Raw genomic sequence first — 55,684 nt, 5'->3', positions numbered from 1 at the left:
CGAGCCGCGAACAGGTGCTGCTGGCGCTCGGCACTCCCTCGACGAAGGCGACCTTCGACAACGAGGCCTTTTATTACATTTCGCAGACGCGCAAGCGATATGTCGCCTTCGACAAGCCGCGGCTAGTCGACCAGCATGTGCTGGCGGTCTATTTTGGCGATGACGGGCGCGTCACCCAGATCGCCAATTACGGCCTGAAGGACGGCAAGGTGTTTGACTTCATCTCGCGCACCACGCCGACCGGCGGCAAGGACCAGAACTTCCTCAGCCAGATCATCAGTGGCGCCAGCAAGCTGACGCCTGGTGTTCCGGGCGCCAGCGGCGGCAGTACGCTCGGCGGCACCTGATCCACTCGACGGTGTCGGCTTCTTTTCTTTTCGCTTCCCTGTAAGCGGCGGCACATCTCAGGCAATGAAAACCCGCGGGAGCGATCCCGCGGGTTTTTGTCTTGAGCCGTGGCGACCGAGCTTAGCCGTGCGCGAGCACGGCCAATAGCAGCAGCGCGACGATGTTCGTGATCTTGATCGCCGGGTTGACCGCCGGCCCAGCAGTATCCTTATAGGGATCGCCGACCGTGTCGCCGGTCACAGAGGCCTTGTGTGCTTCGGAGCCCTTGAGGTGCTTGAGGCCGTCCTTGTCGACGAAACCATCTTCGAACGACTTCTTGGCGTTGTCCCAGGCACCGCCGCCGGAGGTCATCGAGATGGCAACGAAAAGGCCGTTGACGATGACGCCGAGCAGCGAGGCGCCGAGCGCGGCAAAGGCGGATGCCTTCGAACCGGAGATCAGGAGGACACCGAAATAGACCACCAGCGGCGCCAGCACCGGCAGCAGTGATGGAACGATCATCTCCCGGATCGCTGCCTTGGTCAGAAGGTCGACGGCGCGCGCATAGTTCGGCTTCGAGGTGCCGGCCATGATGCCCGGATCCTCGCGGAACTGCTTGCGCACCTCCTCGACGATAGCACCGGCGGCGCGGCCGACGGCGGTCATGGCGATGCCGCCGAACAGATACGGGATCAGGCCGCCGAAGATCAGGCCGGCGACGACATAAGGATTGGAGAGGTCGAAGGAGACGTCGCCCATGCCCTGGAAGTATGGGTATTTGTCGCTATTGGCGGCAAAGAACTTCAGGTCGTTAGAGTAGGCCGCAAACAGCACCAGCGCGCCGAGGCCGGCCGACCCGATGGCATAGCCCTTGGTTACCGCTTTGGTGGTGTTGCCGACAGCGTCGAGCGCGTCGGTGGACTGGCGCACTTCCTTGGGCAGGCCGGCCATTTCGGCAATGCCGCCGGCATTGTCGGTGACTGGGCCGAAGGCATCGAGCGCGACGATCATGCCGGCGAGGCCAAGCATCGTCGTCACCGCGATCGCCGTGCCGTAGAGGCCGGCGAGCTGGTATGTCGAGATGATGCCGCCGACGATGACGATCGCCGGCAACGCCGTCGCTTCGAGCGAGACCGCCAGGCCCTGGATGACGTTGGTGCCGTGACCGGTGACCGAGGCCTGGGCGATGGAGTTCACCGGACGCTTGTTGGTGCCGGTATAATATTCGGTGATCACCACGATGAGGCCTGTCACCACAAGGCCGACCAGGCCGCAGATGAACAGGTTCGTGCCGGTGATGGCCATGCCGGCGACGGTGCCGATCTCACCCCAGCCGATGCATGCCGAAGTGGCGACGGCAAGGCCGACAATTGACAGCAGGCCGGTGACGATCAGGCCCTTGTAGAGAGCGCCCATGATCGAGCCGCTGGAACCGAGCTTGACGAAGAAGGTGCCGGCGATCGAGGTGAGAATGCAGGCGCCGCAGATGGCCAGCGGATAGAGCATGGTCGCGCCGAGAACGGCGGTGCCACCGAAAAAGATGGCGGCAAGGACCATGGTGGCGACCACGGTCACCGCATAGGTCTCGAACAGATCGGCGGCCATGCCGGCGCAATCGCCGACATTGTCGCCGACATTGTCGGCGATGGTGGCCGGATTGCGTGGATCGTCTTCGGGAATGCCGGCTTCAACCTTGCCGACGAGATCGCCGCCGACGTCGGCGCCCTTGGTGAAGATGCCGCCGCCGAGACGAGCGAAGATCGAAATCAGCGAGGCGCCGAAGCCAAGCGAAACCAACGAGTCGATGACGACACGGTCATCGGGCTGAAGGCCCATGAACTGGGTCAGGATCAGGTAATAGATCGAGACGCCAAGCAGGGCCAGGCCAGCAACCAGCATGCCAGTGATAGCCCCAGACTTGAAGGCGATCTCGAGGCCGGCAGCGAGGCTGTTGGAAGCCGCCTGCGCGGTGCGCACATTGGCGCGCACCGAGACGTGCATGCCGATGAAGCCAGCGGCGCCCGATAGAACGGCGCCGATCAGGAAGCCGATGGCGGCGGTGATCGAAAGCAGCCACCAGGCGAGCAGCAGGACCACGACGCCGACGATGGCGATTGTGGTGTACTGGCGCGCCAGATAGGCTTGCGCGCCTTCGCGGATGGCCGCGGAAATTTCCTGCATGCGTGCATTGCCCTGATCGGCCGCGAGGACCGAACGTGTCGCCCAGATGGCGTAAAGGACTGAAAGCAGACCGCAGGCGATGACAGCTGAAAGTATGGTCATTGCCGAATTTTCCTCGATTGGTGGCCCAAAAGAACCCCTCCCCGGGCCGTTGAGACAGGGGACGAATTTTCCGCAACCGGAATCCGTCCCTTCGCAGCGGCTTATGCGAAACAGGGCTCGGAACGTCAAGATATTGTTCGGTTTTTGTCCGGTTTTCGCTCAAAACATCCCGGGTTTCATCCAAAAGGCTGGACGGCAGCGCGCCTTTCGACACTGCCATCCGATTAGATCGATTGAAATCGGCGAACGGCCGTCAAACTTTGCGCGGGTCGCCGTCCGGCTGGACGACGAAGATCAGCACCACCAGCATTGTCATGTAGAATTTGAACGCCGCCTCCTGACCATTCCATGTCGAAGACTGCCACATGGCAAACCACTCGCCGCCAACGACCATGAAGCCGAAATACCAAACGAGGAAACCCATGGTGGCGGCTATGATGGCGAACTTCTTGGCATCGTTGAATGCCTGTCCGCTGGCGTTGCGCGCCTGCCAGAGTCGCCAGGCGGCGACTAGGTAGAGCAAGCAGGTCAGCGCCTCGCCAATGATGATCAGCCAGTAGCCCGCCGTCCACAGCGACGGGTTGGTGATCGAGCGGTACATCAGGGCGTTGCCGGGAAAGGTCGTGTCCATGCTCAGCACATGCTGGACAAAGGCGAAGTTTGAGCCGTAATCGGTGATGTTGCCGAAGGCGACAAGGAAGGCGAAAGCCGCCAGACACAAACACATGACGATCTTGGAGAAACGCGCGGTCATGGCAAGAACTCCTGCTGAAAGATCGGGGCATCGCACTCATCAATCGCCGAGTCCCGAAGATCGCGCAACGGGGGGACCAGTGATCATAGTGCTCACGACTGTCGCGAGACATTATGCCGGGAAGCAAGACATTGCCGCGATTCTCGAAACCCTCGATCTCGACAGCTATTGCGCGGTGGGCGACTTAGTCTCTGTGGTTAGAGCCGGCACACAGCACGATTTCGCCATCATCCGCCGCCGCTGGATCGCCAGCGAGACGGGCACCACGCTCGAACTGACGCTCGATCATCCGGCGCGTTCGAGTGGCCTTTGAAAGAAGCGAGCTTTGCCCCGAGGGGCTACTCCACCTCGCGCCCCATGCGCCGGCCCGTGTAGCGCTCGATCGCCGACAGCCCGTCATAGATCAGCACGGCAAGGGCGGCGACGATCAGACCGCCCTGCAGGATGAAGGCGAGGTTGTTCGACAGCAGGCCGGCGATGATCACCTCGCCCAATGTCCTCGCCGCCACTGTCGAGCCGATGGTCGCGGTGGCGAGGCTGATCACCACCGACAGCCGGATACCGCCGAGGATGATCGGCGCGCTGAGCGGCAGTTCGACCTTGACCAGCCTTTGCCAGCCGGTCATGCCGGCGCCACGCGCCGCCTCGACGACATTGGCCGGCAGCGTCGTCAGGCCGGTCAGCGCGTTCTCGAAGATCGGCAGCAGGCCATAGAGAAACAACGCAATCAGCGTCGGCTTTTCGCCGAAGCCGACGGCCGGCACGGCAAGCGCCAGCACCGCCACCGGCGGAAAGGTCTGGCCGATATTGACCAGGCTGCGCGACAGCGGCAGGAATTCGGCGCCGGCTGGCCTGGTGACCAGAATGGCGAGCGCGACCGCAACGATCGTCGCGGCAACCGTTGCGATCAGGACGGTCCGCAGATGCAGCAGCGTCAACGTCAAAAGGCTGCCCTGATTGTAGATTACCGGCGCGTTGTTCTCTGTCAGCGGCTTCAGCAGCGGTTCGAACCAGCCGGGATTGGTGACGAAGGCAATAAGCAGCACCACCAGGGCAAGCCTGAGCAGTGATGGAAGCCAGGCTTTCATGCCGGCCTCGCCGCGCGTTTAACCAGTCCATCCACAGTGACGCGGCCAAGCGATTTGCCATCAGTATCTTTCACGGGCAGTGCCGGGCGGCCCGACCACAGGAGTTCGGCCAACGCGTCGCGTTGGCTGGCATCACCGGGGATCGCCTCGCCTTCGGCCGTGCCTTTTTCCACCGCGTCGCGCACCCGGCCAAGCGATAACAGCCGGAACGGTTTTTCGCTGGCGCCAACCAGGGTCTCGACAAACGCGCTGGCCGGTTTCGCCAGTATCTCGGCCGGCGCGGCATATTGCACTACTTTGCCGCCATCCATCACCGCGATCTTGTCGCCCATGTGAACGGCCTCTTCCATGTCATGGGTGACTAGGATGATGGTGGTGCCGAAGCGCTTCTGGATCGCCAGCAGATCGTCCTGCGCCTTGTTGCGGATGATTGGATCGAGCGCGCCGAACGGCTCATCCATCAACAGCACGTTGGGTTCCGCGGCAAGCGCCCGGGCGACGCCGACGCGCTGCTGCTGGCCGCCGGAAAGCTCATGCGGATAGCGTGGCCCGTAGGCTTGCGGGTCGAGCTGATATAGCGTCATCAGCTCGTCGACGCGGGCTTTGATGCGGTTGGCGTCCCAGCCGAGCAATACCGGCACAGTGGCGATGTTCTGTGCCACCGTGCGATGCGGAAACAGACCGTGGCCCTGGATGGCATAGCCGATGCTGCGACGCAGCTCATAATCAGGCACCGAGCGGTTGTCGACGCCGTCGAGCTTGATCACGCCCGATGTCGGCTCGACCAGCCGGTTGATCATGCGAAGCAGCGTCGTCTTGCCGGAGCCGGAGGTGCCGACGATGACGGCGATGCTGCGCGGCTCGATTACTATCGACACGTCGTCGACCACTGTCGTCTCGCCGTAGCGCTTGGTGATGCCTTCGATCTCGATCATGCCGTTTAAACCCTGCGCTTGCTGGCGCTCATTTCGATCACTGCATCGAGGATGATGGCGGCGGCGAAGGCCAGCGCCACCGTCGGCACGGCACCGAGCAGTACCAGGTCCATCGCCGTCTGGCCGACTCCCTGGAATACGAATACGCCAAAGCCGCCGCCGCCGATCAGCGCGGCAATGGTGGCGAGGCCGATATTCTGCACCAGCACGATGCGAATGCCGGTGAGGATCACCGGTAAAGCCAGCGGAAACTCGACGCCGAACAGCCGCTGGCGGTCGGTCATGCCCATGCCGCGCGCTGCGTCGTTGGCGGCACGCGGCACACCGGCAAGGCCGACCACGGTGTTGGCCACCACCGGCAGCAGTGAATAGAGGAACAGGGCGACGAAAGCCGGCGCCGTGCCGATGCCGCGAATGCCGAGCGCGGCAGCACCCGGCACATGCGAAGCGACCCAGCCGAGCGGTGCTATCAAGAGGCCGAACAGCGCGATCGAAGGAATGGTCTGAATGATGTTCAGCACGTTGAGCACGCCGGCCCGCAATTTCTCGACGCGGTGGCAGAGGATGCCGAGCGGCAGGCCGATAATCACTGCTGCCGCCAGCGAACCCAGCGCCAGCGTCACGTGCTTGGAGCCTTCCGCCCAAAAACTATCGGCGCGATTGAAATATTCCTTGAGGATCGACAGGCTGTTCCAGCTCCCCGAGACCAGCAGCAGGCCGATCGCCGCTGCGGCGACAACAAGCACGCCGACGCGTGCCTGCGGCGACAGGTTTAGCCTTGTAAGCACGTCGGCGAGCAGAAGCGTGAAGGCGAAGATAAACAGCCAGAAGCCCGAAGCCGGCGAGATACGGGCGAAGGTGTTGCCGGCGGGCGTCAGGAAGCTGCCGGCAACGCCGATCAGCAGCGCCAGCGCTGCAAGTGGAACCACACTGGCGGCGAGGCGCAGAGCAAGCGGCGTTTTCAGCAATGCAATGAGCGCCGCTGCGACAACAATCGCCATCAATAGCGGACCGACCGCCGCAGGCAAAGATTCGAGGATCGAGCGCGCCTCGCCGGGTACGATGCGATTGGCGCGGAACGTGGCGAATGGTGCCGCAAAAGCCGCATAGGCTGATATCGCCGCGATAACCACGCCGAGCTTGTCAAACCGGATGCGCACGCCCTCCCCCATCGGCCGATCCGCGCACCTCGAAAGCGGCGCGCCGGAATCGCCTTACTTGAGGAAGCCGTTCTTTTTCAAAAAGCCTTCGGCGACGCCCTTGACCGGTTCGCCGCCAACCTGGACGCGGCCATTCAACTCCTGCAGCGTGACGAGATCGAGCTTGGCGAAGACCGGCTTCAGCAGCGTCTCGATTTCCGGGTGCTCCTTCAGCACCGCCTCGCGGATGATCGGCGCCGGCTGGTAGACCGGCTGCACACCCTTGTCGTCCTCAAGCACGACGAGGCCGGAGGGCGCGATGCCGCCGTCGGTGCCGTAGACCATGGCCGCGTTGGCGCCGTTGGTCTGGTTGGCCGCAGCGGCAATGGTCGCCGCCGTATCGCCGCCCGACAGCGTGATCAACTGGTCCGGCTTCAGCGTAAAGCCATAGGTCTTCTGGAAAGCGGGCAGCGCGGCCGCCGAATTGACGAACTCGGCGGACGCCGCCAGCACCACCTTGCCGCCGCCCGAGACATATTTGCCGAAGTCGGAAAGGGTGACGAGCTTGTTGGTATCGGCGACCTCCTTACGCAGGGCGATCGCCCAGGTGTTGTTAGCCGGTGACGGGGACAGCCAGACGATCTTGTTGGCGTCGTAATCGAGCTTCTTGGCAGTCTCTTAGGCCTTAGCGGCATCCTTCCACACCGGATCGTCGGCCTTCTCGAAGAAGAATGCGGCGTTGCCGGTGTATTCCGGATAGATGTCGATCTCGCCGGCCGTAATTGCCTTGCGTACCACAGGCGTGCCGCCGAGTTGGATGCGGTCGGTGGTCTGGATATTATTGGCGTTCAGCACCAGCTGGATGATGTTGCCGAGCACGCCGCCCTCGGTGTCGATCTTCGACGACACCACCACCTGGGCACTCGCCGAGGCCACCGTGATGCCGAGCGCCAGCACGGTGCCGGCCAGAACCTTGATTGAAAACATCTCACAAATCCCTTGCTGTGAACCGGAATATGGCTGCCGCATATGAGCATGGCTTCGATGCCCCGTCGGGGTACACGGTTTCATAAGAAGGGTGATGGACGCAATAATTTTGTTCGGATTTGGGTGAATCCGCTGTTGTCTCGTCCCGACAGCGTGGCGTCAGCTGGCCGCACGCAAGCCCGTCATCTTCAACACGCCCAGTGCCACGAAGCACAGCGCGACGACCGGAAAAATCATCCAGTTCAGCATCTCCCAGCCCCAGGCATTGTAGACTGCGCCCGACATCAGCGAGGCGAAGGCGACGGAGCCGAACAGGACGAAATCGTGGAACCCCTGGACCTTGCCTTTTTCGGATGGCTGGTAGCTGTCAGCCACCATGGCGGTGGCGCCGATGAAGCTGAAGTTCCAGCCGAGGCCGAGCAGGATCAGCGTTGTCCAGAACTGCCACAGTGCCAACCCCGACAGCGCGACTATACCGCAGCCAATGAGCAGCACCAGGCCGATGGCCACGATCCGCTCCGCGCCAAAACGATAAATCAGCGACCCCGTGAAGAAGCTCGGCGCGAACATCGCCATCACATGCCAGGAAATGCCGAGCGTGGCGTCGTCGGTCGAAAGGCCGCAGCCGACCATGGCCAGTGGCGCGCCGGTCATGACGAAGCTCATCAGCGCGTAGCTGCCGATGGCGCAAAACAGCGCCGCGACGAAGCGCGGCCTGGTGACGATTTCTAAGAGCGGCCGGGCGTCGCTGTCGGCGATTTCCACCTTCTCGGTTGCCTTGGCTGGGATGCGCAATAAAGAGAGGATGGCGGCGCCAACCGCCGCCAGCACCAGGATGGACGCAAACGAGCCGGCAAACTTCACCGGCGAGAACAGGTCGCCGGTGAAAATGACGATCTGCGGCCCAAGTATGGCGGTGACGATGCCGCCGGCCAGCACGAAGGAGATGGCGCGCGCCTTGAATTCAGGCGGAGCATTGTCGGCGGCGGCAAAGCGGAATTGCTGGACAAAGGCACCGCCGATCCCGATCACGGCAAGGCCGAAAGCGAACAGCCAGAAGCTGGCATGAAACAGCGCCAACGTAGCGACCAGCCCGCCAAGCGCTGTGACCGCAGTGCCGGTCATGAAGCCGTCGCGCTGGCCGAGCCGGCGGATGATCGCCGCGGCCGGCAGGGAACCGAGCGCCACGCCGACATTGAAGCCGGTGATCGGCGCGGTTGCCAGCGACTTGTCGGCTTCGAGGAGGTACTGCCCGGCCAGTCCGCCCATGGAAATGGCGATGGGTGCCGCCGAACCGATGATCGCCTGCGAGGCTGCGAGGATGAAAGCGGTGCGACGCGCTTCCTTGCCGGCCTCAACGACGACGATAGCAGTCATGAGGCGTCCTTGCCGCGGCCCTCGCCACGCACGCGGCGCGACACGCGATCAAGCACCGCATTGACCAGTTTCGGCTCGTCTTCTTCGTAAAATGCCTTGGCGATGTCGACATATTCGGAGACGATGACCGCCACCGGCACGTCCTCGCGTTTCATCAATTCGTAGACGCCGGCACGCAATATGGCGCGCAACGTCGAATCGAGCCTCGACAGCGGCCAGTCCTCGGTCAGCGCCTGGCGGATAATCGGATCGATGGTCTTCTGGTGCTCGACAACGCCGGCAAGAATGGCGCGAAACCATTGCGCATCGGCCTCGCGATAGAGCGCGCCGTCGACTTCCTTGCCGAGCCTGAACGCCTCGTATTCGGCGGTGATCTCAAACACGCCGCTGCCGGCGACATCCATCTGGTAGAGCGCCTGCACAGCCGCCAGGCGGGCAGCACCGCGCTTGTTCGCATGGCGAACCGCAGGCTGGCCGGGCGAAGCGGGTTCGCTCACGTTCGCTCTCCCAGTTGTTCCTTTAGGGCGATCATGGTCAGCGCCGCACGCGCCGCAAAGCCGCCCTTGTCGCCTTCGGAGCGCCTGGCCCGTGTCCAGGCCTGTTCGTCGTTTTCGGTGGTCAGGATGCCATTGCCGATGCAGACTGAATCCTGCACGGACAGGTCCATCAGGGCACGGCTGGATTCATTGGCGACGATATCGAAATGATAGGTGTCGCCGCGGACCACCGTGCCGAGGGCGACGAAACCGTCATAGCTCGTCCCGCCTTCGGAAGCACCGTCGAGCGCGAAGGAAATCACCGCCGGGATTTCGAGCGAGCCCGGAACGGTGACGACATCGTATGTCGCGCCCGCTTCGTCGAGCGCGCTGGTCGCGCCTTCGAGCAATGCGTCCGCAAGGTCGTCGTGAAAGCGCGCCTCGATGACAAGAAGGTGGGCCTTCTTCTTCGGACGGATGAACGCTTTGCCGTGTTGGGATGTGCCAGCCATAGATGTCTCCGGGGATCGCCGGTGACTTAGGCCGAAGCCGGTTTGATCGCAAGCGGAAGATTGCTGAAGGAACGTTCAAGGCCAACCCGGTGGCGGCCGCATCAGGGAATGGACTTTATGGGCGATCGCCTCAAAGTCCCTCTTTGGCCGCCTCCACCAGTCGCGCCGCGTAGCGGGCCATGGTGTCGATCTCGAGGTTGACGCGGTCGCCGACCTGGCGTTCGCCCCAGGTGGTGACCGTCAGCGAGTGGTGGATCAATAGCACGTCGAAGCGGGTGCCTTCGACCTTGTTGACGGTGAGCGAAGTGCCGTCGAGCGCGACGGAACCCTTGGGGGCGATGAATTTGGCAAGCTCGCGCGGTGCTTCCAGGGTAAAGCGAACGGCGTCACCCTCTTCCTTGCGGGCCACGATCTCGGCCATTCCGTCGACATGGCCTGACACGATATGGCCGCCAAGCTCGTCGCCGATCTTCAGCGCCCGCTCCAGGTTGATGCGCGTGCCGGATTTCCAGCCCATCGCGGTCGTCAGCCTGAGTGCTTCTTCCCAGGCCTCGACTTCGAACCAGCGTGCGTTCGCACCGTCTTCCGGCAATCCCGTTACCGTCAGGCAGACGCCGCCGCACGAAATTGAAGCGCCAATGGCAATGGTCTGCGGATCGTAGGCGGTGTCGATGCGCAAACCGACGCCTTCCCTGAGCGGCTTCACGGCGGCGACGGTGCCGACATCGGTGACGATTCCAGTGAACATTACTTTGGCCCAGTGAACATCAGTTCGGTCCTAAATGTCTCTTGTCCATTCGGCATATGTGTCTTCGCCGAAACGCATGTCGCGCAATTTGCGAAATCCCGGCGGGATATGGTTGGCATCTATCGGCGATGCAATGCCGTCCTCGCCGATCGCATCCGGCCCCTGAAACAGCACGATGCGATCGACGAGTTGTTCGTCGAGGAACGCCTTGGCCACCTTGGCGCCGCCCTCGACCAGCACGCTCGCCATGCCCAGCGCCGCCAGATCCTCGAGCAGTTCCGGCAGCGCAATATCGCCTTCATACGTCTCAGTGCCGATGAAGCGCACTCCGGTGCGTTCGAGCGCGGCCCGCCGACGTGGATCGGCCTCGGCACACGCGGCGACATAGAGCGGGACCCGGTCGACGCCGGAAACCAGCTTCGAGGTCTCCAGCAGCCTGATCTGGCGGTCGAGCACGATGCGCGCCGGCGAACGGTTCTCAAGTCCCGGCAGCCGCACCGTCAGCGCCGGATCGTCCTCCAGCGCGGTGCCGATGCCGATCAATATGCCGTCCGCTTCGGCGCGCATCAGATAGACTTCGCGCCGCGCGATATCGCCGGTAATGGAGACCTGCCCCTCGCCTTTCACGCCGATCTTATTGTCGCTCGAAAGCGCAAGCTTCAGAATCACTTCCGGGCGTTTTTTCAGAGATCGAATCAAATAGCCGGCCATCTGCTCCGCGGCCTCGGCCGCCAGCACTTTTTCCATCACCTCGACGCCCGCGGCACGCAAGATGGCGTAGCCCTTGCCGGAAACACGCGGGTCCGGATCGCTGGCAGCGCCAACCACCCGCGCCACGCCGGCGCTGACCAGCGCATTGGCGCAAGGCGGCGTGCGGCCGTGATGGGCGCAAGGCTCCAGCGTTACATAGGCGGTGGCGCCTTGCGCCAGCTCACCGGCCTCGGCCAGCGCCTCGGTTTCGGCATGCGGCCGGCCGCCGACGGCCGTGACGCCGCTGCCGACGATCATTGGCCCGTCGCCGTCATCGCGTACGATGAGCGTGCCGACGGAAGGATTGGTCGACGTCCGGCCGGCATTTTTGCGCGACAGCCTGAGGGCTGCCGCCATATAGCGGCGATCGAGGACCTCTTGCTTCGCCGTGCTGCGCTCGGACCCTGCCATGCTCAGCCGGCGTCCTCTTCGCTCTTCAGCTCTCTGCCCCTGGGCTCGTCACTTTTGAGCTCGTCGCCTTTGAGCTCGCCCAACACGTCGTGGAAATCCTTGGCCTCGCGGAAATTGCGGTAGACGGAGGCAAAGCGCACATAGGCGACATCGTCGAGCGACTTAAGCGCCTCCATGACCAGCCGGCCGACTTCGCCGGAGGCGACCTCGGTCTCGCCCGAGCTTTCCAGCTGGCGCACTATGCCGGTCACCGCGCGGTCGATGCGCTCCGGGTCGACGTTACGCTTGCGTACCGCAATCTCGACCGAGCGCAGCAGCTTGTCGCGGTCGAACGGCACCTTGCGTCCCGACTTCTTCACCACGACGAGGTCGCGCAATTGGACGCGCTCGAAAGTGGTGAAGCGGCCGCCGCAATCCGGGCAGACGCGCCGCCTGCGGATCGCCGCGCCGTCTTCGGCGGGGCGCGAATCCTTTACCTGCGTATCTTCGGACTGGCAGTAGGGACAGCGCATGGAGAGCCTTCGGTTCGCGATTCTCGTGGAGCGAAAGGCTTAGAGGTTTTTGCCACGATGGCAAAGTATGGCCGATGACCGATCGCGTCTCAGAGATAGCGAGGCACGAGGAAAATTGCGAGAGCGGCAATCAGTTGGACGGCAATCCGCCAATCAGGGAGCGACGTCGCCGGTCGGGAAGCCGCAGGACGTGCCGAGATAGCGATAGGCCTTGGTGAAGCCGTCCATCGATATGGTTGCGACCGGCTTGTCGGCGAAGCTGACATCGAGGGCGCTGGTACGGCGCATGGCACGCAGTATGGCGAGGGTTGTCTCGGGCTTGTTGTTCACTATCCACTGGCCGTCGGCGATAAGATGAAAACCAGCCTTGATCTTGTCGTTGACGTCGCGGAACACCGCCGGGATGTTGTCGCCCTTAGGCAAGTCACCGTTTCTCACGGCGATGATGAGGCTCGGATAGCCCTCGGGCGGCAGTACGTCGCCATTCGAGATGGCTAGCGTAAGGGTGCCGCTGGTGCCGTTTGCGTCGAAAAAGACCGTCGAGGCGGCGCAGGTCTTGCGCACATCCTCACCGGTGTTGACCTCGTCCACCGTGGTGGACCACCTGCCGAAGGTCTCTGTCTTGGGTGCTGCCGGGGTCGGCTCGGTCTGTGCCAAGGCGAGGCCGGACAGCTGCAAGATAGCCGATGCCAGCAAGGCACCAAAGCCGGCGAAACGGAAAGTTGGCATCATTGAGCTTCTCCGCAGGTGCCTTGCTGTCGCACCGGGATTGTCCCGCACATGGAGGTCACTAGCGTCGGTCAACCAAGATACGGATAAAGCGGAAAACGATCCGTCAATGCCGCCACCTTGGCCTTCACGGCTGCCTCGACGGCCGCATTGCCCTCATCGGAATTGGCGACCTTCAGTCCATCCAGCACTTCGGTGATCAGCTTGCCGATCTCACGGAACTCGGCCTGGCCGAAGCCGCGTGTGGTGCCGGCCGGCGTGCCGAGCCGAACGCCCGAGGTGACGAAAGGCTTTTCCGGATCGAAGGGGATGCCGTTCTTGTTGCAGGTGATGTTGGCGCGGCCAAGGGCAGCTTCGGCGCGCTTGCCGGTGGCGTTCTTGGGACGCAGATCGACCAGCATCAGATGATTGTCGGTGCCGCCGGAGACAATGTCGAGACCGGTTTCCTGCAGGCTGGAGGCCAGCGCCTTGGCATTGGCAACGACGCTCTCCGCGTAGATCTTGAAGCTCGGCTTCAGCGCTTCGCCCAGAGCCACCGCCTTGGCGGCGATGACATGCATCAGCGGTCCGCCCTGCAGGCCGGGGAAGACGGCCGAGTTCATCTTCTTGGCAATGTCCTCGTCATTGCAAAGGATCATGCCGCCGCGCGGGCCGCGCAGCGATTTGTGCGTCGTGGTGGTGACCACGTGGGCGTGCGGCAGCGGCGACGGATGCACGCCGCCGGCGACCAGGCCGGCGATGTGGGCCATGTCGACCATCAGATAGGCACCGATCGAATCGGCAATCTCGCGAAAACGCTTCCAGTCCCAGACGCGTGAATAGGCGGTGCCGCCGGCCAGGATCAATTTCGGCTTGGTCTCATGGGCGGTCTTCTCGATCGCATCCATGTCGAGCAGATGATCTTCCCTGCGCACGCCATAGGAGACAACCTTGAACCATTTGCCGCTCATATTGACAGGCGAGCCATGCGTCAGGTGGCCGCCGGAATTGAGGTCGAGGCCCATGAAGGTGTCGCCGGGCTGCAGCAACGCCAGGAACACCGCCTGGTTCATCTGGCTGCCGGAATTCGGCTGGACGTTGGCGAAGTTGCAGCCGAACAGCTTTTTCGCGCGTTCGATGGCCAGTTCCTCGGCGACATCGACGAATTGGCAGCCGCCATAGTAGCGCTTGCCCGGATAGCCCTCGGCATATTTGTTGGTCATGATCGACCCTTGCGCCTCGAGCACGGCGCGCGAGACGATGTTTTCCGAGGCAATCAGCTCGATCTCATGGCGCTGGCGGCCGAGTTCGTTGCGGATGGCGCCGAAAATCTCGGGGTCGGCATCGGCAAGCGTGGTTTCGAAGAAGGATTCGAATTTGTTCGACACTGCCGCTGCTGTTGCCATGGGCTGAAATCCTCAAGGTTCGGGGTCTGTCGCGCCATTAACACAGTTGCTTTCGGCCCGCCACGTTTGCTGCGCGAAATTTGCTGGCCGGATTGCGCCAGCGCCCTGAAAGCACATTATTTCCTCGCCTGCCGGCCGACAGCAGGGCTTCGCGTGATTTCCTGAACAGCGCCGCATGGTTTGCATGTGATCCGTGGCGAGCCGATTTTCGGAATCATGCGCAAAGCTCAGAGAACGACGACGACAATAAAAAAGGCCGCCCTTGCGGCGGCCTTTTGCAAATGAGCTCAGCTGCTTAGAGCGCGGATGTGATCTGCAGCTCGTTGGCCCCGTCAAGGCCGTAAATGTCGTCGCGGAACTGCACCACGCCCGGCCCCGTCGACCAGGCCGAGATGTAGAGGAAATAGACCGCCACCGGATTGGTGACCTGCACCGGGACGTTCTCGCCGCTCTTGATCGCCGCCTCGAAGTGCTGGCGATTCCAGCCCGGCGTATCGCGCAGAATCCAGGTGACGAGGTCGCGCACGTTCTGGACGCGCACGCAGCCCGAGGAATCGAAGCGCATCATCTTGCCGAACAGGCTCTGCTGCGGCGTGTCGTGCATGTAGACGCCGTCCGGGCTGGGGAAATTGATCTTGACCGAGGCCATGGCGTTGCCAGCGCCCGGATCCTGGCGGAAGCGGTACTTCTCGGCGTCGTCGGTCGACCAGTCGACGGTCAGCGGATCAACCTCGCTGCCATCCGGCGCGAACAGACGGATGTGGCTGTCCTTGAGATAGTTGGGGTCCTTCCGCATCAGCGGAATGATGTCCTTGCGCACGATCGAGACCGGCGCGTTCCAGTAGGGATTGACGATGATCTCGTTGATCTTGGAATTGACGATCGGCGTCTGCCGGTCGATTTTGCCGACGATTGCGGTATGGCGCAGCACGACGCGATCGTTCTCAACGGCTTCGATCTGGGCGCCCGGGATGTCGACCAGCACGTAACGGTTGCCCAGCGTGCCGGCGCGCTCGCGCAGCCGCTGCAGATTGGTCTGCAACTGGCCGAGCCGAATTGGCGCCGAAACATTCATCGCGGCATAAGAATATTGGCCCAGCGTCCCGTCGGCAGGCAGGCCATGGCGCGCCTGGAAGCGCTTGACCGCGGAGTCGACATAGGAATCGAAGGCTGTCGAAATGCCGGCGCTCTGCGCCAGATCGCCCGCAATCATCAGACGCTTGCGCAGCGGGACCACGTCCGGATCGTCGACGCCGAGCTGCAATTTCTTGGTGTCGGGAACCGGCTCCCAGCCGCCCTGGGCGACAATGTTCTGGTATTGCGCGACCGCCTGCTCGGTGAACGAAACGGTCTGCAGGCTGAAGATCGGCAGCGTCGAGGCCACCTTGCCGCCCTGGCTGGGGCGGGCGTCGAACTGGTCGTCCCAATTGCCGCGGGCCGAGGATTTCAGGATATCCCCGATCACATCCTGCGCACTGGCGCGGCCGGCGACCATAGCGGCTGCGAGCGCGGAGGCTCCTGAAAGGAAGAAACGGCGGCTGGTTCTCATGGGCGGTCCAGACATTCTTGCTACAATTCAACCTACCGGGCGGTCTCGCCCGCACTCTAGAGTTGGCTTCTTAACAATTAGCCAACCATGGCCCGCATCACTTCGGTGTAAAAACACATGAAGTGATTTGAGCACAGGACAAATGCACGGCTTTGGCCCCAGCATCACCCGCATCTTCGGTTCCACTGGAATATGGCGGCAACGTGGCTGTTGCTCGAATTTGGATCGGCCGGCCTGACGAAACGGAAAGACCGGTGCTTTTCGGCATCGGCCTTTGGTCCGCTCCGCGGGAGCGCTTCCGTGGTCCAGCTTCAGATCTTGATGCAGCGGGTGCGATTACATCCGGTATGCGATGGTATCGTTCCAGAACCGGTCCAGCCGCTGGAGGGCGCGGTTCATCTGCTTGAACTCTTCGGTGTTGATGCCGCCGACCTGCTCGATCGAGCCGACATGGCGCTCATATAGGCCGGCGACGACCTCCGCCACCTCATTGCCCTTCGGCGTCAGCGAAACCCGCACAGAACGGCGGTCGATGCGCGAGCGCTGGTGATTGATGAAGCCGAGATCGACCAGCTTCTTCAGATTGTAGGAGACATTCGAGCCGAGATAGTAGCCGCGCGAGCGCAGTTCGCCGGCGGTCAGCTCCGAATTGCCAATGTTGAACAGGAGCAGCGCCTGGATGGCGTTGATGTCGGAGCGGCCGTTGCGGTCGAATTCGTCCTTGATCACGTCAAGCAGACGGCGATGCAGCCGTTCGACCAACTGCAGCGATTCCATGTACAGCGAACGGATCGCCTCGCGGCGGTCATCGGATACGTTGGCGGTCTTCGCCGCCGGACGCGAATTGATCATTGTCTTTGCCTCTCGTTTGTCGCCCGGTGATTTTTTGTTCTTCACCTTGATCACGACACTATCGAATACTCATAAAATTCGACTTAAACGCCAAGGCTAACAAGAGCTTACCGGTAAGGGGTTTCGAAAGAGGCTTAACGGGCGGTCACCCGAGCAAGGATAATTAACCTAAAGATTTAGCCACCGATCCTTGACCGGAATTGCTATCGCCGGGCCTGCCGCTTCTGGATCCAGATCACCACGCGGAATACGATGTAGAGCAGCGCCACCGCAAGATGCGAGGCGACGATCAGCAGCCGGTGGCCGAACAGCTCGGGGAAGCCGGCATACATGACCGTCTCGGTCACCGCGCAGATGAACCAGATCACCGGCCCCCAGGACGCCAGCATCCACAGGCCGGCGGCGGCGAATGGAAAAAACACCGCCAGCACCACCGCCGCCACCTGCCAGTGCACCGGCATCAGGTCGAAGCGCCATAAGGGGCCGGGGTAAAAGCCGATCAGCCGGATCCAGTACAAGATGCCGAACAGCAGGCAGTAGCCGGCGATGACGCGCTGGAACCAGGCGAAGATGACCTCGACCGTCGAGGGCTGCAGCACCACGCGTCTCGAGGCGGCCTCGCTCACAACTTCAGTTCCCGTCCGCCGAGCGGTGCGAAATAGGCATCGACGTCGACGGCGCTGACCTTATCGATGCCTGCCGGCCGCCATTGCGGCGTCGAGCCCTTGTCGATGATGGCAGCACGGATGCCTTCATAGAAGTCGTGCCCGGCAAGCATGCGGTTGAGGATACGGAACTCCATTTTCATGCACTCGTCCATCGACAACGTCTGCCCGGCTCTGATCTGGCGCCAGGCGACATGCAGGCTGGTCGGCGACCGGGTGCGGATGGTGGCCAGCGTCTTTGCCGCGAACTCGTCGGCAGTGGCTGCCCGCTCCAGGCTGGCGACGATATCGGCCAGCGACGGCTGCGCGAAATGCCTGGCGATGGCTTCGAGCGTCGGCATGTCGGTCTCGCGTTTGGCCGGGACGAAGCAGCCGCGCAGCACCGATTCCGGGTCGCCGCTTGCCGCCAGCCGGTCGAGAAAGCCAGCTTGATCCTCCGCTCTGATCGTATGCGTGGCCAGGCCCGACCACAAAGCATCGCCATGGCGGATGCGGTTGCCGGTCAGCGCCAGATACATGCCGAAGCTGCCGCCGAGATCCGGCAACAGATGGCTGGCGCCGACATCCGGGAAAAAGCCAATGCCGACCTCGGGCATGGCGAACTGGGCGTTCTCGGTCAGCACCCGCTGCGAGCCATGGAAGGAGATGCCGACGCCGCCGCCCATGACGATGCCGTCGATCAGCGCGACATAGGGTTTTTTGAAACGGGCGATACGGGCGTTCAGCCGGTATTCGTCGGCGAAGAAATCGACCGGAGGCTTTCCTGCCCGGCCGGCCTCATAGATATGAAGGATGTCGCCGCCTGCCGAAAACGCCCTGCCCTCGGCCTTGACGACAACGACATCAATGCCGTCGTCACGCTCCCAGCTGCGCAGCGCCTTGTCCAGCGCCTTGACCATGCGGTGGGTTACGGCATTGAGCGCCTGCGGCCGCGTCAGCGTGACGACGCCGGCCCTGCCCAATCTTTCGAAGCGAATCTCGTCGCCTCCGCCAAAATCCATCGCCAGAGAACCCTCCCCGCGCCCCGCCGGGAGTGAAGTGCTAAAGCGTGGCGCATGGCCGCGTCAATGGCGGGCACGCCAGCGCAGCCTCTGGCCCGGACCGGACGCCGGTGCTAACAATCGATGGCTAGAGGCAGCAATGACGAAAAAGTCATGGCAGGCGCGTTGCAACGCGCACCGACGGGACGTCGTCTATGATTCGATTTTCGCGCCCTGCGCTGATGGCAATCGGGTTGATCGGCACCTGCCTGGCTGGCCATCCAGCCTTGGCGACAAGCCTCGCCGAACTCTACCAGTCGCAAACCATCGTCAATGGTCAGGGAGAAGAACATCGTCAGGCCGGCTTCAAGGTCTGCCTCGACAAAGTGCTGGTGCGGGTATCCGGCGACCAGCGCCTGCCGGCGAAACCTCAGATGACAGCACTGCGCGACAAGGCCGGCAGCTTCGTCAGCAGCTTCCGCTACCGCGATCGCATGGAAGGTATTCCAAACCATGATGATCAAGGCACGTACGACCGGCCGCACGATCTCACTTGCCAGTACACGCCGCCGGTGATCGATAAAGTGCTTGCTGAGCTCGGCAGCAAGCCGTGGCTCGGCGAGCGGCCGATCATCTCGGTACTGCTGGCTGTGCAAGATGCACGCCAGCATTTTGTCTTGGCGAGCGACGGAGACGAAAGCCCCTATATGGCAGAGTCCTTTCAATCGGCAGCCGGACCGTTGGCGATGAAGATCGTCATTCCAAGCAAGGCCGCTCTGGTAAAAACCGGGGCGATTTTCGAACAGGTGCGTGCGCTCTCACCCGAATTGCTGGCGAGAACTGTCGGCAACCAAGAGCTCTTGGCCGGCAGCCTAGTCTGGAGCGACAAGGAGTTGGGCTGGATCGCCGATTGGCGGCTTGCCATGGCCGGCAAGACCTACAAGTGGCAAGTGCGCGGCGTCAACTTCGACGAGGCATTCCGCGTCGCCATGCGGGGTGCTGCGCAGATCCTGTCAGGCAATGGCCAACCAGAATAGCGCCCGACAGGACCGCTGGCACAATCGTGTCGCATTGGTCAGCAGCGGAGGCTCGTGGTAAAAGTCGCCCGATCCGGAGTTTTGGCGATGAACAAATTCACCCCTGCAAAGCCTGCCGGCGCGCGCAGCGTCGACGAGATCACCGGCAGCCGGCGGCTGCGGCGCATGCGCAAGGCCGATTGGTCGCGCCGCCTTGTCCAGGAGAACCGGCTCTCGGTCGACGATCTGATCTGGCCGATCTTTGTCGTCGACGGCAGACAAGTGCGCGAACCGATCGCCGCCATGCCCGGCGTCTTCCGCCTGTCGCTCGACCTCGCCGTCAAGGAGGCTGAGCGCGCGGCTAAGCTTGGCATTCCGGCGATCGCCACTTTCCCCAATGTCGAGCTCGGCCTGCGCGATCAGACCGGTTCGCACATCCTCGATCCGGAAAACATCATCAACCGCGCCACCCGCGCCATCAAGCGCGCGGTGCCGGAGATCGGCATCATCACCGACGCGGCGCTGGACCCGTTCACCTCGCATGGCCATGACGGCATCTTGCGCGACGGCATTATCGTCAATGATGAAACGGTGGAGCAGGTGACGGCAGCAGCCGTCATCCAGGCGGCGGCAGGGGCCGACATCATCGCCCCCTCGGACATGATGGACGGCCGGATCGGTGCCATCCGCGATGCGCTGGACGCCAATGGGTTTCAGGATGTAGCGATCATGTCCTATGCGACCAAGTTCGCATCCGCCTTTTACGGCCCCTACCGCGAGGCGGTCGGCACCGCCGGCCTGCTCAAGGGCGACAAGAAGACCTATTACATCGATCACGCCAATTCCGACGAAGCGGTGCGCGAGGCCGAGCAGGATCTCGCCGAGGGCGCCGACATGCTGATGGTCAAGCCCGGCCTGCCCTATCTCGACATCATCCGCCGGCTGAAGGACGAGTTGCAGATGCCGACCTTCGCCTATCAAGTGTCGGGCGAATATTCGATGATCAAGGCCGCCGCCGCCAATGGCTGGATCGACGGGGAAAAGGCGATGCTTGAATCGCTGCTGGCCTTCAAGCGCGCCGGCTGCGACGGCATCCTGACCTATTTCGCGCCGGAAGTGGCTGAGATGCTGAAGGGGTGATGCGCCTCCGTAGCGCCCACATCGAGTAACGTTCCTTCGTCCAAAGCGCGACATGGCCACCGCAGGCAATCGCTTCAGGTTTGCGCTGCCCCTCATTGCCCTGCCGGGCATTTCTCCCCGTATAGTGACGGGGAGAAAGACGCGTTCGCAAAAGATTTCGCCAATCTCCAGCGTTGCAAAAACATCGCCGAGGTTGCGGCCAGCCCCTTCGCCCCGTCACTATACGGGGAGAAGGTGCCGGCAGGCGGATGAGGGGCGGCGCCAACATTGAGATTGGTCATTCCAACATGATTTGGAAGCGATTGGCCCCGGCGATTCAAAAAACCGCTTGCAAAATGCAATCAGTTAAGCTACCCGATAACTGCGTGCATCTCACAATTGGTTATCAAGGAGGCTCTCATGTCCAAACTTCGCGTCAGCGCTTTCACCTTGTCGATCGACGGCTTCGGCGCCGGTCCCGACCAAGACCTGAAGAACCCGCTGGGTGTTGGCGGGGAAGCCCTGCACGAATGGATGTTCGGCACCCGCACCTTCCGCAAGATGGTTCTCGGCAAGGATGGCGGGACCACGGACACTGACGAGGCGTTCGCCGCGCGCAGCTTCGAGAATGTCGGCGCCTGGATCCTCGGCCGCAACATGTTCGGGCCGATCCGCGGCGAGTGGCCTGACGAGAGCTGGAAAGGCTGGTGGGGAGACAATCCGCCATACCACGTGCCGGTCTTCGTGCTGACGCACCATCAGCGGGATCCCATTGTCATGGAGGGCGGCACGACCTTCTATTTCGTGACCGACGGCATCCACTCAGCGCTGGAGAAGGCGAAAGCAGCGGCTGACGGCAAGGATGTACGGCTGGGCGGTGGCGTTTCTACGATCCGGCAGTATCTCAAGGAAAAGCTCATCGACGAGATGCATCTGGCGATCTCACCTGTCCTGCTCGGCGCAGGCGAGAGCCTTTTTGCCGGCATCGACATGCCCAAGCTCGGCTACCGCTGCAGCGAGCAGGTCGCGACGCCGAAGGCCACGCATGTCATCATCGAGCGCGCCTAGCTTGTTGCAGGGCGCTGCCCACGGAGGCAGCGCCCCTCCTCGCTGCTTTAGTCAGTATTTCTCCGGCACATACAGTTCGCGCGGCAGCACCTGACGTTCGTATTCGGGATTGAAGACGCGCTCCGGTAGTGTGATCTCCTCGTGCGGCACCTCCTCATAGGGCATTTGCTTGAGGAGATGGTCGATGCAATTCAGCCGCGCCCGCTTCTTGTCGTTGCCCTCGACGATGAACCAGGGAGCTTCCGGGATGTTGGTGCGGGCGAAGGTTTCTTCCTTGGCCTTGGTGTACTGCTCCCAGCGCACGCGCGACTGGAGGTCCATCGGCGACAATTTCCATTGCTTCATCGGGTCGTGGATGCGCATCAAAAAGCGCATCTGCTGCTCCTCATCGGTGATCGAAAACCAGTATTTGACAAGCGTAATGCCTGAGCGGAGGAGCATGCGTTCGAAATCCGGCACGTCGCGAAAGAACTCCTCGACCTGATCCGGCTGGGCAAAGCCCATCACCCGCTCGACGCCGGAGCGGTTGTACCAGGAGCGGTCGAACAGCACGATCTCACCGCCGGCCGGCAGATGCGGAACGTAGCGCTGGAAATACCATTGCGACTTCTCGCGCTCGGTCGGCGCCGGTAGTGCTACGACGCGGCAGATGCGCGGATTGAGCCGCTGGGTGATGCGCTTTATGACGCCACCCTTGCCCGCCGAGTCGCGGCCCTCGAATACCACGACGAGCTTCTTCTTGTGATAGGCGACCCAGGACTGCAGCTTGATCAATTCGGATTGCAGCGTGATTAGATCCCGAAAATATTGCAGGCGGTCGATCGATGGCGGATGCGCATTCTTATAGATCTTGGCGATCTCCATCGACAGCGCCGGCTCAGAGATTTCCAGCTCATAATCTTCGTCGAGCGTGTCGGCGAGTTCCGCTTCCAGCCAGTCCCTGGCCGGGGAATTCTGTTTTATCTCGGTCATTTGCGCTGCTCCGCTTACAGGCCGTGTCGGCCGCTGTCAGGCGCTCTGCCGCCCGGCCCGGCGGCCGGAAATCGAAGCGCTGAACCGATGTTAGTATAGGCCAGCAATGACGGTTTTATTGCAGCCGCTGTTGCGCTGGCTGCGCGTCCAATCCGTAAGATGTGATCGATGTTGCCCTGCAACACGGGCGACAAGCGGAACGAATTATCCTACAAATGCCCGGTTCATTCAGGGCTGTCGTTTGAAACGCCCTTTCCCGATAAATCATGAGGATACGACATGGAATACCGCACTCTCGGCCGTTCCGGGCTGAAGGTTTCGACGCTGACCATGGGCACCATGACGTTCGGCGGCGGCGGCGCGTTTTCGGCGGTCGGCAAGACCGATCTCGACGAGGCGCGCCGGATGATCGACCTTTGCATCGATGCCGGCATCAACGTCATCGACACCGCCAACGTTTATTCGAACGGGGTGTCAGAGGAGATCATCGGCGAGGCGCTCGGCGGCAAGCGCAAGGGCGACGTGTTGATCGCCTCCAAGGCGCGCATGCGGATCGGCAAAGGCCCCAATGATGAAGGCCTGTCGCGCTATCATCTGATCCGCGAATGCGAGAGGAGCCTGAAGCGCCTCAGGACCGATGTCATCGACATCTATTTCCTGCACGAGTGGGATGGCCTGACACCGCTCGAGGAAACCATCGCCGCGCTCGACACGCTGGTCGCGCAGGGCAAGGTCCGCTATGTCGGCTGTTCCAATTATTCCGGCTGGCAGGTGATGAAGGGGCTCGGTATCAGTGACCGTCATCACCAGCCGCGCTTCGTCACCCAGCAGATCCACTACACTCTGGAAGCCCGCGAGGCCGAGTATGAATTGTTGCCGATCTCGGTCGACCAGGGGCTCGGCGTGCTGGTCTGGAGCCCGCTCGCCGGCGGATTGCTGTCCGGCAAATATCACCGTGACCAGCCGACCGCCCGCCAGCTCAGCGGCTGGTCGGAACCGCCCGATCCGCGACGAGGACCGGCTGTGGCGGATCGTCGACGTGCTGATCGATATCGGCAAGAACCACGGCGTGTCGGCAGCGCAGGTGGCGCTTGCCTGGTTGCTTGGCCGGCCCGCCGTCAGTTCGCTGGTGATCGGCGGACGAACCGAAGCGCATTTCAAGGACAATATCGCTGCTGCAAGCCTGGTGCTCGGCGATGAGGAGCGCACACGCCTCGACGTGGTCAGCAGGCCGCCCGTGCTCTATCCCTACTGGCACCAGCAATTCACGGCAAAGGACCGGTTCGGGCCCGCCGATCTCGTCCTCGACCGGGACGGCGCCTGAAAAAACGCCCTGAAGCGGGGCTCCCCGGACTGCGACGAGATATGGAGCCGATCGTGCCTTGCGGTGTTGTGTTTGTGGCCCAATGCTCCTAGGCAAAGGCCAAGCACAATGAAAGGAAACGATATGCCACGAGCACCGAACTACGGTCAGGAACGCAAGGAACGCGACCGGCAGAAGGCTGCCAAGAAGGCGGAAAAGCAGGCTGCCAAGGTCGCGGCCAAGGAGCGCTCGAAGCCCGAGGGCGAAAGCGAGTCCCAAACCAACACCGAAACGGCCGAGTGATGATATCAGGCCTGTCAGGCGGCCCGGGTCTCGATCAAGTCCCCGCTATGCCTCAGGCCGGCGCCTTGTCGCTGACGAAGACGTTCACTTCGCGGGCGGCGGCAATGAAGGCCCGTCTTGCGTTCATGGCCGGCTTGTCGCCGGCCAGCGCATCATGACAGGCTTGCAGCGCTTCGCGGTGCTTGGGGCTGCGCTTGCCGGGCCAATTGTTGAGGAGGTAGTCGGAAGCCTCGCGGGCCGTACGCAAGAGCTGATTGCTTCCCGCCGCGCCCTTGACGGTCACGGGTGTGTCAAATCGGTTGTTTTCCATCGCCGCTCTTACGCCATCGGCATTTGCGAAGCGAGACCGAAAGTAGCTTTCTTCGCTCATCTGCCTTTTTCGTGATCAATGGCCGCCGATCCTCACTCAAGCGACGACGGCAAATCCCCTGGCGCGCAGGCCGCGCCGGTCGTTGCGCAACGACGTGACCAGCCGGTCGCGGCTACCGTCGATATGAGATGAAAGCAGGCAGGCGGCCCCGTCGGCATCGCCGGCCCGCACCGCCGACAGAATGTCATGGTGTTCGGCCCAGGCACGGCCAAGCGCTGCCTCGTCGCGAACCTCGAGCCAGCGGGCGCGCGACAGGCGCGTCATCGCATCACGAACCGCTCTGAACAGGAACTCGTTGCCTGACAGGCGCGCCAGCTCGATATGAAAATCCATGCCGACACGATGCCATTCCTCGCGCGGCGTCTGGTCGTCGCAGGAATCGAGCATCGCCTCGATGATTTCGACGGCACCCCTGTCCTGCAAGGCACAAGTCAGCCTGACTGCCGCGACCTCGACCGCCTCGCGATAGACGGCGATCTGCTCCAGCTCGGCAAGATTGATGGGCGAGACCGTCCAGCCGCGGCCGTCGCGGCAGATCAGGCCTTCGGTCTCGAGCCGCAGTAACGCCGCCCTGACCGGCGTGCGCGAGGCGCCGAAGCGGCTTTCGACCCAGCGCTCCGTCAGCCGCTCGCCGGGACCGATCTCGAGCCCGAGGATCATCTCGCGAAGCTGCTTTTCGACGTTCTGCATCTGCGACATTGGCGTTCCGTTGTTGGAGCCGGTTCATTGGCCCTCTGCTCACCGGCCATTACTGGCGATCACTTTGCAGGGACCGCATTGACAGCGACCAGCCTTGCGTCCATGACGGATACCAGTTTGGTATCCCAAAATGGTATCCGCAGCAACCCAACGACAGCAGTCTCTGACATGCCGCAAGACGCCACCCTCGCCGTGCAAGGCACGCATAACGTCCACTGGCGCCGCAATCTCGCCGTGTGTTTTGCCGGCTCGTTCAGCACGCTCGCAGCGATGACGCTGCTGTTGCCGTTCCTGCCGCTCTACGTCGAACAGCTGGGCGCCGAGGGCCATGCGGCGATCGTGCAGTGGTCGGGCATCGCCTACGGCGCCACTTTCCTTGCTGCCGCGCTGGTCGCACCCCTGTGGGGGCGGTTAGGCGACCGCTACGGCCGCAAACTGATGCTGGTGCGCGCCAGTTTCGGCATGGCGATGTGCATGTCGCTGACCGGCATGGTGCAGACTGTCTGGCAATTGGTGTTCTTGCGCCTGCTGATCGGCTTTGCCGGCGGCTATTCTTCGGGCTCGACCATCCTGGTTGCCATGCAGACGCCGAAGGATCGCTCCGGCTGGGCGCTGGGCGTGCTGTCGGCCGGAATCACGGCCGGTGCCCTGGTCGGCCCGCTGCTCGGCGGCGCGCTGCCGCCGCTGATTGGCATCCGCGCCACATTCCTGCTCGCCGGCGGCGTCATTTTCCTGGCCTTTCTGGCAACCACCTTGCTGATCAAGGAGGCCCCTCGCCCGGTTGCCGCCAAGGCCGCGTCAGAAGAAAAGGCGAAAGGCGGCTGGTCGCAAATTCCCGACAAGCGCCCCGTCGTCGCCATGCTGGCGACCGGGACGCTGTTGAGTTTCGCCACCATGTCGATCGAGCCGATCATCACCGTCTATGTCCAGCAGCTCATCGAAGATCCGAGCCAGGTCACGCTGGTCTCCGGCATCGTCATGTCGGCGGCAGCGCTCGGCGCCATCCTGTCGGCGTCGCGGCTCGGCAAGCTCGCCGACCGTATCGGCCACTGGAACGTCATCGTTGCCGCGCTCGCAGTCTCGGCGCTGCTCCTGATCCCGCAGGCCTTCGTCACGCAAGGCTGGCAGCTCGTCGGCCTGCGTTTCCTGATGGGCGTGGCGCTTGGCGGTCTTTTGCCCTGCATCACCAGCGTCATCCGCCACAATGTGCCTGACGGCGTCGGCGGCAATGTGCTGGGCTTGTCGATCTCGGCGCAATATGTCGGGCAGGTCGCCGGACCGTTGCTCGGCGGCTTCGTTGGTGGCCATTTCGGCATGCGCGCGGTGTTTCTCGGCACATCCGTGCTGATGGCGGGCGGAGCGGCCTATAACTGGCTGGTCCAGTCGCGCCGCGAACGCGACATGCTGGCGGAAGCCGGCAAATCCTGACACGGTTCGCGCAGCGCTATCTCAGGCGGTCGCCAGCAATTACGGAGGCCTGGAAAATGAGCACGGATGAACACGCGGCAGGCAGCCGCATTCTGATTTTTGCCGGCGGCCTATGCGGCGCAACCGGCGTGGCGCTTTCGGCGGCGTCGGCGCATCTCGGCGGCGCTTTCGTCGGTACGGCCGCGTCCTTCCTGCTCATGCATGCGCCGGTTTTGCTTGCCGTCGGGCTGCTCGGTGGCAATACCATCCTGCGAAGCGGAAGCCTCATCCTCCTCGTCGGGCTTCTGCTGTTCTCGGGAGATCTCCTCGCTCGCGACTTCCTCGGCTCGCGGCTGTTCCCGATGTCGGCGCCGATCGGCGGCACCTTGCTGATCGGCGGCTGGCTGGTGATGGCCGCCTCGGCGCTGGTGCGCCCGCGCCGCCATTGATGCGACAACCAATGGCGGCCGCTGCTCTTTCACCAGCCGCGCTCGATCCACGAGCTCTGTCTTGCCAGCTCAGTCTCGCGGACGTTCGAGCCGGACTTGCCCGTCGCGCTTGGTCGTCTTGACCACACGCCGTCGCTCCGGCCGTTCGGTAGCCGGCGAGATGCCCCAATAATTGCGATAGATGTCTTCGAACAGATGCTTGACCGGGTGCATGGCTTAATCTCCTCTAGCTTATTTGAATCGATCCAATCAGCAGGCGAAAAAATGCGCTGCCAATCAGCTCCACTCGCGTCGCTTCAGGAAACGCAGGTCGCGAATCCACGGACCGGTCCTGTCGCGCCGCTTCCGGGCCTCCGCGCTCGAGCGGATGCTCCAGTCGTTCCGGTAAATGTCCTCGAACAGATAATTGACGGGGTGCATGGCACTCTCCTCTTGTATCGATCCAATCGGTAGAACGAAAAACGCTCTTGGATCGATTCAAAGAATACGCGCCGCACCATAAATGTCAAGCAAAAATTTGAATCGATCCAAGGAAGGTGTTAGGTAATCGGCGATACTGTTGGACCGGAATCCCGGAGACAAACACATGGCATCACTCACCGAAGGCAGCAGGAGGCCCATCCGGCTGGCCGACATCGCCAAAGCCGCGGGCGTATCACACGGCACTGCCTCCAATGTCTTCAGCCGTCCCGAAATCGTGCGCGAGGAAGTCCGCGAGCGGGTCAAGGCGGCGGCCGAGGCGCTGGGCTATGCCGGCCCCGATCCCAAGGGCCGCCTGCTGCGTGCCGGCAAGGTCAATGCGATCGGCGTCGCCACCACCGAGCCGCTGTCCTATTTCTTTGACGACCCCTTTGCCCGCGTGATGATGGCCGGCATTTCGGAGGCCTGCGACGCCACCGGCGCGGGAATTGCTCTGGTGTCGGCTGGCAACGAGGAAAAACTTGCCTGGAACATCCAGAGCGCCCTGGTCGACGGCTTCATCCTGTTCTGCATCGAGGGCGGTCCGCGTCTCGTCGAGCTGACGCGCGAACGAAAGCTGCCCTTCGTTGCGCTCGAGTTCGGCTCGCAGGACGACACGGTCTCGGCGATCAGTATCGACAATGTTGCCGGCGGCCGGCTCGCGGCGCACCATCTGGCGGTACTTGGACATCGCCGCTTCGCCGTGTTATCGCTGGCCTTCGCCGACGACAGCACCGGTCTTGTCTCGCCCGAGCAGGTCCGGACAGCGTCGTATACCGGAACCCGTGACCGCCTCCTCGGCTATTTCGAAGAGCTTTCCAGGTTCGGTGTCGACACCGCCAAGGTGCCGGTCTACGAGACCGAAAACGACAAGGCGAGCACAAGGGCTGGTCTCGAAACCATCTTCGCCTCGGCGGAACCGCCGACCGCCATCCTGGCGATGTCGGACCGGATCGCAATGGTGGCATTGGAATGGCTCAACGCACGGGGCATCGCGGTTCCCCGCGATGTTTCCGTCGTCGGCTTCGACGGCGTGCCTGAAGCCGCAATTTGCGAGCCTCCGCTCACCACCATCGCCCAGCCGATCGCCGAGATCGGCCGCCGGGCAGCGCGAAGAATCCTCGACTTCGACGGCACGGTGCGGCGAGAAACGCTCGACGTCGAACTTGTCGTCAGGGCATCGTCCGGACCGCCGCCGAGCATAGCTTGAGGCCGGCAGATCGAGCGTCCAGGTTTATCGGTTCGCTTGCGCGGCCATCGGCCCAATTTCAAAGGACGAGCGGGCCGCCTCGTTGCGGACCGGCTTGCCCTTTCCGGACCAGCCGATGGCAGACAGCCACTCCAGATAGAAGGCGAGCGCGAACTGCATGGCGATGCCGGCGGCGAGCAGCAGACTGTCATAGGCAATGCCGCCCGGGTTGATCAGCTTCATCACTTGCGCCGCCATGGCAATCACCGTTCCGGCAATGAAAACCGGCAACGAGCGTTTGCCCAATATGGCGAGCGGATTGTCACGACCGGTGCGGAACAGGTTCGAGACGGAAGGCAAGGCGACGACCAGGTAGCTCATCGCCAGGATGTGCAGCAGTCGCGGCAACGACAGGAATGTCTTGTCGAAACCGGTCAGCACCACCGGCAGGTCGAGCCATGACACATGCCCCCACAGCGGGCTGTGCACCCAGACGAGCGCCGTGAGCACATAGGTGGCGGCGGCGCCGACCAGCCAGAGATTGACCGGGATGGTGCCGCCGCGCCGCACATGCAACACGCTGGCCATGCCGATATTGAACAGCAATTGCCATGACAGCGGATTGAGGAACCAGAACCCGGGCTCCGGGTAGTTCGGTGGCGCGATCTGGTAGATTCCGGCAAGCAGCCAAAGGGCTGCGGATACGGCAAGCGCCGCCAGTGGCCGATAGCTGATGAACAGCAGGAAGGCCGGCGCCATCAACAGCAGCGCTGCATAGACCGGCAGTATGTTGTTGTAACCGAGCTGATGGCCGAGCGTGACGATGCCGACCAGGACTTGTGGCGGGTTTCTGACGAGCGGCTCGATGTTGATCAGCGTCAGAAGGTCCGGCCGTTTCGCAAACACCGCCGCCGCGCAGAAGATAGCCATGACCACCATCGTCGTGACGATGTGGGTGACATAGAGCACGCCGGCGCGGCGCCACATTTTCAGCGTTGCAATCAGCCGGTTTCCCGGCTGGAATTTGGTGCCGTAGGCGAGAGCGACGGACATGCCGGAGATCAGCACGAAGGCCTCGGCCGCATCCGAAAACCCGAAATTCTTGTAGGTCAGGGTTTCGAAAACGGTGCCCGGCACATGGTCGATGAATATGGTCAGGAGGGCGAGAGCCCGGAACACGTCAATACGCGTATCGCGTTCCGGCGAAACTGGCATGGTCATCGATAAAAGGCCTTAAAGCTGGTTGTTCATGCCGGCATGCGACCACCCGGGCGACCACCCGGCGCACACTGCTTCGATCCCTCCCGCGGGGGATTATATCGGCAAAGAAACGGACTGAAATGCGCCCGGTTCAATCAACTTTCGCGGAGCTTGAAAATATTTCGTTTTGAAGCCGGCAAATTAACGAAAGTAACGCGAAATCAAAAGGATGTGACTATGGCCGAGGAGAGCCTCGAAGACGGTATTTTGCAGGAAAATTCAGGCTTTTTCTACCGGCTCCATCGACCCGCCAATTTACCCGGTGACTGGCTGTTCCTGCAGCATGGATCGGGAGTCGATGAGACGACCTTGCTGCCGCTTGGCCGGCAAATCGCGCCGCATGCGGCGCTGGTTGCGGTCCGTGGCCGCATCCCTCAGGAGGGCGGGTTCCGCTGGTTCACGCGAATCACCCCGACGCGTTTCGAACAGGCGAGCATCCGTGCGGAGGCGGACGCATTCGCGGGCTTCGTCGACGGCATCGCGAAGCGCCACCGCTTCGATCTCAGCCGCGCGACCTTTGTCGGTTATTCGAACGGCGCCAATCTGGTCTCAAGCGTCATGCTGCTGCATCCGGGCCTGATCGAGCGCGCCGCATTGCTGCGTCCGATGCCGGTGCTTGACGAGGTGCCGCCGGCCGACCTGTCGAAGGCGCGGGCGTTGATCATCGCCGGCGCCGCCGACCTGACCTATGCGCCATTCGCGCCGGTGTTGGCCGCCCTGCTGAGTTCGCATGGCGCCAAGGTCGAGACCCAAACCATTGCCTCCGGCCATGAAATCGGCGATCCGGACGCCGAGATCGTCAGGCAATGGCTGGCGGATCCTGCGGTCGCCGTTGCAACGTCAGATCGATGAGCCTCGAAGCTATCCTCGCCCCATGCGGTTCCAGGCGTCCAGCCCGGCGATCTTGTAGGCTTCGGCCAGCGTCGGATAGTTGAAGGTGTTGTTGACGAAGAAGTCGACGGTGCCGCCGAGATTGATGACCGCCTGGCCAATGTGGATGAGTTCGGTCGCGCCCTCGCCGACGATATGGGCGCCGAGCAGACGGCGTGTTTCGATCGAGAACAGAAGCTTCAGGAAGCCGGTATTGACGCCCATGATGTGGCCGCGCGATGTCTCGCGAAACCGCGCCACGCCGACCTCGTAGGCAGCACCACTCTCGCGCACCTGCTCCTCCGACTGGCCGACGGTGGAGATTTCCGGCACGGCGTAGATGCCGTAGGGAAAGGTTTCGGGCGGCGGCGGCAAGGGCACGCCGAACGCATGGCAGGCGGCCACCCTGCCCTGTTCCATCGAGGTCGAGGCCAGGCTCGGAAAACCGATGACGTCGCCGGCGGCATAGATGTTGGGCGCGCTGGTCTGGAAGGTCTGCGGATCGACCTTGATGCGGCCCCTGGAATCGGACTCGATGCCGACCGCTTCCAAGCCCAGGCTGCCGACATTGCCGGTACGCCCGGCAGCATAAAGCACCATCTCGGAACGTATGGTGCGGCCGTCTGCCAGCATCACCTCGGCATAATCGGGTTTGGAGGCGATCTCCTTGACGGCGCTGCCCAAGCGGATGGTCATGCCGCGGTCGCGCATCTGATGGATGAAGTCGTCGACGATCTCGCGGTCGACGAAATCCAACATGGTATTGCGCGGCTCGACCAGCGTCACCGGAACGTCGAGCGCGGAAAAGATCGTCGCATATTCGACGCCGATGACGCCGGCGCCGATCACCGTCAGCGTGCGCGGCAGCCGGTCGAGCTCCAGCATCTCGTCGCTGTCGAAAATCCGTGTTTTGTCGAACGGCACGTCGCGCGGCCGGTGCGGCCGGGTGCCGACCGCGATCAGTGCATGGGCGAAGCCAACCTCGCTGTAGTCGCCGGTGTCGGTGGTCAGGCTGACCTTATTGGGGCCGAGGAATTTTGCCGCGGCGCGAGCGCTCTTGACCGTGTTGCGCATGAACTGGTGCTGCAGCACCTCGACCTCATGGTCGAGCGTCTTGTGCAGGCGCTCGACCAGATCGCCGACCGAAATGTCCTGCTTGACCCGGTAGCCGCGTCCATAAAAGCCGCGCTCACGCCAGCCGGAGAGGTTGAGCACCGTCTCGCGCAACGTCTTCGACGGTATGGTGCCAGTGTGTACCGACACGCCGCCGAGACGCCGGCCCCTGTCGACCACCAGCACCGACTTGCCGAGCTTGGCCGACTGCACCGCGGCGCGGCGCCCGGATGGGCCGCTGCCGATGACCAGCATGTCGTAGTCCATGTCGCCCCGTCCCCTCGGCTCGGCACCTTTTGTTGCGCCGCAGCAAGCTAACGCTATCCGCGCCATGAATTCAACAAGTCAGACGGCGCCGGGCACTCCGTCACCATCTACGGTGGCGAATGGTTCGATCTTGATTCCACCGCGAACCTTCACCATTTCATCAATACGCGGCCCGTGCATTAACCCGGGTTCGATTACGAGGAAATGACATGAACGCTCGCGTTCTCGACGGCGAAATCATCACCAGCAGGCTCGAAGACGTCCGCGCCTATGAGGGCGTGCGCACGCGGCGCATTCTCGCCTTCGTCATCGATTATTTCATCGTCGCGCTGCTCACCATTCCTTTCGCGATCCTGGTGTTCTTGTTTGGGCTGTTGACGCTCGGCCTCGGCTGGATGCTGTTTTCCATTCTCGTGCCGGCCGTCGCCATCCTCTACATCTGGAACACGCTCGGCAGTAAAGATCAGGCCACCGCCGGCATGAAGATGATGGGCATCCGGCTCGACCGGCTCGACGGCAGCCGCATCGACGGGTTGACTGCCGTCGTCCATTCGGTGTTGTTTTGGGCCGGCAATGTCATCCTCTCGCCGCTGGTCCTGCTGGTGAGCCTGTTTTCCGACCGCAAGCGCACGCTGCACGACCTGCTGCTCGGCACGGTCGTCAGCCGCAGCGGCCGCTGAGCGGCTTTGAAGCGCGGCCGCAGCCTTTGCGCACAAAAGTGAAGACGTCCATTCACAGGCTTTCACAATCCTGTTGAATTTTTCGGCGTCCGCGCCAAAGGTAGAGCGATTCGCAGGAGTGTTTCCAAGGCTCGATGACGCAGCACCCGACCCAGTCGCCACAGTTCTTTCTGACCGCGCCCTCGCCGTGTCCCTATCTCGAGGGGCAGTTCGAGCGCAAGGTGTTCACTCACCTGGTCGGCGACAAGGCCCCCGAGATGAACGATCTGTTGACGCAGGGCGGTTTCAGGCGGTCGCAGAACATCGCCTACAGGCCGGCCTGCGAGACCTGCCGCGCCTGCGTGTCGGTGCGCATCCTGGCGCAGGAATTCACCGCCAGCCGCAACATGAAACGCGTCATACAGCATAATTCGGATCTGGTCGGCGCCATGCACGACGCCGAACCCTCCACCGAGCAGTATTCGCTGTTCCGCAGCTATCTCGACGCCCGCCACCGCCGTGGCGGCATGTCCGACATGACCGTGCTCGACTACGCCATGATGGTCGAGGATACCCATGTCGACACCAAGGTCATCGAATACCGTCGCCGCGGACCTGATAGCTTCATCACCGGCAAGGGCCAGGGCGAACTGATCGCCGTGGCCCTCACCGACAAGATGGCCGATGGCCTGTCGATGGTCTATTCCTACTTCAACCCGGACTTCGAGGACCGTTCCCTCGGCACCTTCATGATCCTCGACCACATCGCCCGCGCCAGGGCGATGGGGCTGCCCCATGTCTACCTGGGCTACTGGGTCAACGGCTCGCGCAAGATGAATTATAAGATGCGCTTCCAGCCGCAGGAGCATCTCGGCCCGAAAGGCTGGGAACGCTACAATCACGAAGCGGTTTCGCGCTGATTTCCGCTTTCGGTATTCACCCTTAAATTGTTTCGAGGAGGATGCCGCTGGGCTTCCGGCCGATCGGCGGAAGACCGGGCGGGTCAATTTTGCGCCTCCAAGCCTATCGCGAGAATTGCTGCATGTCTTCCCACAACGACCACCAGAGAGGCCTTCTGATCACCACCATCGGCGGGTTGACGCTGACCGTCGACATTCCGCTGATCCGGCTCGCCGACGGCGAGGCATGGACGATCCTGCTCTTGCGCACCGGCACGACCTTCGTGGCCACGCTCGTCATCTGGGCCATCTGGCGCTCGCTGAGCGCAAAGGCACCGCAGCTTATCCCGGGCTGGTCAGGGCTCATCGTTGCCGCCCTCTACGGACTCGGCTCGATCGCCTTCATCACTGGCGTCTACAACACCTCGACCGCCAACCTCGTTTTCATCCTGGCCTTCACCACCATGTTCGCGGCCCTTTTGTCGTGGCTATTCCTGAAGGAGAGGCCACAGCCCCTGACGGTCGCAGCGTTGGCATTGATGATCGCCGGCGTCGTGATGATTGTCGGTGATTCCGTCGGAACCGGGCATCTCTTCGGCGACCTGATGGCACTATGCTCCGCCTTCATGATCGCCGCGGCCATCACCATCTCCCGCGCCAGCGGCAAGGATATGGGCTTCACCGCGCTGATCGGAGTCGTGCTGCCGCTGGCCGTCGCCGCCCTGATGGTTTCCAAGGTGGGTTTTCACGTCAACGCACCGTGGTGGATCGTCTTCAACGGCGCCGTCATCATGCCGATTTCATTCTTCTGCCTCGCCAACGGTCCGAAATATATTTCCGGGCCGGAAGTGGCGATGTTCTATCTGTTAGAAACCGTGCTGGCGCCGGTCTGGGTGTGGATGATCTTCGCCGAGACCCCGTCGCGCAACAGCCTGATCGGCGGCACGATCCTCATCGTCACCTTGATCGGCCATTCGCTCTGGCAGTTGCACGAGGGACGTAAGCGCCGCGCCACGCTCGCCGTCAGTCACCCGGCCTGATTCTTTTTCGCGGCGGCGCGTTCGGCGACAATTTCGATCTGCGGCGGTGCATCTTCCTGCTCCGCCGGTTCGGCGGCAGCGAGTTCATCGGTCAGCTCCACCTCGCGCAGCCATTCACGCCAGATCGCGACCAGCAGGGCCATCAGCACCGGGCCGATGAACAGGCCGAGAAAACCCATTGTCTTGACGCCGCCGATCAGGCCGAAAAAGGTTGGCAGGAAGGGCAGCTTTATCGGCCCGCCAACCAGCTTCGGGCGCAATGTCTTGTCGACGACGAAGAGTTCGACGGCGCCCCAGATGAACAGCGCCAGGCCGGCCATCGGCGAGCCGCTGGCGGCGAGATAAATCGAGACCAGCGTGAACGACAGCGGCGCGCCGCCGGGGATCAGCGCCATGATGCCGGTCAGTGCGCCGAGCGTCACCGGCGACGGCACGCCGGCCAACCAGTAAGCGATGCCCAGCACCAGCCCTTCGCCGATGGCGATAACCGTCATGCCGGTGACGGTCGAGGAGATCGTCGCCGGCACCACGCGTGAGATCCGTTCCCATCTGGCCGGCAGGATGCGTTCGCCGAGGCGATCGACCTGCCCGGCGAAATGCTCGCCGTCGCGATAGGCGAAGAACAGCGCGATCATCATGAACAGCAGCGTCAGCAAAAGGCCGAAGGCGCTGCCGCCGGCGGCAAGCACGCCGCGATAGATGCTGCCGATATTGGCGCCGCTGATCAGCTGGATCAGTTCGCCGATACCGCCTGGATGGCCAACGTTGACCGTCCATTGTTCATTGAGCCATTCGCCTACCACAGGCAGCGTGGCGATCCAGTGCGGCGTCGGCGCGCCGTAGCGGTTGGTCTCGATCGCCCAGCCGACCCATTCGCGCACCTCGTTGATGGCATAGGTGCCGGCAAGCGCGATCGGCACCACCAGGAAGGTCAGGATGAACAGGATCGCAAGGGTCGCGGCGATCGTGCGGTTGCCGCCGACGCCGGCGAGCAGCCGCCGATAGAGCGGCCAGCTGGCGAAAGCGATCACCAGGGCGGCAAGGACCGGGAATAGGAAGCCGTGGAAGAAATAAACGCCGGCGGCGACGATCAGCACCAGGAGCCAGCGCGCCGCCGACAGCGGCGGAATGACAGCGGCCCTGAGCGGCGTCGACAGGCCAAACAGGCGCTGCTGCCGCTCCGGCTTCTGTATCCTGACTTCCTTCAAGCGACTACCTCCCCAACGCCCCGTGTCGTCCAGATGCGTTATCCCCGCGATTTCCCATGGCGAAGCTTATGCACTGATATAGTGCAGCAATCGTGACGGCATTCCAATTTGGTCGAAAGGAGCCCGAAACAAAAAACCCGCCTTGGCAGGCGGGTCGTCGGTGCGAATCAGCACCATAGCGAAATTAGTAGCATAGCTGCCGGCACAAAGCAAGAACAAAATGCGCCGCCGGGCACGAAAACACGAATTCCCTTTCACCACCTCGCCTGACCGCCCCCCGAAAGGTCATGCTCCTTCGCGCGCCTACCCGAACTTGCCCGTGCGCGGAAAGCCCTTTGGCACCATGCGGCCGGCCGAGGCGCGGGCGCCGATCCATTCGGCAAGCTCGTCACGCGATTTGGTGAAGGTGCGATCTGCCGAATCCTGCCAGGACAGACCGCTTGCGAGCGTGAAGGTCTTGAGGTCGAGGACACCGCCATCCTTGTATTTCTGCAGGCGCACGCCCTTGCCGCGTCCCATCTCCGGGATCTCGGCCAGCGGGAACACCAGCATCTTGCGGTTCTCGCCGACAATGGCGAGATGGTCGCCGGCGACAGTCACGCAGCGCTGGGCCTCGTCGGGCGCCTTGACATTCATCACCTGCTTGCCCTTGCGGGTGTTGGCGACGACCTCCTCTTCCTGCACGATGAAACCGTTGCCGTCATGCGAAACCAGCAGCAGCTTGCGCTTGGGATCATGGACGAAGGCGGTGACGATATCCTGGTCGTTGTCCATGTCGACGATGATGCGGATCGGCTCACCATGGCCACGCCCACCCGGCAGCCGGTCGGCGCCGATCGTGTAGAACTTGCCGCCGGTGGTGAAGACCAGCACCTTGTCGGTCGTCTGGGCATGGAAGGCGAGCTTGAGGCTGTCGCCTTCCTTGAAGGTCAGGGCAGAGTGATCGGTCAGATGACCTTTCATGGCCCTCAGCCAGCCCTTTTCCGATACGACGACGGTGACCGGCTCGCGCTCGATCATGGCGTGGGCGATATCGGTCAGGTCATGTTCGGGTGCATCTGCGAACTCGGTCCGGCGCTTGCCGATCTCGGTCTCGGGCCCATATTTCTGGCGAACATTGGCGACTTCCCACTTGATCGTCGCCCACTGCTTGGCGTCGGACGCAAGTAGCGCCTCGATCTGCTTCTTCTCGCCGGTCAGGCCGTTGAATTCCTCACGAATCTCGAATTCCTCGAGCTTGCGCAGCGCCCTCAGCCGCATGTTGAGGATGGCTTCGGCCTGGGTGTCGGTGAGTGACCAGCGGGCCATCATCACCTGCTTGGGCTCGTCCTCCTCGCGGATGATCCTGATCACCTCGTCGATGTTGAGGTAGGCGATCAGATAGCCGGCGAGGATCTCCAGCCGCCTCTCGATCTCGCCGAGACGGTGCTTGGAGCGGCGGATCAAGACGTCGCGGCGGTGCTCAAGCCACTCCTTGAGCACGCCTTTCAGCGACAGCACGTTCGGCACCTTGCCGCGCGACAACACGTTCATGTTGAGCGGAAAGCGGCTTTCGAGCTCGGTCAGCTTGAACAGCGATTCCATCATGATGCCGGGATCGACCGAGCGGCTCTTCGGCACCAGCACGACGCGGATGTCCTCGGCGCTCTCGTCGCGGATATCCTCGAGCAACGGAAGCTTGCGCGCAATCAAGAGCTCGGCGATCTTTTCGATCAGCCTGGCCTTCTGGACGCCGTAGGGGATCTCGGTGACGACTATGTTCCAGGTGCCCCTGCCCTGGTCCTCCTGGCTCCATTTCGCCCTGACGCGAAAGCCGCCGCGACCCGTTTCGTAGGCTTCGAGGATCGAGGCTCGGCTGTCGACGATGATGCCGCCGGTCGGGAAATCCGGACCTTGCACGAAGTCCATCAGCTTGGTGACGGGCGCATCCGGATGATCGATCAGGTGAAGCGCGGCGTCGCAAAGCTCGGCCGCATTGTGCGGCGGGATCGAGGTCGCCATGCCGACGGCGATGCCGGACGAGCCGTTGGCAAGCAGGTTCGGGAAGGCGCCGGGCAGCACGGCCGGCTCCTCGTCTTCCTCGTTGTAGGTCGGGCGGAAATCGACCGCGTCCTCGGTGATGCCTTCCAGCAGCAGCGTCGACACGTCGGTCATGCGCGCTTCGGTGTAGCGCATGGCGGCGGCGTTATCGCCGTCGATATTGCCGAAATTGCCCTGCCCGTCGACCAGCGGGTAGCGCATCGAAAAATCCTGCGCCAACCGCACCAATGCGTCGTAGATCGACTGGTCGCCATGTGGATGGAACTTGCCCATCACCTCGCCGACGATGCGGGCGCATTTGGCAAAGCCCTGGTCGGGGTTGAGCCGCAACAAGCGCATGGCATGCATTATGCGGCGATGCACCGGCTTCAACCCGTCGCGCACGTCCGGCAGCGCCCGGTGCATGATGGTCGACAGCGCGTAGGCGAGATAGCGCTCTTCCAGCGCCTTCTTCAGATCGACCGGCTCGATATTGTCGCCGCCGCCAGTTTCAGGCGGCAAAAGCCTTTTTCCCATGGGCTGGCACTAGCCGAGCGGGTGATTCGCGGCAAGAGGCGCCGGCATACGTCCTCCTAAAGCGCGTCGCGTTCGACCGGCCTTATGCGCGCGCTCTAGGTCCTTGTTTTGATCCATGTCGCGCAAAACCGCTGCACACTTTTGCGCGACCTGCATTGTGCAACAGGAATTGGAAGCGTCGCGACGCCGGCCAACATCAATCCGTTACATCCGGCTTCTATCGCAAGCCTGATGGATCGGGTTTGCCTTTGGCCGCGATTTTCGACCATTGTGCCGAGGCCCGCCTTTTTCCGGTCCAGTTCGTCGCTGAATGGTGACGACGCGACGATTTGAAAAGAATTTCAGGACACTCTCAGGGGAGCTCTCGATGACGATCAGACACTCGACACTTATTAAAAGACTGGCTTTTTCGACCTTTTTGCTGACGCTGCCGCTGAATGCGGCGTTCGCGCAGGATACCGCGGTCGCCGACCGGCTGAAGGCTGCCCTCGCCGCCCAGGGCGTCGACCTCTCCTGGACCGGAGTAACCGGCGACACCTCCAGCATGGTTCTGCAAGGCGTAGCGGTCAGACCGGCGGCCGAAAAGGAGGCGCTCAAGATCGGCGACGTCAAGCTCGAAGGCGTGACCGAAGCCAATGGCGGCTATCAAATCGCGACCGTATCGACTTCGCCGTTCGAACACAGCGAAGATGGCGTCACGCTCAATCTCAGCCCCTTCGTCATCCACGACATGACGGTTCCGGCCGAAGGCGCAAGCGGTCCGCTGGGCTCGCTGATGATGTACAAATCGGCCGAGCTCGAAAACATGACCGTCAAGGTCGCCGACAAGCCTGCCTTCTCGATGGACGGGCTTGCCATCGCAATCACGCCGCCGGCCGACGGCAAGGCCATGGCGTTCTCCGGCACCACGGAAAAGTTCACTGCCGACCTGACGCTGGTCGAAGATCCGAAGTCCAAGGAAGTCATCAACGCACTCGGCTACCAGAACATATCGGGCAATCTTGAGATGGAAGGCACCTGGCAGCCTACCGACGGCAAGATGGATTTGTCGAAATACGAAATTTCGGTCGACAATGCCGGCACATTCGGTATGACCTTCAATCTCGGCGGCTACACGCTGGATGTCATCAAATCGATGCAGGAGATGCAGAAGAAGATGGCAGCTCAGCCTGAAGGCGCCGACAATTCGGCGCAAGGCATGGCCATGCTCGGGCTGCTGCAGCAGCTATCGTTCAACAGCGCCTCGATCCGCTTCGACGACGATTCGCTGACCAAGAAGGTGCTCGATTATGCCGGCAAGCAGCAAGGCATGTCCGGCAAGGACATTGCCAACCAGGCCAAGGCGATCGTGCCATTCGGCATGGCGCAGCTCAACAATCCGGAACTGACGGCGCAGGTTTCGGCCGCGGTCAACAAGTTCCTCGACGATCCGCAGAGCATCGAGGTCTCGGCCGAGCCGCCGGCAGCGGTGCCGTTCGCGCTGATCATGGCGGGCGCCATGTCCAACCCGCTCGACCTGCCGAAAACGCTTGGCGTGACGGTTACCGCGAACGAAGACTGACCGAGACAGCCTTCAAGCAAAAAGCCCGGCAGCGATGCCGGGCTTTTTTATGAATCCACAGGACCGGTTCGGAGCGTTTCCTAAACCTCTTTCTTCGTTGCCACGACGCGCAGCGACAATTCGCGAAGCTGCTGCGGACTGGCTTCCGACGGGGCGTTCATCAACAGGTCGTAGGCCTGCTGGTTCATCGGGAACATGGTCACTTCGCGCAGGTTCCTGGCACCGACCAGAAGCATGACGACACGGTCGATGCCGGCCGCCATGCCGCCATGCGGCGGCGCGCCATACTGGAAGGCACGGTAAAGGCCGCCGAAGCGTTCCTCGACGGTTGCGCGGTCCAGCCCGACCGTTTCGAACGCCTTGACCATGGTTTCCGGCAGATGGTTGCGAATGCCGCCTGAGGCGATCTCGAAACCGTTGCAGACCATGTCGTACTGGAACGCCTTGATGCCGAGCAGATCCTCGCCGTTAAGCGCATCGATGCCACCTTGCGGCATCGAGAACGGATTGTGCGCGAAGTCGATCTTCTTCTCCTCCTCGTTCCATTCGAAGAACGGGAAGTCGACGATCCAGCACAATTCGAAGCGATCACGGTCGACAAGGTTGAGCTCCTCGCCGGCGCGGGTGCGCGCCGCACCCGCGAAGGAGACGAATTTCTTCGGGTCGCCGGCGACGAAGAAAGCGGCATCGCCATCGGCAAGGCCGAGTTGTTGGCGGATCGCCTCCGTGCGCTCCTCGCCGATGTTCTTGGCCAGCGGCCCGGCGCCTTCGAGCTTCTCGCCCTCCTTGCGCCAGAAGATGTAGCCCAGCCCGGGCTGGCCCTCGCCTTGCGCCCATGAGTTCATGCGGTCGCAGAAGGCGCGCGAACCGCCGGTCTTGGCCGGAATGGCCCAGACCTCGGCCTTCGGATCGTTGGCAAGGATGTTGGCAAATACCTTGAAGCCGGAATCGCGAAAATGATCGGAGACGGCTTGCATCTCGATCGGGTTGCGCAGGTCCGGCTTGTCGGTGCCGTATTTGCGCATGGCGACATCATAGGCGATGCGCGGAAACTTCTGCGTCACCGGCTTGCCGGCCGCAAAGGTCTCGAACACGCCCCGCATCACCGGCTCCATGGTGGTGAACACGTCCTCCTGCTCGACGAAGCTCATCTCAACGTCGAGCTGGTAGAATTCACCCGGCAGACGGTCGGCGCGCGGGTCCTCGTCGCGAAAGCACGGCGCAATCTGGAAATAGCGGTCGAAGCCGGACACCATGATCAGCTGCTTGTACTGCTGGGGGGCCTGCGGCAGCGCGTAGAAAGTGCCGGGGTGAATGCGCGACGGCACCAGAAAGTCGCGCGCCCCTTCCGGCGACGAGGCGGTCAGGATCGGCGTCGAGAATTCGGTGAAGCCGACCTCGCCCATCAGCTTGCGCATCTCGGCGATGATTTTCGTCCGCGCGACGATATTCTTGTGCAGCGTGTCGCGCCGCAGATCGAGGAAGCGGTATTTGAGGCGGATGTCTTCCGGATAATCCGGCTCGCCGAAGACCGGCAGCGGCAATTCCTTGGCCGCCGACAGAACCTCGATCTCGCGCGCGAAAATCTCGATCTCGCCGGTCGGCAAATTGGGGTTCACGGTGTCGGCGAGGCGCGCCTTGACCTCGCCGTCGACGCGGACGACCCATTCGCCGCGCAGGGTCTCGGCAATCTTGAAGGCCGGCGAATCCGGGTCGGCAACGATCTGGGTCAGGCCGTAATGGTCGCGCAAATCGATGAACAGCAGGCCGCCATGGTCGCGCACGCGATGCACCCAGCCCGACAGGCGAACGGAGGAACCGACGTCGCTCTTCCTCAACTGGGCACAGGTATGGCTGCGGTAACGATGCATTGTCATTCGTAAAGTCCGGATGTTGGGTTGCGGCCAAGGCCTGATGGCCCAGCCTGAAAATTTGCGCGAAAAGCACATGAGAGGCTGCGTTTGTCAAGGCAAGCGGCGCCCGGGACGAGTTCGCGTTCTTCCCGCCCCTGTCCCACCGGCATCAATTTATGCCAGAGGCGTTAATCCGAGTTCGCCGCTCTGTCCGGCAGTTCAACTATGCACCTTATCCCTTGACCCCGCCTGCGGTGAGGCCGGAGATGATCTTACGCTGGAAGATCAGGACGAGGATGACGAGCGGCACGGTGACGATCACCGATGCGGCCATGATGTTGCCCCACGGGATCTCGAACTGCGAGCTGCCGGAGAGCAGCGCGATGGCGACCGGCACGGTTCGCTGCTCGTTGTTGGAGGTAAACGTCAGGGCGAACAGGAATTCGTTCCACGCACCGATGAAGGCGAGAAGCCCGGTGGTCGCCAGCGCCGGCCACATCAGCGGCAGGAAAACGCGGCTGATGATGATCCAGGGCGTGGCGCCGTCCAGGATCGCCGCTTCCTCCAGCTCGATCGGCAGGTCGCGAACGAAGGCGGTGAGCACCCAGACGGTGAACGGCAAGGTGAAGATCATATAGGACAAGATCAGCGCGAACGGCGAATTGTAGAGGCCGAAGGCCCGGATCAGCTCGAACAGACCGGCAAGCACCGCCAATTGCGGGAACATCGAGACGGACAGGATAATGAGGAGCAGAGCCGAGCGGCCGCGGAAGCGGATGCGCGCCAGGGCATAGGCGGCGGTGACGCCGAGGAACAGCGAAATGACGACAACGGCGCTCGAGATGAACAGCGAGTTCACGAGGTTGCGCAGGAAGGTCCCCTCGGTGAAAACGGTCCTGTAATTGCTGAAGGTGATCGTCTTCGGCCAATAGTCGATCTGGAAGAGCGCCGTCCCTGATTTCAGGCTGGTGACGATGGCGTAGTAAAACGGGAACACCGCGACGACGACGATAACGGCGACGAGGAGGTAGAAAGCCGTGCGCTTGACGATCCACATGGTCAGCAGCCCCACATGATCAATAGTCCTTGTCCAGTCTTATCCGGCCGAGCCACAGAACGAGCATGGTCAGCAAAGCGAGGATGAGGAAGAGCAGCGTCGAGGCGGCGGAGCCGTAGGCAAACTTGTCGAACTCGAACAGGCTTTCGCGGGCAAACACCGACATCGACTTGGTGTGGATGTTGTTTGGCGTGAGCACGTAGATCAGGTCGAAGATGCGCAGCGCATCGAGACCGCGGAAGATCATGGCCACCATCAACGCCGGCCGGATGAGCGGCAAGGTGATCTTCCAGAAAACTTTCCACGCGCCGACGCCGTCGAGCTTGGCGACCTCGTAGATTTCTTGTGGAAGCATCTGGAGGCCGGCGAGAATGAGAAGCGCCATGAACGGGGTCGCCTTCCAGATGTCGACAATGAGGATGGCGACCATGGCCGTGTCGGCGCTAGCCGTCCAGGCGATCTTGGTGCCGATCAGGCCGAGCTTGAGAAGGACGTCGTTGACGATGCCGAACTGGTCGTTGAGCATCCACTGCCACATTTTCGCCGAGACGATCGTCGGGATGGCCCAAGGGATTAGAATCGCGGCGCGCACGATGCCGCGGCCGCGAAACTTGGTGTTGAGCACCAGCGCGACGATCATGCCGAGCACCGTCTCGCAGGTTACCGAAATCACCGCGAAGCGCACCGTATTCCAGACGGCGCGCCACCAGACCGGATCGGCGAGCAGCCCGTCATAGATGACGCGGCCGCTCGGCATTTGCAGGATGGAGAAATAATTGGCGAAGCCAACCCAGCGACGGGCTTCCAGGTCGGCGAGCGAGGCATCGGTGAAGCCGAAATAGATCGTGCGCATCAACGGCCAGCCGGCAACGGCGGCGAGCACGATGAGCATCGGGGCAAGCAGCAGCCATGCCGAGCGCACACGCTGACGCGCCAGCAGCGAGCCTGAGCACGGCGAGGTCACCAGGCGGTGCCCTTGAGCCTGGTCAAGGAGAACTCCAGATCGGCGAGGTTGTCGGCGGCCGTGCCCTCGCCGGACATGGTGTTGTGGACGGCGGTCCAGAACTCGCTCGATGCCTCATTGTACCTGGTCTTGGCCTGGGCCGAGGGACGCGGCACCGCGTTGAGGACGACTTCCTTCCAGCGCGGGATAACCGGCTGGGCGCTGGCGATGTCGGCATCGTCATAGAGCGCCTGAATGGTCGGCAGATATGCCCCCTTCAAGGCGCGGTACTTCTGCATCTGAGGCGAAGCGATCCATTTGACCAGCTCGACGGCTGCGGCCGGGTTCTTCGAATATTTGGAAACCGCAAGATTCCAGCCGCCAAGCGTTGCTGCCGGGCGGGCGCCCTCACCCGACCCGGACGGCAGCGTCGTCACCTCGAACTTGCCCTTGATGGGGGAGCTTTCGCTGTTGCCAAGCGCATAGGCGTAGGGCCAGTTGCGCATGAAGACGGCGTTGCCGGTCTGCCAGACACCGCGCGACTCTTCTTCCTGATAGGCCAGAATGCCGGGAGGCGAGATGGTTCCCACCCAACTCCTCGCCATTTCCAGCGCCGCGGCTGCTTGCGGGTTATTGATGGAGATCGTGCCGTCCGGCTCGATGATCTGACCACCGCCGTTCGACTTCACCCATTCGAGTGCATCGCAGGTCAGTCCCTCATAGGCGTTGCCCTGGAAAACGAAGCCCCACATGTCCTTGTTGCCGCCCTCGCGTTCCTTGTCCATGACAAGCTTGGCAGTATCGGCAAGCTCGGCCCAGCTGGTCGGGACCTTGGCGCCGTATTTGTCGAGGAGATCCTTGCGGTAGTAGAGCGCCGGAGCGTCGGTGAATATCGGCAAGGCGACGAGCTTGCCGTCGACGGTCTGCGATTTGATGATCGATGGGAAATGAGCGCCGACGACATCCTTGGTCGCCGCGGTCAGGTCGACGAGCTGCTTTGCAAGCTGGGGGGCCCAAATGACGTCCGTCTGATAGACGTCAACGTCGCTGTTTCCAGCGGCAAGCCACAGCCTGTATTGACTAAACTGGTCGGTCCCCGAGGGCGGCACCGGAACCACGCTAACCTTGTTGCCGGTCTTCTTCTCGTATTGATCGAGGATCTCGCGAAGGATTCTCTGGCCGTTGCCGGTATCGCCCGACACCATGGCGAGGTCGACAGCCCGCGCCGGCCCGGCCGCCAGAACTGCGGCCACGGCAAATCCAGCGAATGCGGAACGAAACTTCATGATGTCGGATCTCCCTTTGGAGCTTCAGGCAGCAGCAGAAACGGACGTCGATGCCCGACACCGTCCTCAGCACACCCGCAGCTCACAAGACGCGCATTCGCCCACCAGCACTGAACTACAAAGATACGCCTTGAGTTCCCAACACGGAACGTCCGGCGCGAAGCGGCAGCCCCCGGCTGGCCCCAACGCCTCCGGGAATTGCCGCTGGCATTGGCGAAGGCGATGGTTCAAGAAGGATCAACGACAGGCTTTCCTTCATGTCCTCCATCCGCCCGCTGATCCCGCTCCTGATCGCCGCCGGCATCCTGCTCGGCGGCAACGGCCTGCAGAGCACTTTGATTGCGCTGCGTGGTGCGCAGGAGGGTTTTCCCGCTTCCTCTATCGGCCTGATGGGCACGTTCTATTTCGCCGGCTTTTTGCTCGGCTGCCTTGCCGTCACCCGCATCATGAAGTCCGTCGGCCATGTGCGCGCCTTTTCCGCGCTGGCGGCGATCGCCTCGGCGGGAACGCTGCTGCTGGTGCTGGTCATCGATCCGGTGATGTGGTGCGCCGTGCGCTTTGCCGGCGGGTTCTGCTTTGCCGGCCTGTTCACCATCATGGAAGCCTGGCTGAATTCCGGCGTCACCAACACCGACCGGGCGCGGGTGCTTGCCATTTACCGCATGGTCGACATCGGTTCGGTGACGGGCGCCCAATTCCTGATCCCGATCTTCGGCGCTGGCGGCTTTGCCATCTTCGCCATCATGTCGATGATGATCACCGTGTCGCTGGTGCCGGTTTCGCTCGGCGACCGCTCCAACCCGACGCCGCCGGAAGACGTCAAACTCGATTTAGCACGCGTCTGGCGCATCTCGCCGCTTGGCTGCTTCGGCTGCATCGCCGTCGGCGTGACCAACAGCGCCTTCCGCACCCTGTCGCCGGTCTATGCCGAGCAGATCGGCATGTCGGTCGCCGACGTCGTCACCTTCGTCAGCGTCGGCATTTTCGGCGGCGCCATCATCCAATATCCGCTTGGCTATCTCTCCGACCGCTGGGACCGGCGCTCGGTGCTGCTGATGACGACGTGCTGTGCGATGGTGGCGGCACTGGCGCTGGCGTTCGTGGCAGGCGGCAGCCCGTTCCTCAACTTCCTGCTCGTCTTTATCTTCGGCTGCTTTGCCATGCCGCTCTATTCGTTGTCGGCGGCGCATTCCAACGACCGCGCCGACAAGGGCGAGTTTGTGCTGATCAACGCAGCCTTGATGCTGTTTTATTCCTTCGGCGCCATTGGCGGCCCCTTCGCAGCCTCGACGGTGATGCAATATTTCGGGCCGAGCGCGCTGTTCGTGTTCAGCGCCACCGTCTATGCGATCTTCGTGACGGTCATCCTTTTCCGGATGCGGGCGCGCTCTGCTGTGCCGGCGAGCCATCGCAGCCGTTTTACGGCGCTGTTGCGCACATCGACGGTTTTTGCCCGGTTGGCGAAGCGGAATGCCGATCCCGATGAACCCGCAAAGCCCGATAAAGGTGCTTGCGCTTGACGAAAGCGCGCGCGGCTGAAATTGAAAGAGACCCTATCCTTGCCAAAAGCGATTTGATGCACGTCATCACCACCCAGAACGAACTCGAGACCGTTATTGCCGCTTTCGAAAAGGCGGAATTCGTCACCGTCGATACCGAATTCATTCGCGAGACGACCTTCTGGCCGATCCTGTGCCTGATCCAGATGGCAGCGCCCGGCGTGACGGCGCTGATCGATCCGCTGTCGCCCGACATCGACCTGAAACCGTTCTTCAGGCTGATGGCCAACGAGGCGATCGTCAAAGTCTTCCATGCGGCGCGGCAGGACATTGAAATCATTGTGCATCTCGGCGATCTGGTGCCGCATCCGGTGTTCGACACCCAGGTCGCGGCGATGGTCTGCGGCTTCGGCGACAGCGTCTCCTACGACCAGCTGGTGCAGCGCATCACCGGCGCGCGGCTCGACAAGTCGTCGCGTTTCACCGACTGGCGCCATCGTCCGCTGTCCGAAAAGCAGCTCGACTACGCGCTCGCCGACGTCACCCATCTGATCGAAGTCTACAAGCACCTCAGCGCCGAGTTGGTGCGGGAAAACCGCGCCCACTGGCTGAACGAGGAGATGGACGTGCTGACCTCGCGCGAGACCTACGATCCGCATCCCGAGGATGCCTGGAAGCGGCTCAAGATGCGGCTGCGCAAGCCACAGGAACTGGCGATCGTGCAGGCGGTGGCCGCCTGGCGCGAACGCGAAGCGCGCGAGCGCGACGTGCCCCGCGGCCGGGTGCTCAAGGACGATGCGATCTACGAAGTAGCGCAGCAGGCGCCGCGCGATACGGCGGCGCTGAGCAAGCTGCGTACCACGCCGAAGGGCTGGGAGCGCTCGTCGACGGCGACGGCACTGCTTGGCGCAGTCAACGCTGCCCTGGCGCTGCCCAGGGAAGAGATGCCGAAGCTGCCGAAGAGCTTCCAGCCGCCGGAGGGGTCGAGCGCCGCGGCGGAGTTGCTGAAGGTGCTGCTGCGGATCGTTGCCGAAAAGGAAGGTGTCGCATCGAAGGTACTCGCCTCCAGTGACGACATCGATCGCATCGCTGCAGAGGGCGAGGACGCCGATGTGCCGGCATTGCAAGGCTGGCGGCGCGCCGTCTTTGGCGAGGCCGCGCTCAGGCTGGTGCGCGGTGAACTCGCGATCAGGTTCGACAAGCGCAAGATCGCCGTGTTCGATTTGTAGGCTTGAGCTTGCTCAGACAAAGCCGAGCAGATGCAGCGCCAGCCATATCCAGCCAAGTGCGAGAACGACCGCGCCCACGTAGAATGCCCTGCTGCGCAGGATTAGCCGATTGCTGGTCAAGTGGACCGATGCGTGAAGATAGCGTGAGACGACAAATATCCACATCAGCGCCAAGGTCAGATAATTGACGCCATTGGTCACGTGCAGCGTCAGGCATAAGACGTAGAAAAGCACCGGCAGTTCGAACTGGTTGCTCAGATTGTTGGCGACGGTGATGCTGGAACCAGGCTCCGTTGAGCGCGTCTTGAACTGGCCGGTCTTGGCTTCGCCCGATCTGACCGCACCATGGCGGCGCCGGCCCATTACGACATAGACGATATAGACCAGCAGCACCTGCGCCAGCATCGGCCAGAAGATCGCGGTCTGGTTCAAGACGCCCCCTGTCGTTGTCACCCAGCCTTCAAGGCCGTTTCTGAGCCATCAGAATGAAAGCCGCAATGACGATCACCGGCACCGCCAGAAGCGCGAATTTGGTGACGATCAGCGCTGAGGCAAAGGATAGCGAATCCGGATTGGCAGACAGGAAATCGGACAAAAGACGAGCCACGGCGATGTTCTGGGCATAGTCGGCGAGCGTGTAGGGCAGCACCAGCACAGCTGCGAATATCGACTGGGTTTGCGCAGGCAGTGCACGGAAATTCTTCAGCCGCCGGCCCGTTGCCAGGATCAGGCTGACCATCGTCAGCGACAGCAGCGCCGGAAACAGCAGGTCGAAGGTCAGGTAATGCCAGACGAGAATGATCTCGCTGCCACGCCGGCCGAGCGCCGTCAGCCAGGCCATGCCCTCATCCGGGGTGAAACCGGCATAGCGCATGTCGAGCGACGGAAGTCCGCCGCTCAATTGGCGAAAATAGAGGAACTCCATCGCCGTCATGATGATGAAAACCGCCACGGTGGCGAAACAGAGTGCGGCGGCGTGGCGCGACAGCCGCAGGATCATCGCCGCCAGATTGCGCCAAGGCGCATGGCGATCATGCTCCGCCAGGATAATTCGGGCTTTCGCGGGTAATCGTGACGTCATGGGCGTGGCTTTCACGAAGTCCGGCATTGGATATCCGCACAAAAGTGGCGCGCTCGCGGAAATCGGCAAGGTCGCGGCCACCGACATAACCCATAGCGGCTTTCAGGCCGCCCGCAAGCTGGTGCAGCACGCCAGACACAGGTCCTTTGTACGGCACCTGCCCTTCGATGCCTTCCGGGACCAGTTTCAGCGTGTCGCGCACCTCGGCCTGGAAGTAGCGATCGGCGGAGCCGCGTGCCATGGCACCGACCGAGCCCATGCCGCGATAGGCTTTGAAGGAGCGGCCCTGGTGCAGATAGACCTCGCCCGGGCTCTCGTCGGTGCCGGCCAGCAACGAACCGATCATCGCCGCGCTGGCGCCGGCGGCCAGCGCCTTGGCGAGATCGCCCGAATATTTGATGCCGCCATCGGCAATGACCGAGACGCCCGATTTCTGCGCCGTCTCGACCGCCGACATGATCGCCGAGAGCTGCGGCACGCCGACGCCGGCGACGATGCGGGTGGTGCAGATGGAGCCCGGCCCGATGCCGACCTTGACCGCGTCGGCGCCGGCATCGATCAGCGCCAGCGTGCCTTCCGCTGTGGCGACGTTGCCGGCCAGGATGCGAACCGAGTTGGAAAGCTTCTTGGCCCGCGTCACCGCATCCAGGACGCGCTGCGAATGACCGTGCGCGGTGTCGATCACCAGAAGGTCGACGCCGGCGTCGATGAGGCGCTCGGCCCGCTCGAAACCATCATCGCCGACGCTGGTGGCGGCGGCGGCGCGCAAGCGTCCCTGCGCATCCTTGGTGGCGTGCGGGTTGAGCTGCGACTTCTCGATGTCCTTGACCGTGATCAGCCCGACGCAATTGCCGTCCCGATCGACCACAACCAGCTTCTCGATGCGGTGCTGATGGAGCAGCCGCTTGGCCTCGTCCTGATCGACGTTCTCCTTGACGGTGATCAGGTTCTCGCGGGTCATCAGCTCATAGACCTTCTGCGCCGGGTCCGAGGCGAAGCGGACGTCGCGGTTGGTCAGGATGCCGACCAGCCGGCCGACCGTGTGGCCGCCGGTGCCGCCGTTCTCGACCACCGGAATGCCCGAAATGCTGTAGGTGCGCATCAGACCCAGCGCATCGGCGAGCGTCGCCTCGGGACCGATGGTGACGGGGTTGACCACCATGCCGGATTCGAATTTCTTCACCTGCCGCACCTGCTCGGCCTGTTCGGCCGGCGAGAAATTGCGGTGGATGACGCCGATGCCGCCGGCCTGGGCCATGGCGATGGCAAGCCGCGCCTCGGTGACCGTGTCCATGGCGGCCGACAGGATCGGCACGTTGAGGTCGATGTCGCTGGCGATGCGGGTGCGGATGTCGGTCTCGCCAGGCATGACCTCGGAATGACCCGGCTGCAGCAGCACGTCGTCAAAGGTCAGCGCCAATGCGCCGGTGGACGTCTCGATGATTTTTGCCATGGCCAGCCCTCGGAATGCAGGAAAGGCGCTCGCCCTGGATGGACAGCGCCGACTCGTCTTCTTCCCTTTCAGGATTGGCGCTGGCTCGTAACACGTCCCGTCGCCGTTGAAAAGCCGATGGTTGTATAGTGGCGACGATGCATTTTGCCCCAGGTGCTGCGCACGACTTGCGGTCGCACAAACGTGACAGCAAATTAATGCGACATCCGGGCCAAGGCGTGATAACCGCCCTACGTGTCGGTTTGGCCCCAAGGCCGGCAAGCAATAGCGACGCACATTTCAAGGCCGGATCCATCGTGAACCGCACCATTCCGCTTATTCTGGCGGTCGCTCTATTCATGGAAAACATGGATTCGACCGTCATTGCGACATCGTTGCCGGCGATCGCCATCGACATCCACACCAGCCCGATCGCGCTCAAGCTGGCGCTGACCGCCTATCTGGTATCCCTGGCGATCTTCATTCCGATCAGCGGCTGGATGGCCGACCGCTTCGGCGCCAAGAATGTCTTCCGCGCCGCGATCGCCGTGTTCATCATCGGTTCGGTCGCCTGCGCCATGTCCAATTCGTTGCCGGCTTTCGTGGTCTCACGCTTCCTGCAAGGCATTGGCGGCGCCATGATGACGCCGGTCGGACGCCTGGTGCTGGTACGCGCCACGCCGAAAAGCGAACTCGTCGCCGCCATGTCGTGGCTGACCGTCCCGGCTCTGGTCGGCCCCCTGGTCGGTCCACCGGTCGGCGGCTTCATCACAACCTATTTCACCTGGCACTGGATTTTTCTGATCAATGTACCGATCGGGCTGATCGGGATCTGGCTGGCCACGCGTTTCCTGCCGAAGACCGACGCCGCGCAGACGCCGCCGCTCGATTTCATTGGTTTCGTGCTGAGCGGGCTGGCGGCATCGGGCATTGTGTTCGGCCTGTCGGTGGTCAGCCTGCCGGCCCTGCCGCCGGCTGCCGGCTTTATCACCGTTGCCGTCGGGCTGGCATCGGCGGTGCTTTATCTGCTGCACGCGCGCCACGCCAAGAATCCGCTGCTGGCGCTCGAGCTGTTTCGCAATCGGGTGTTCCGCTCATCGGTGCTCGGCGGCGGACTGTTCCGCATCGGCATTGGTGCCGTACCTTTTCTTTTGCCGCTGATGTTCCAGATCGGTTTCGGGCTGACGCCGTTCCAGTCCGGCATGATCACCTTCGTCTCGGCAATCGGCGCCATAGGCATGAAATTCGTCACTGCCCTGATCTTCAGGGTCGCGGGGTTCCGCCGTGTGCTGATTTCAGGCTCGCTCGTCGCGGCCGCGTCCATCGCCGTCAACGGCCTGTTCACACCCGACACACCCTATGGGCTGATCCTCGCCATGCTGCTCGCCGGGGGCTTCATCCGTTCGATGTTCTTCACCGGCATCAACGCGCTTGCCTATGCCGAGATTTCAGCAGCCGACACCAGCAAGGCGACGCCGATCACCGCGGTGTTCCAGCAGTTGGCAATCGCGCTCGGTGTGGCGCTGGCCGGCGGCATCCTGGAAGTGTCGACCAAGATCCATGGCGGCCCACTGACGCTGAGCGACTTCCACACCGCCTTCTTCATCGTAGCGGCGATGTCGGCGGCAGCCTCGCTGTCGTTCATGCGGCTGGCGCCGGACGCCGGCAATGCCGTGTCGGGACATGGCCGACTGACACCGCCGAAGACGCTGGAGCCGGTGAGCCCGCCGGGGAGTTGACCTTTGCTCGTACTTACGGACGCCGGAGGCGCCCCCCTCTGTCCTGCCGGACATCTCCCCCACGTGGGGGGAGATCGGACGTGACATCGGCTTTCGCCAATATTCAACGTTGCAGGATTAGACAGCGCGCCGAAGCTGCCAATCTCCCCCCTCGTGGGGGAGATGTCCGGCAGGACAGAGGGGGGCGCGAAGGATCGCTACAGAGCGATTTTCACGCCGCGCCGTTTCCGCCTTTAAAATCCTTCGCCAACAAATACAGCTCCACCGACTCATCGCGCGAGGCCGGCGGCTTGACGTGATGGACCGAGCGGAAATTCCGCTTCAGCCTCGCCAGCAATTCGTTTTCGGCGCCGCCCTGAAAGGTCTTGGCGAGGAAGTGGCCGCCCGGCTTCAGTACCGACAGCGCGAAATCGGCCGCCACCTCGCAAAGATGCATGGTGCGGATGTGGTCGGTCCGCTTGTGGCCGGTGGTGGGTGCGGCCATGTCGGAGAGCACGATGTCGGGCTGGCCGCCCAGCGCCTCGGCCAGCTTCTGCGGCGCCTGAGGATCGAGGAAATCCATCAGCAGCACCGGCGCGCCCGGCACCGCGTCCATCTCCAAATAGTCGATGCCGACGACGTTCGGGTGTTCCGCGGTAGATTTCGTACGTGCGGCGGCGACCTGGCACCAGCCGCCGGGTGCCGCACCAAGGTCGATCACCTTCATGCCTGGCTTGAGCAAATGGTGCTTGTCGTCGATCTCGATCAGCTTGTAGGCCGCGCGCGAGCGATAGCCGTCGGCCTTCGAGCGCTGGACATACGGATCGTTGATATGGCGCTGCAACCAGCGGCGCGACGATTCCTTCAAGCCGCTTTTCTTCTTGATCTTCGTCTTCAGCACGCGAATGCTGGCCGAACTCGGCTTTTCCGGTTTCTTCGTCATTGCCGGCCACGCCCACTGTTTCGCCAGACGCCGTCATCGGCCATCAATTCGCTCAATATGCCCTCGCGCAGGCCGCGGTCGGCGACACGCAGCCGCTCCGACGGCCAGACGGCACGTATCGCCTCCAATATGGCGCAGCCGGCCAGAACCAGGTCGGCGCGGTCGGCGCCGATGCAAGGATTGGCGACGCGTTGCTGGAAATCCCAGCCGACCAGCTTTTCGACCATGCGATCAACGCTGTCGCGGTCCATCCACAGCCCGTCGACGCGGCGGCGGTCGTAGCGTTCAAGATCGAGATGGACGCCGGCCAGCGTCGTCACCGTGCCCGAGGTGCCTAGCAAATGGAATTTCGGGCTGGAGAGGAGGTGGCTCAGCCGGTCGCGCCCGTCGAAGGCGCGCAGCCGCATTGCAACATCCTCGACCATGGCGCCAAAGATCTCGCGCGTTACCGTGCGGCCGCCAAAACGCTCGGCCAGCGAGACGACACCGACCGGCAGCGAGGTCCACGAGACGATATGGTTGGCAAGCCTTGGCGAGCGATGGCCGGTGAGGTCGATCAGCGCGATTTCGGACGAGCCGCCGCCGATATCGAACAGCACGACGCCTTGCGTGTCGCGCTCGACCAGCGAGCCGCAGCCCGACACCGCCAGCCGCGCCTCGGTCTGGCGGTCGATGATCTCGAGCTTCAGGCCGGCCTCGCGCTCGACGCGCTCGAGGAACTCGACGCCGTTGGCGGCGGTGCGGCAGGCCTCGGTGGCGATCAGCCTGGCCTTCCTGACCTTGCGGTTGCGCAATTTGTCACCGCAGATCTTCAGCGCCTCGACCGCGCGGTCCATTGCAGCGTCGCCGAGCCGGCCGTTGGCGGTAAGGCCTTCGCCCAGCCTGACGATGCGCGAGAAGGCATCGATGACGCGGAACTGGCCATGACGCGTCGGCACCGCGACCAGCAGACGGCAATTGTTGGTGCCGAGATCGAGCGCGGCAAACACCGGCAACTCCTGCAGCGGTGGTGGCGTGCGGGCACCTTGCCCCGGCCTTGGCGACGTTGCCGGGGCTGAGGGCGGAGGCGCGTAAGCCGCTGGCTGGGGCGGGTGCGCGGCCGGGGTCTCGTTGGCGGCAGACACCGAAGCGCCGGTCGCCAGCGGACGAGCCTCGTCGCGTGCGAAAACCTTGCGCCCGCGCCGGCGCTTGCGCCGCTTCTTGGGTTTGCCGTTCTGATGCGGGCCTTTTTGGTCCTGGCCCTTTTGGTGCTGGGACGTGTCGCCACCCTGTCCATTGCCGGACCGGGGCTGCACCTGACGGCCGTAGCGTCCGGTGGATGGGCTTGCCTGGCCGGACGGCGTCGGCGAACCCCTGGACACGCCCACTTCCGGCGCACCAGCGCCGGCTTCGTGGTCTTCCACTGTGGTTCCTTCCGGCGCCGCGCGAACCGGAGACCGGACGCAGCAGGCGCATTTACATGTTCAAGTTGCCGCCAGACTATCAGCGCCGGGCCGGATCACCAAGAGTGCTCGTGGCGAATTTTGCCGGCGGCATTGTCTCGCCCGTGCCCTCGGCCCGATGATGGCGCGCCTTCACGGTTGAATAGCCGGCTTCAATGAGGCATTTCTGAAATGAACCATTCGGGAGCGCGGGCGGTTTTCCTGCTGCGAACCGAAAAACGGGTACGGGCTGCAACGCATGATCATCAGGCAATGAACTGGAGCCGCTATTTCTGGCCCGTCATCGGCATCGCCGCGGTGGTGTTCTCGCTGTGGCTCTTGCTGCACGAATTGCGCGGCATCTCGCTCGACGACGTCTGGGACGGCATCGTCGCCATCCCGGCTCGCGGCTGGGTGCTGGCGGCGCTGAGCTCGGTCATCGCCTATGCCTCGCTCGCCGGCTACGACCACATCGCGCTGCTGCACATCGGCAAGAAAGTCTCGTGGCTGTTCGTCACCTTCTGCTCGTTCACCACTTACGCGCTGTCGCACAATATCGGCGGCTCGGTATTTTCCGGTGCGGTGATCCGCTACCGCGCCTACGGCACCAGGGGCCTGACCGGCCAGGATGTCGGCGTTCTGGTGGCGATCTGCTGGATCACCTTCGTGCTGTCGACGCTGTTCGTCTCAGGCATCGTCCTGCTGCTCGAGCCCGAGGTGATCGACCGTTTTTCCGGCATACCGCATCACCGGCTGTCGCAAGCAGCAGGGCTCGCCATGCTGCTCGTAGTGGCGGCCTATGTCTTCGGCAGCTGGCTGCATCTGAGGCCGCTCAGGATCGGCAGCTTTCAGCTGCATTACCCGGCGCTGCCGATCGTGGCGCGGCAATTGCTGGTCGGCCCGATCGAGCTGCTGGCGGCGGCGGCGATCATCTTCTTCGCCCTGCCCGCCACCGGCAATCCCGGCTATTTCATCG

The 55,684-nt window shown here is 62.7% G+C and carries 55 protein-coding genes and 1 pseudogene (2 of these 56 only partly in view); 20 read left to right on the top strand and 36 right to left on the bottom strand.

The window, feature by feature from the left end; genetic code table 11:
• Positions 1-347 carry the 3' portion of an outer membrane protein assembly factor BamE gene (locus NKH71_RS20695; protein ID WP_023717287.1) on the top strand. Its footprint begins 187 nt before the window's first position, so the window shows 347 of its 534 coding nt (coding positions 188-534); its start codon lies beyond the left edge, outside the window; its stop codon occupies positions 345-347.
• Positions 348-468: 121 nt separating this feature from the next.
• Here NKH71_RS20695 and NKH71_RS20690 read toward each other — a convergent pair whose 3' ends face one another.
• Positions 469-2,610, bottom strand: a complete 2,142-nt coding sequence (locus NKH71_RS20690) for a sodium-translocating pyrophosphatase (protein ID WP_023717286.1) — start codon at positions 2,608-2,610, stop codon at positions 469-471.
• A gap of 253 nt (positions 2,611-2,863) precedes the next feature.
• Positions 2,864-3,364, bottom strand: coding sequence for a DUF2165 family protein (locus tag NKH71_RS20685; protein ID WP_352587782.1), 501 nt, complete (start codon positions 3,362-3,364; stop codon positions 2,864-2,866).
• A 79-nt stretch (positions 3,365-3,443) separates the two neighbouring features.
• Here NKH71_RS20685 and NKH71_RS20680 point away from each other — a divergent pair, with 79 nt between their 5' ends.
• Positions 3,444-3,677, top strand: a complete 234-nt coding sequence (locus NKH71_RS20680; RefSeq protein ID WP_352481226.1) for a hypothetical protein — start codon at positions 3,444-3,446, stop codon at positions 3,675-3,677.
• A gap of 25 nt (positions 3,678-3,702) precedes the next feature.
• Here NKH71_RS20680 and NKH71_RS20675 read toward each other — a convergent pair whose 3' ends face one another.
• From NKH71_RS20675 to NKH71_RS20600, 16 genes and pseudogenes are all read right to left on the bottom strand, one after another.
• Entirely contained in the window at positions 3,703-4,452 is a 750-nt protein-coding gene (locus NKH71_RS20675; protein ID WP_023717283.1) for an ABC transporter permease, read from the bottom strand.
• Positions 4,449-5,387: an ABC transporter ATP-binding protein gene (locus NKH71_RS20670; protein ID WP_023717282.1), complete on the bottom strand. Its 939-nt coding sequence runs from the start codon at positions 5,385-5,387 to the stop codon at positions 4,449-4,451. The genes NKH71_RS20675 and NKH71_RS20670 overlap by 4 nt, the downstream gene beginning before the upstream one ends.
• A 5-nt stretch (positions 5,388-5,392) precedes the next feature.
• A complete protein-coding gene (locus tag NKH71_RS20665; protein WP_352895306.1) occupies positions 5,393-6,559 on the bottom strand; it encodes an ABC transporter permease in 1,167 nt (388 codons plus the stop codon).
• A 42-nt stretch (positions 6,560-6,601) separates the two neighbouring features.
• Positions 6,602-7,513, bottom strand: a pseudogene (gene osmF / locus NKH71_RS20660) (glycine betaine ABC transporter substrate-binding protein OsmF).
• A gap of 159 nt (positions 7,514-7,672) precedes the next feature.
• Entirely contained in the window at positions 7,673-8,890 is a 1,218-nt protein-coding gene (locus tag NKH71_RS20655; protein WP_023717280.1) for an MFS transporter, read from the bottom strand.
• Positions 8,887-9,387, bottom strand: coding sequence for a transcription antitermination factor NusB (gene nusB / locus NKH71_RS20650; protein WP_023717279.1), 501 nt, complete (start codon positions 9,385-9,387; stop codon positions 8,887-8,889). Before nusB ends, NKH71_RS20655 begins: the two co-directional genes overlap by 4 nt.
• The gene (ribH, locus tag NKH71_RS20645; RefSeq protein WP_023717278.1) at positions 9,384-9,878 is read right to left on the bottom strand and encodes a 6,7-dimethyl-8-ribityllumazine synthase; all 495 of its coding nucleotides are present in this window, start codon (positions 9,876-9,878) and stop codon (positions 9,384-9,386) included. The genes nusB and ribH overlap by 4 nt, the downstream gene beginning before the upstream one ends.
• Positions 9,879-10,008: 130 nt before the next feature.
• The gene (locus NKH71_RS20640) at positions 10,009-10,626 is read right to left on the bottom strand and encodes a riboflavin synthase (RefSeq protein WP_352449304.1); all 618 of its coding nucleotides are present in this window, start codon (positions 10,624-10,626) and stop codon (positions 10,009-10,011) included.
• Positions 10,627-10,656: 30 nt separating this feature from the next.
• Positions 10,657-11,787 (bottom strand): bifunctional diaminohydroxyphosphoribosylaminopyrimidine deaminase/5-amino-6-(5-phosphoribosylamino)uracil reductase RibD, encoded by a 1,131-nt coding sequence (gene ribD / locus NKH71_RS20635; RefSeq protein ID WP_352789607.1) that lies wholly within the window; start codon positions 11,785-11,787, stop codon positions 10,657-10,659.
• Between the two features lie 2 nt (positions 11,788-11,789).
• Entirely contained in the window at positions 11,790-12,299 is a 510-nt protein-coding gene (gene nrdR / locus NKH71_RS20630; RefSeq protein WP_023717275.1) for a transcriptional regulator NrdR, read from the bottom strand.
• Positions 12,300-12,452: 153 nt separating this feature from the next.
• The gene (locus NKH71_RS20625; protein WP_352481232.1) at positions 12,453-13,031 is read right to left on the bottom strand and encodes an invasion associated locus B family protein; all 579 of its coding nucleotides are present in this window, start codon (positions 13,029-13,031) and stop codon (positions 12,453-12,455) included.
• Between the two features lie 68 nt (positions 13,032-13,099).
• Complete coding sequence (gene glyA, locus NKH71_RS20620) at positions 13,100-14,413, bottom strand: serine hydroxymethyltransferase (RefSeq protein WP_352789610.1); 1,314 nt, start codon at positions 14,411-14,413, stop codon at positions 13,100-13,102.
• Positions 14,414-14,708: 295 nt separating this feature from the next.
• Positions 14,709-15,962, bottom strand: coding sequence for a L,D-transpeptidase family protein (locus tag NKH71_RS20615; RefSeq protein WP_023717271.1), 1,254 nt, complete (start codon positions 15,960-15,962; stop codon positions 14,709-14,711).
• Positions 15,963-16,298: 336 nt separating this feature from the next.
• Positions 16,299-16,814: a transcriptional regulator LdtR gene (gene ldtR / locus NKH71_RS20610; protein ID WP_023674486.1), complete on the bottom strand. Its 516-nt coding sequence runs from the start codon at positions 16,812-16,814 to the stop codon at positions 16,299-16,301.
• A gap of 203 nt (positions 16,815-17,017) precedes the next feature.
• Positions 17,018-17,440, bottom strand: coding sequence for a DUF6163 family protein (locus NKH71_RS20605; protein ID WP_023717270.1), 423 nt, complete (start codon positions 17,438-17,440; stop codon positions 17,018-17,020).
• On the bottom strand, positions 17,437-18,480 hold the full coding sequence (locus NKH71_RS20600) for an enoyl-CoA hydratase/isomerase family protein (protein WP_352895305.1): 1,044 nt from the start codon (positions 18,478-18,480) through the stop codon (positions 17,437-17,439). The genes NKH71_RS20605 and NKH71_RS20600 overlap by 4 nt, the downstream gene beginning before the upstream one ends.
• 194 nt (positions 18,481-18,674) lie before the next feature.
• Between NKH71_RS20600 and NKH71_RS20595 the strand changes: the two genes are divergently transcribed.
• The 3 genes from NKH71_RS20595 to NKH71_RS20585 all read left to right on the top strand — a co-directional run bounded on the left by NKH71_RS20595 (position 18,675) and on the right by NKH71_RS20585 (position 21,662).
• Positions 18,675-19,496, top strand: coding sequence for a DUF2066 domain-containing protein (locus NKH71_RS20595; protein ID WP_352495302.1), 822 nt, complete (start codon positions 18,675-18,677; stop codon positions 19,494-19,496).
• 87 nt (positions 19,497-19,583) lie between these two features.
• Positions 19,584-20,615: a porphobilinogen synthase gene (hemB, locus tag NKH71_RS20590; protein ID WP_023717267.1), complete on the top strand. Its 1,032-nt coding sequence runs from the start codon at positions 19,584-19,586 to the stop codon at positions 20,613-20,615.
• 399 nt (positions 20,616-21,014) lie between these two features.
• Positions 21,015-21,662 carry a dihydrofolate reductase family protein gene (locus tag NKH71_RS20585; RefSeq protein WP_023717266.1) on the top strand — a complete coding sequence of 216 codons (648 nt, stop codon included), beginning with the start codon at positions 21,015-21,017 and terminating at the stop codon, positions 21,660-21,662.
• A gap of 51 nt (positions 21,663-21,713) precedes the next feature.
• Here the strand turns inward: NKH71_RS20585 and ppk2 are convergent, their stop codons facing one another.
• Complete coding sequence (ppk2, locus tag NKH71_RS20580) at positions 21,714-22,634, bottom strand: polyphosphate kinase 2 (RefSeq protein WP_023717265.1); 921 nt, start codon at positions 22,632-22,634, stop codon at positions 21,714-21,716.
• A gap of 279 nt (positions 22,635-22,913) precedes the next feature.
• Here ppk2 and NKH71_RS20575 point away from each other — a divergent pair, with 279 nt between their 5' ends.
• The 3 genes from NKH71_RS20575 (at position 22,914) to NKH71_RS20570 (ending at position 24,240) form a co-directional block, all read left to right on the top strand.
• Positions 22,914-23,834, top strand: a complete 921-nt coding sequence (locus NKH71_RS20575) for an aldo/keto reductase (protein WP_502900407.1) — start codon at positions 22,914-22,916, stop codon at positions 23,832-23,834.
• A complete protein-coding gene (locus NKH71_RS33495) occupies positions 23,719-23,958 on the top strand; it encodes an aldo/keto reductase (RefSeq protein WP_502900406.1) in 240 nt (79 codons plus the stop codon). The genes NKH71_RS20575 and NKH71_RS33495 overlap by 116 nt, the downstream gene beginning before the upstream one ends.
• A gap of 123 nt (positions 23,959-24,081) precedes the next feature.
• A complete protein-coding gene (locus NKH71_RS20570; protein ID WP_023717263.1) occupies positions 24,082-24,240 on the top strand; it encodes a hypothetical protein in 159 nt (52 codons plus the stop codon).
• Between the two features lie 52 nt (positions 24,241-24,292).
• Here NKH71_RS20570 and NKH71_RS20565 read toward each other — a convergent pair whose 3' ends face one another.
• Together NKH71_RS20565 and NKH71_RS20560 are read right to left on the bottom strand one after the other, a co-directional pair.
• The gene (locus NKH71_RS20565) at positions 24,293-24,550 is read right to left on the bottom strand and encodes a DUF982 domain-containing protein (RefSeq protein WP_023674477.1); all 258 of its coding nucleotides are present in this window, start codon (positions 24,548-24,550) and stop codon (positions 24,293-24,295) included.
• A gap of 96 nt (positions 24,551-24,646) precedes the next feature.
• Positions 24,647-25,309 carry a GntR family transcriptional regulator gene (locus tag NKH71_RS20560; protein ID WP_023717262.1) on the bottom strand — a complete coding sequence of 221 codons (663 nt, stop codon included), beginning with the start codon at positions 25,307-25,309 and terminating at the stop codon, positions 24,647-24,649.
• 168 nt (positions 25,310-25,477) lie between these two features.
• On the opposite strand from NKH71_RS20560, the gene NKH71_RS20555 reads away from it, so the two are divergent.
• Both NKH71_RS20555 and NKH71_RS20550 read left to right on the top strand, forming a co-directional pair.
• The gene (locus tag NKH71_RS20555) at positions 25,478-26,737 is read left to right on the top strand and encodes a multidrug efflux MFS transporter (RefSeq protein WP_023717261.1); all 1,260 of its coding nucleotides are present in this window, start codon (positions 25,478-25,480) and stop codon (positions 26,735-26,737) included.
• A gap of 56 nt (positions 26,738-26,793) precedes the next feature.
• On the top strand, positions 26,794-27,165 hold the full coding sequence (locus NKH71_RS20550; protein WP_023717260.1) for a DUF423 domain-containing protein: 372 nt from the start codon (positions 26,794-26,796) through the stop codon (positions 27,163-27,165).
• A gap of 69 nt (positions 27,166-27,234) precedes the next feature.
• Here NKH71_RS20550 and NKH71_RS20545 read toward each other — a convergent pair whose 3' ends face one another.
• Together NKH71_RS20545 and NKH71_RS20540 are read right to left on the bottom strand one after the other, a co-directional pair.
• The gene (locus NKH71_RS20545; protein WP_023717259.1) at positions 27,235-27,378 is read right to left on the bottom strand and encodes a hypothetical protein; all 144 of its coding nucleotides are present in this window, start codon (positions 27,376-27,378) and stop codon (positions 27,235-27,237) included.
• A gap of 63 nt (positions 27,379-27,441) precedes the next feature.
• A complete protein-coding gene (locus tag NKH71_RS20540) occupies positions 27,442-27,585 on the bottom strand; it encodes a hypothetical protein (RefSeq protein WP_023717258.1) in 144 nt (47 codons plus the stop codon).
• A 166-nt stretch (positions 27,586-27,751) separates the two neighbouring features.
• On the opposite strand from NKH71_RS20540, the gene NKH71_RS20535 reads away from it, so the two are divergent.
• The gene (locus NKH71_RS20535; protein ID WP_352640053.1) at positions 27,752-28,834 is read left to right on the top strand and encodes a LacI family DNA-binding transcriptional regulator; all 1,083 of its coding nucleotides are present in this window, start codon (positions 27,752-27,754) and stop codon (positions 28,832-28,834) included.
• 24 nt (positions 28,835-28,858) lie between these two features.
• Here NKH71_RS20535 and NKH71_RS20530 read toward each other — a convergent pair whose 3' ends face one another.
• Positions 28,859-30,034, bottom strand: a complete 1,176-nt coding sequence (locus NKH71_RS20530; protein ID WP_352895304.1) for an OpgC family protein — start codon at positions 30,032-30,034, stop codon at positions 28,859-28,861.
• 216 nt (positions 30,035-30,250) lie between these two features.
• Between NKH71_RS20530 and NKH71_RS20525 the strand changes: the two genes are divergently transcribed.
• Positions 30,251-30,925 (top strand): alpha/beta hydrolase, encoded by a 675-nt coding sequence (locus NKH71_RS20525; protein WP_352495298.1) that lies wholly within the window; start codon positions 30,251-30,253, stop codon positions 30,923-30,925.
• Positions 30,926-30,934: 9 nt separating this feature from the next.
• On the opposite strand, the gene sthA is transcribed toward NKH71_RS20525, so the two are convergent.
• Positions 30,935-32,323: a Si-specific NAD(P)(+) transhydrogenase gene (sthA, locus tag NKH71_RS20520; RefSeq protein WP_023717254.1), complete on the bottom strand. Its 1,389-nt coding sequence runs from the start codon at positions 32,321-32,323 to the stop codon at positions 30,935-30,937.
• 209 nt (positions 32,324-32,532) lie between these two features.
• Between sthA and NKH71_RS20515 the strand changes: the two genes are divergently transcribed.
• The 3 genes from NKH71_RS20515 (at position 32,533) to NKH71_RS20505 (ending at position 34,921) form a co-directional block, all read left to right on the top strand.
• A complete protein-coding gene (locus NKH71_RS20515; RefSeq protein ID WP_352789619.1) occupies positions 32,533-33,003 on the top strand; it encodes an RDD family protein in 471 nt (156 codons plus the stop codon).
• A 134-nt stretch (positions 33,004-33,137) separates the two neighbouring features.
• Positions 33,138-33,902, top strand: a complete 765-nt coding sequence (locus NKH71_RS20510) for an arginyltransferase (RefSeq protein WP_023717252.1) — start codon at positions 33,138-33,140, stop codon at positions 33,900-33,902.
• A gap of 122 nt (positions 33,903-34,024) precedes the next feature.
• Positions 34,025-34,921: a DMT family transporter gene (locus NKH71_RS20505; RefSeq protein ID WP_352789621.1), complete on the top strand. Its 897-nt coding sequence runs from the start codon at positions 34,025-34,027 to the stop codon at positions 34,919-34,921.
• Here NKH71_RS20505 and NKH71_RS20500 read toward each other — a convergent pair.
• Positions 34,909-36,129 (bottom strand): AI-2E family transporter, encoded by a 1,221-nt coding sequence (locus NKH71_RS20500; protein WP_023717250.1) that lies wholly within the window; start codon positions 36,127-36,129, stop codon positions 34,909-34,911. The two genes, NKH71_RS20505 and NKH71_RS20500, sit on opposite strands and share 13 nt — an antisense overlap.
• A 303-nt stretch (positions 36,130-36,432) precedes the next feature.
• Positions 36,433-38,685, bottom strand: a complete 2,253-nt coding sequence (gene parC, locus NKH71_RS20495) for a DNA topoisomerase IV subunit A (RefSeq protein WP_023717249.1) — start codon at positions 38,683-38,685, stop codon at positions 36,433-36,435.
• Between the two features lie 367 nt (positions 38,686-39,052).
• On the opposite strand from parC, the gene NKH71_RS20490 reads away from it, so the two are divergent.
• Positions 39,053-40,246: an aq_1923 C-terminal domain gene (locus NKH71_RS20490; RefSeq protein WP_023717248.1), complete on the top strand. Its 1,194-nt coding sequence runs from the start codon at positions 39,053-39,055 to the stop codon at positions 40,244-40,246.
• A gap of 80 nt (positions 40,247-40,326) precedes the next feature.
• On the opposite strand, the gene aspS is transcribed toward NKH71_RS20490, so the two are convergent.
• The 4 genes from aspS to NKH71_RS20470 form a co-directional block, all read right to left on the bottom strand.
• On the bottom strand, positions 40,327-42,117 hold the full coding sequence (gene aspS, locus NKH71_RS20485; protein WP_352895314.1) for an aspartate--tRNA ligase: 1,791 nt from the start codon (positions 42,115-42,117) through the stop codon (positions 40,327-40,329).
• Positions 42,118-42,331: 214 nt separating this feature from the next.
• The gene (locus NKH71_RS20480) at positions 42,332-43,156 is read right to left on the bottom strand and encodes a carbohydrate ABC transporter permease (RefSeq protein WP_352789686.1); all 825 of its coding nucleotides are present in this window, start codon (positions 43,154-43,156) and stop codon (positions 42,332-42,334) included.
• Between the two features lie 19 nt (positions 43,157-43,175).
• On the bottom strand, positions 43,176-44,048 hold the full coding sequence (locus NKH71_RS20475; RefSeq protein WP_352895313.1) for a carbohydrate ABC transporter permease: 873 nt from the start codon (positions 44,046-44,048) through the stop codon (positions 43,176-43,178).
• A 68-nt stretch (positions 44,049-44,116) separates the two neighbouring features.
• Positions 44,117-45,385, bottom strand: coding sequence for an ABC transporter substrate-binding protein (locus tag NKH71_RS20470; RefSeq protein ID WP_352495294.1), 1,269 nt, complete (start codon positions 45,383-45,385; stop codon positions 44,117-44,119).
• Positions 45,386-45,642: 257 nt separating this feature from the next.
• On the opposite strand from NKH71_RS20470, the gene NKH71_RS20465 reads away from it, so the two are divergent.
• Both NKH71_RS20465 and rnd read left to right on the top strand, forming a co-directional pair.
• The gene (locus tag NKH71_RS20465; RefSeq protein ID WP_352789625.1) at positions 45,643-46,905 is read left to right on the top strand and encodes an MFS transporter; all 1,263 of its coding nucleotides are present in this window, start codon (positions 45,643-45,645) and stop codon (positions 46,903-46,905) included.
• A 56-nt stretch (positions 46,906-46,961) separates the two neighbouring features.
• Positions 46,962-48,113, top strand: coding sequence for a ribonuclease D (rnd, locus tag NKH71_RS20460; protein WP_023717241.1), 1,152 nt, complete (start codon positions 46,962-46,964; stop codon positions 48,111-48,113).
• A 12-nt stretch (positions 48,114-48,125) separates the two neighbouring features.
• Here rnd and NKH71_RS20455 read toward each other — a convergent pair whose 3' ends face one another.
• Genes NKH71_RS20455 through guaB form a run of 3 tightly spaced genes read right to left on the bottom strand, consistent with a single transcriptional unit; the run spans position 48,126 to position 50,647 of the window.
• A complete protein-coding gene (locus NKH71_RS20455; RefSeq protein WP_352587814.1) occupies positions 48,126-48,545 on the bottom strand; it encodes an MAPEG family protein in 420 nt (139 codons plus the stop codon).
• Positions 48,546-48,573: 28 nt separating this feature from the next.
• A complete protein-coding gene (locus tag NKH71_RS20450; protein WP_352587946.1) occupies positions 48,574-49,113 on the bottom strand; it encodes a hypothetical protein in 540 nt (179 codons plus the stop codon).
• Positions 49,114-49,144: 31 nt separating this feature from the next.
• Complete coding sequence (guaB, locus tag NKH71_RS20445) at positions 49,145-50,647, bottom strand: IMP dehydrogenase (protein WP_023717238.1); 1,503 nt, start codon at positions 50,645-50,647, stop codon at positions 49,145-49,147.
• Positions 50,648-50,943: 296 nt separating this feature from the next.
• On the opposite strand from guaB, the gene NKH71_RS20440 reads away from it, so the two are divergent.
• Positions 50,944-52,365, top strand: coding sequence for an MFS transporter (locus NKH71_RS20440; RefSeq protein WP_023717237.1), 1,422 nt, complete (start codon positions 50,944-50,946; stop codon positions 52,363-52,365).
• Between the two features lie 211 nt (positions 52,366-52,576).
• Here the strand turns inward: NKH71_RS20440 and NKH71_RS20435 are convergent, their stop codons facing one another.
• Positions 52,577-53,287 (bottom strand): RlmE family RNA methyltransferase, encoded by a 711-nt coding sequence (locus tag NKH71_RS20435; protein ID WP_023717236.1) that lies wholly within the window; start codon positions 53,285-53,287, stop codon positions 52,577-52,579.
• Entirely contained in the window at positions 53,284-54,690 is a 1,407-nt protein-coding gene (locus NKH71_RS20430) for a Ppx/GppA phosphatase family protein (RefSeq protein WP_352789631.1), read from the bottom strand. The genes NKH71_RS20435 and NKH71_RS20430 overlap by 4 nt, the downstream gene beginning before the upstream one ends.
• A gap of 291 nt (positions 54,691-54,981) precedes the next feature.
• On the opposite strand from NKH71_RS20430, the gene NKH71_RS20425 reads away from it, so the two are divergent.
• On the top strand, positions 54,982-55,684 hold the 5' portion of the coding sequence (locus NKH71_RS20425) for a putative bifunctional lysylphosphatidylglycerol flippase/synthetase (RefSeq protein ID WP_352789688.1). 230 nt of this gene lie beyond the right edge of the window; the window shows 703 of its 933 coding nt (coding positions 1-703); the start codon lies at positions 54,982-54,984; the stop codon falls past the right edge of the window.

The organism is Mesorhizobium sp. M0983 (genome assembly GCF_040318975.1).
GTDB lineage: Bacteria > Pseudomonadota > Alphaproteobacteria > Rhizobiales > Rhizobiaceae > Mesorhizobium.
The sequence above is the reverse complement of the archived record's forward strand: the minus strand, read 5'-3'. Positions and strand labels throughout refer to the sequence as shown.

Bases quoted from the DNA above. Each gene is read 5' to 3' on its own strand.
- NKH71_RS20535 (WP_352640053.1), top strand. From the start codon at position 27,752: ATGGCATCACTCACCGAAGGCAGCAGGAGGCCCATCCGGCTGGCCGAC.
- ppk2 (WP_023717265.1), bottom strand. From the start codon at position 22,634: ATGACCGAGATAAAACAGAATTCCCCGGCCAGGGACTGGCTGGAAGCG.
- NKH71_RS20545 (WP_023717259.1), bottom strand. From the start codon at position 27,378: ATGCACCCGGTCAAGCATCTGTTCGAAGACATCTATCGCAATTATTGG.
- NKH71_RS20525 (WP_352495298.1), top strand. From the start codon at position 30,251: ATGGCCGAGGAGAGCCTCGAAGACGGTATTTTGCAGGAAAATTCAGGC.
- glyA (WP_352789610.1), bottom strand. From the start codon at position 14,413: ATGGCAACAGCAGCGGCAGTGTCGAACAAATTCGAATCCTTCTTCGAA.
- NKH71_RS20655 (WP_023717280.1), bottom strand. From the start codon at position 8,890: ATGACTGCTATCGTCGTCGTTGAGGCCGGCAAGGAAGCGCGTCGCACC.
- NKH71_RS20690 (WP_023717286.1), bottom strand. From the start codon at position 2,610: ATGACCATACTTTCAGCTGTCATCGCCTGCGGTCTGCTTTCAGTCCTT.
- NKH71_RS20510 (WP_023717252.1), top strand. From the start codon at position 33,138: ATGACGCAGCACCCGACCCAGTCGCCACAGTTCTTTCTGACCGCGCCC.
- guaB (WP_023717238.1), bottom strand. From the start codon at position 50,647: ATGGCAAAAATCATCGAGACGTCCACCGGCGCATTGGCGCTGACCTTT.
- NKH71_RS20550 (WP_023717260.1), top strand. From the start codon at position 26,794: ATGAGCACGGATGAACACGCGGCAGGCAGCCGCATTCTGATTTTTGCC.
- NKH71_RS20435 (WP_023717236.1), bottom strand. From the start codon at position 53,287: ATGACGAAGAAACCGGAAAAGCCGAGTTCGGCCAGCATTCGCGTGCTG.
- NKH71_RS20465 (WP_352789625.1), top strand. From the start codon at position 45,643: ATGTCCTCCATCCGCCCGCTGATCCCGCTCCTGATCGCCGCCGGCATC.
- NKH71_RS20665 (WP_352895306.1), bottom strand. From the start codon at position 6,559: ATGGGGGAGGGCGTGCGCATCCGGTTTGACAAGCTCGGCGTGGTTATC.
- NKH71_RS20675 (WP_023717283.1), bottom strand. From the start codon at position 4,452: ATGAAAGCCTGGCTTCCATCACTGCTCAGGCTTGCCCTGGTGGTGCTG.
- NKH71_RS20490 (WP_023717248.1), top strand. From the start codon at position 39,053: ATGACGATCAGACACTCGACACTTATTAAAAGACTGGCTTTTTCGACC.
- NKH71_RS20640 (WP_352449304.1), bottom strand. From the start codon at position 10,626: ATGTTCACTGGAATCGTCACCGATGTCGGCACCGTCGCCGCCGTGAAG.
- NKH71_RS20615 (WP_023717271.1), bottom strand. From the start codon at position 15,962: ATGAGAACCAGCCGCCGTTTCTTCCTTTCAGGAGCCTCCGCGCTCGCA.
- NKH71_RS20475 (WP_352895313.1), bottom strand. From the start codon at position 44,048: ATGCTCATCGTGCTCGCCGCCGTTGCCGGCTGGCCGTTGATGCGCACG.
- NKH71_RS20565 (WP_023674477.1), bottom strand. From the start codon at position 24,550: ATGGAAAACAACCGATTTGACACACCCGTGACCGTCAAGGGCGCGGCG.
- NKH71_RS20625 (WP_352481232.1), bottom strand. From the start codon at position 13,031: ATGATGCCAACTTTCCGTTTCGCCGGCTTTGGTGCCTTGCTGGCATCG.
- NKH71_RS20515 (WP_352789619.1), top strand. From the start codon at position 32,533: ATGAACGCTCGCGTTCTCGACGGCGAAATCATCACCAGCAGGCTCGAA.
- NKH71_RS20505 (WP_352789621.1), top strand. From the start codon at position 34,025: ATGTCTTCCCACAACGACCACCAGAGAGGCCTTCTGATCACCACCATC.
- rnd (WP_023717241.1), top strand. From the start codon at position 46,962: ATGCACGTCATCACCACCCAGAACGAACTCGAGACCGTTATTGCCGCT.
- NKH71_RS20595 (WP_352495302.1), top strand. From the start codon at position 18,675: ATGATTCGATTTTCGCGCCCTGCGCTGATGGCAATCGGGTTGATCGGC.
- NKH71_RS20575 (WP_502900407.1), top strand. From the start codon at position 22,914: ATGGAATACCGCACTCTCGGCCGTTCCGGGCTGAAGGTTTCGACGCTG.
- sthA (WP_023717254.1), bottom strand. From the start codon at position 32,323: ATGGACTACGACATGCTGGTCATCGGCAGCGGCCCATCCGGGCGCCGC.
- NKH71_RS20450 (WP_352587946.1), bottom strand. From the start codon at position 49,113: ATGATCCTGCGGCTGTCGCGCCACGCCGCCGCACTCTGTTTCGCCACC.
- NKH71_RS20685 (WP_352587782.1), bottom strand. From the start codon at position 3,364: ATGACCGCGCGTTTCTCCAAGATCGTCATGTGTTTGTGTCTGGCGGCT.
- NKH71_RS20560 (WP_023717262.1), bottom strand. From the start codon at position 25,309: ATGTCGCAGATGCAGAACGTCGAAAAGCAGCTTCGCGAGATGATCCTC.
- ribD (WP_352789607.1), bottom strand. From the start codon at position 11,787: ATGGCAGGGTCCGAGCGCAGCACGGCGAAGCAAGAGGTCCTCGATCGC.
- NKH71_RS20540 (WP_023717258.1), bottom strand. From the start codon at position 27,585: ATGCACCCCGTCAATTATCTGTTCGAGGACATTTACCGGAACGACTGG.
- NKH71_RS20585 (WP_023717266.1), top strand. From the start codon at position 21,015: ATGTCCAAACTTCGCGTCAGCGCTTTCACCTTGTCGATCGACGGCTTC.
- NKH71_RS20555 (WP_023717261.1), top strand. From the start codon at position 25,478: ATGCCGCAAGACGCCACCCTCGCCGTGCAAGGCACGCATAACGTCCAC.
- nrdR (WP_023717275.1), bottom strand. From the start codon at position 12,299: ATGCGCTGTCCCTACTGCCAGTCCGAAGATACGCAGGTAAAGGATTCG.
- NKH71_RS20670 (WP_023717282.1), bottom strand. From the start codon at position 5,387: ATGATCGAGATCGAAGGCATCACCAAGCGCTACGGCGAGACGACAGTG.
- NKH71_RS20570 (WP_023717263.1), top strand. From the start codon at position 24,082: ATGCCACGAGCACCGAACTACGGTCAGGAACGCAAGGAACGCGACCGG.
- NKH71_RS20530 (WP_352895304.1), bottom strand. From the start codon at position 30,034: ATGACCATGCCAGTTTCGCCGGAACGCGATACGCGTATTGACGTGTTC.
- ldtR (WP_023674486.1), bottom strand. From the start codon at position 16,814: ATGATCAATTCGCGTCCGGCGGCGAAGACCGCCAACGTATCCGATGAC.
- NKH71_RS20600 (WP_352895305.1), bottom strand. From the start codon at position 18,480: ATGGATTTTGGCGGAGGCGACGAGATTCGCTTCGAAAGATTGGGCAGG.
- NKH71_RS20470 (WP_352495294.1), bottom strand. From the start codon at position 45,385: ATGAAGTTTCGTTCCGCATTCGCTGGATTTGCCGTGGCCGCAGTTCTG.
- parC (WP_023717249.1), bottom strand. From the start codon at position 38,685: ATGGGAAAAAGGCTTTTGCCGCCTGAAACTGGCGGCGGCGACAATATC.
- ribH (WP_023717278.1), bottom strand. From the start codon at position 9,878: ATGGCTGGCACATCCCAACACGGCAAAGCGTTCATCCGTCCGAAGAAG.
- hemB (WP_023717267.1), top strand. From the start codon at position 19,584: ATGAACAAATTCACCCCTGCAAAGCCTGCCGGCGCGCGCAGCGTCGAC.
- aspS (WP_352895314.1), bottom strand. From the start codon at position 42,117: ATGCATCGTTACCGCAGCCATACCTGTGCCCAGTTGAGGAAGAGCGAC.
- NKH71_RS20480 (WP_352789686.1), bottom strand. From the start codon at position 43,156: ATGTGGATCGTCAAGCGCACGGCTTTCTACCTCCTCGTCGCCGTTATC.